Here is a 55899-nt window from a genome sequence, read left to right as displayed (position 1 = left end):
TCTGCATCTTTGCGGTAGCGGAATAGAATGTCTTTTACGGATATAAGCTGTTTTTGATCCACGGGCGCCTGACCTCCTCTCAGCTATAGCTCTGCTTTTCTGTTTCATGATAAAAAGTTCTGATATCTAAAAAAAGGGCATAGATCCAGTTAGAAACTGTCCCGCCCTTCTTTAGATACACAAAAATATGTGATTAAACCAATTCGATGATTGCCATTGGTGCACCGTCACCACGGCGAGGACCAAGCTTCATAATACGTGTGTATCCGCCTTGGCGCTCCTCGTAACGAGTTGCAATGTCAGAGAACAATTTTTGAAGTGCATCTTGGTTATTTTCCTCATTAGCAACCTCGTTGCGAATGTATGCAGCAGCTTGACGACGAGCATGCAAGTCACCGCGCTTACCAAGAGTGATCATCTTTTCAACAACAGAGCGAAGTTCTTTCGCACGTGTTTCAGTTGTTTCAATTCTTTCGTTGATGATCAAATCTGTTGTAAGATCACGAAGCATAGCTTTACGCTGTGAACTCGTACGTCCTAGTTTTCTGTATGACATGTGATGTCCCCTCCTTTAATGGAATGCTGTTTCTAAATAAAAAACACACGAAAATCCTAGTTCACATGGAAACTAGATCAATCGTCTTTGCGAAGGCCGAGTCCAAGTTCTTCTAGTTTCGCTTTCACTTCTTCAAGTGATTTGCGTCCCAGGTTGCGAACTTTCATCATATCTTCTTCCGTCTTGTTCGCAAGTTCTTGAACCGTGTTAATGCCCGCACGCTTCAAGCAGTTGTAAGAACGGACAGAAAGGTCAAGTTCCTCAATCGTCATTTCAAGAACTTTTTCTTTTTGATCCTCTTCTTTTTCAACCATGATTTCAGCATGCTGAGCTTCGTCAGTTAAACCAACGAATATATTAAGGTGTTCAGTTAAAATCTTTGAACCGAGAGCAATTGCTTCCTTCGGTCCAGTGCTTCCGTCAGTCCAAACATCAAGTGTAAGTTTGTCATAGTTTGCAACCTGGCCTACACGAGTGTTTTCTACCTGATAAGATAAACGAGAAACTGGCGTAAAGATTGAATCGATCGGAATCACGCCGATTGGCTGATCGTCTCTTTTGTTCGAATCAGCAGGTGTATACCCACGTCCTCTTTGTGCAGTAAGGCGAACTCGGAAACTCGCATTCTCACCAAGAGTCGCGATATGAAGATCCGGATTAAGGATTTCAACATCGCTGTCGTGTGTAATATCAGCTGCTGTGACAGTTCCTTCGCCCTGTACATCAATTTCAAGCGTCTTCTCTTCATCAGAGTAGATTTTCAATGCAAGCTTTTTAATGTGCAAGATTATCGTTGTAACATCTTCCACAACGCCTTCGATTGTCGAGAATTCGTGCAGTACACCATCTATCTGGATCGATGTTACAGCGGCACCAGGGAGTGAGGATAAGAGGATACGACGTAAGGAGTTACCCAGAGTTGTACCATATCCACGCTCAAGCGGCTCTACGACAAACTTACCAAATTTGGCATCGTCGCTGATTTCAACCGTTTCGATTTTTGGTTTTTCAATCTCGATCATTACTTAAAACCCTCCTTCAAAACGTCGAAACCTCGAATAGAATCATATGAGATTCCATCCGAAATTCCCCATTGTTTAGTCCCGTATGTGCTCAGGCAACGAGTCGGTGCATTCGTTTCATAAATAACTGTATCATAACCCATTATTGACAGGGACACAAAATCTATACAAACAAATTACACGCGGCGACGTTTTGGTGGACGGCATCCATTATGAGGAACAGGAGTTACGTCTCTGATAGCTGTAACTTCAAGTCCGGCAGCTTGTAAAGCACGGATTGCAGCTTCACGGCCAGAACCTGGTCCTTTAACAGTTACTTCAAGAGTTTTAAGTCCGTGTTCGATTGAACCTTTAGCAGCTGTTTCAGCAGCCATTTGCGCAGCAAAAGGAGTAGATTTACGAGAACCTCTGAATCCTAGAGCTCCGGCACTTGACCAAGAAAGAGCATTACCATGAGTATCAGTGATCGTAACGATCGTGTTGTTGAAAGTTGAACGAATATGAGCGATTCCTGACTCAATATTCTTTTTCACGCGACGTTTACGCGTGTTTTGTTTACGAGCAGCAGCCATTGTTTAGGTACCTCCCTTACTTATTTTTTCTTGTTAGCTACAGTACGACGCGGACCTTTACGAGTACGCGCATTGTTTTTAGAGTTTTGTCCGCGAACAGGCAAACCTCTGCGATGGCGGATTCCGCGGTAGCTTCCGATTTCGATCAGACGCTTGATGTTAAGAGAAACTTCACGGCGAAGGTCACCTTCTACTTTCAGTTTGTCAATAACATCACGGATTTTACCAAGTTCTTCTTCAGTAAGATCACGCACACGAGTATCTTCAGAAACACCAGCCTCTTTCAAGACTTGCTGAGCCGTTGTGCGGCCAATTCCGAAGACATATGTTAAAGAAATAACAACACGTTTGTCACGTGGGATATCTACACCAGCAATACGAGCCATTCTCTGGGCACCTCCTTATTAATTATCCTTGTTTTTGTTTATGCTTTGGATTTTCACAGATCACCATTACTTTTCCTTTTCTGCGAATAACTTTACATTTCTCGCAGATTGGTTTAACTGATGGTCTCACTTTCATGTGTTTCCAACCTCCTTCAGTTTCCGGAGTGCTTTATTTGTAACGGTACGTAATCCTGCCACGAGTTAAGTCATATGGAGATAATTCTACCGTAACTTTGTCTCCAGGTAAAATGCGAATGAAGTGCATGCGGATTTTACCAGATACGTGAGCCAAAACCGTATGGCCATTTTCGAGTTCAACTTTGAACATCGCGTTTGGCAGTGTTTCGACAATCGTACCTTCCACTTCAATTACATCGTCTTTCGCCATTCAAGTGTTCTCCCTTCTTCAAATCAGTAACTTGCTCTCTGACAAATTTCAAAAGAGAAAATCTCAGTTATCCGTTTGTCACACGCCCTGTTTCGTTTATACTGTTCTGAACTTCCGGAGATACGCAATCATAAAGGGTGAATGATTGATATTCTTTTTCTAAGGAGAATGAAATGTACGCTTTTCTCCGTCTGCTTTAGTACACGATGATGAATCTTCATTCCGATGACAGCAGCTAGCCGGTTTTTCTTCCGACCAATTGTAAACCTACAATCTGCCCAGGTGCGGAATGAAAAACATATGTCATGGAATTCATTTCATCATCTAGACTTTTGTCAGTATATCAAAACCCGTTTCCGTAATCGCAATCGTATGTTCAAAATGAGCACACTTTTTCCCATCTACCGTTACAACCGTCCAGTTATCAGCCAATGTTTTCACATATCGGCTGCCAGCGTTAACCATCGGTTCTATAGCGAGAACCATACCAGGCTTCAGCCTAGGTCCTTTGTTTGGCGGACCGTAATGAGGAATTTGCGGATCCTCATGCAAGTCTTGACCAACACCATGTCCGACATACTCCCTAACAACTGAAAACTGCTCATTTTCGACATACGTTTGTATTGCGTGGGAAATATTCGACAAACGTTCACCTGGTTTTGCTTCCTTCAAGCCTTTATATAAAGACTCCTCTGTTACTTCCAGCAGTCGTTTATCATCATCACTGATGTTTCCTACCGGATATGTCCAAGCAGAGTCACCATGATAACCATTTAATTTAGCACCGATATCAATGCTGATAATGTCACCGTCACGCAAAACCCTTTTACCGGGAATTCCGTGAACGAGTTCTTCATTAACTGATACACAGATGCTCCCGCGAAACCCATTATACCCCTTAAAAGATGGGATTGCACCCTGCTTCTCAATAAAACGTTCGGCAATTTGATCCAATTCTTTTGTCGAGATTCCTGGTTTAATGTGCTTTTTCATCTCTTCATGAGTCAAAGCCACGATTCGCCCTGCTTCCCGCATGATGCCAAGCTCACGAGGGGTCTTACAGATAATCATTTGCTCAATCCTCCAAGAAGCTCTTTCACATCTTTGTACACGTCGTTAATGTCCTGCTGGCCATTGACGTTGACAAGATACCCTTTCTCAGAATAAAAATCGAGTAAAGGCTGAGTCTGCTTCATGTTGACCTCAAGCCGTTTTGAGACGGTTTCCTCATTATCATCTGCCCGTTGATAAAGGTCTCCTCCGTCTTTATCACAAACACCCGGCGTTTTCGGCGGATTGAAAACCAAATGATAGGTTGTGCCGCAAACACTGCAAATTCTGCGTCCAGTCAAACGTTCCATTAAAGAGTCTTTGTCTACTTTAATGTTAATGACATAATCAATCGGCTTGCCGTATTCCTCAAGAATGTTTTCAAGAGCTTCAGCCTGAGCGACTGTTCGCGGAAATCCGTCCAGAAGAAAACCTCTTTCACAATCATCTTTGCCGAGTCTTTCTTTGACAATGCCGATTGTGACTTCGTCCGGTACGAGCTCGCCTTTATCAATATAAGACTTTGCTTCGAGTCCGAGTGGTGTTTCTTCTTTCATAGCAGCACGGAACATATCTCCCGTTGAGATATGAGGTATCCCATAATCCTCAACAATTCGTTCTCCCTGTGTGCCTTTACCGGCTCCAGGAAGTCCCATTAAGACTAAGTTCATTCGGATTTCCCCCGTCCTCTCTTATTTAGAGGAATGGTTAAAACCAGTCCTCTAATTTTTCATAAATCCTCGGTAATTACGTTTCACTAACTGGCTCTCCAGCTGCTTCATTGTCTCCAAGGCTACCCCGACGACAATTAACAATGATGTTCCGCCAATCTGTGCACTTTGAGGCAATCCAGCGAATTGAATGAAAAAGATAGGAAGAATGGAAATCACGGCTAAGAATATAGAACCCACAAACGTAAGTCGATACAAAATGCTCGTAATTCTATCTTGAGTCATTTTCCCTGGACGAACCCCCGGGATATAGCCACCCTGTTTTTTTAGGTTATCAGCCATTTGTTCAGGGTTTACCTGCACAAAAGCATAGAAGTACGTAAAGGCGATAATTAATGCGACATAAACCGCCATGCCCACCGGATGTGTATTGTCAAAGTTGGCTTGAATCCACTTTGTCACATTGTTTTCTCCGAAAAATGACGCGATAGTACGCGGCGTAATAAGAAACGCAACCGCAAAGATTACCGGAATAACCCCTGCAGGATTCACTTTAAGCGGAAGGTGAGTTGACTGGCCTCCGCCAACAGGTGAACGACCTTGCCCTTTTGCATATTGAATCGCGATTTTGCGTACGGCCTGCTGAATGAAAATAACACCAACAATAACGGCCAAAATCGCAATCACCAGTAAAGCGATTTTTACAATATGAATAAACAGCTGATCGCTGCTGCCGACAAATTGAGTCTCATAAATCTGCCCAACAGTTTTCGGAATACTAGCCACAATCCCCGCGAAGATGATGATCGAAATTCCGTTACCTACTCCATTGGAAGTAATTTGTTCTCCCAGCCACATTAAAAAAGCAGTTCCTCCAGTGAGTACTAAAGCAATAATCAGATATGTCGATATGCCGGATTTTTCAATCAGCATACCGTTTGCCAGGTTGTTAAACCCGTAAGACATACCTAATGCCTGGATAAAACCAAGCACAATCGTAAAATATCTCGTGAACTGAGCTAATTTACGGCGGCCGACTTCACCTTGTTTAGACCACTCGGTAAACTTCGGCACAACATCCATCTGAAGCAGCTGAATGATGATTGAAGCAGTGATGTAAGGCGTAATTCCCATCGCAAAAATGGAGAACTGATAAAGCGCACCGCCGCCAAATGTATTAAGGAGATCAAAAACCCCCATCGAACTTTGTGTCTGCAACGCCTGAGCATTTACATATGGCACAGGGATAAACGCACCTATGCGAAAGACGATAAGCATGAGTAATGTAAAAATGATTTTATTCCGAATATCACTCACACGCATAAAGTTGGAGATTGTCTTAAACAAGTTAGATCACCTCAGCTGTACCGCCAGCAGCTTCAACAGCTTCTTTCGCAGAAGCAGAGAATTTATTGGCTTTTACAGTTAATTTTTTCTCTAATTTACCGTTGCCAAGAATCTTTACTCCTGCATTAAGTTTGCTAATAACACCAGTCTCAAGAAGAAGTTCAGGAGTGACTTCCGTTCCTTCCGCAAAACCGTTCAATTTGTCTACGTTCACAATAGCGTATTCCTTACGGTTGATGTTTGTAAAACCGCGTTTAGGAAGACGTTGGAATAAAGGCATTTGTCCCCCCTCGAATCCAGGGCGTACACCGCCGCCAGAACGAGCGTTTTGACCTTTGTGACCTTTACCAGCTGTTTTACCGTTACCAGAACCAATACCACGACCTACGCGATTGCGTACTTTACGTGAACCTTCTGAAGGCTTTAATTCATGAAGTTTCATTAGGACACCTCCTTAGCCTATAATTTATTTTTATTGTTCTTTAACAGAAACTAGATGAGATACTTTATTAATCATACCGCGGATCGCAGCGTTATCTTCATGAACGACAGTTTGGTTTGTTTTCTTTAAACCAAGTGTTCTTACAGTAACGCGCTGATCTTCCGGGCGACCGATTACACTGCGTTTGAGGGTAATTTCTAATTTAGCCATTAATGTTCCCTCCTTATCCTAACAGTTCTTCTACAGATTTTCCACGAAGCTTCGCAACCTCTTCGGCACGTTTAAGCTCACTTAAACCTTGAAGTGTTGCACGGATCATGTTGATCGGTGTGTTAGAACCTAGAGACTTAGAAAGGATATCAGCAACGCCAGCAAGCTCAAGTACCGCACGTACAGGGCCTCCAGCGATAACTCCAGTACCTTCAGAAGCAGGTTTCAACAAGATATTGCCTGCACCGAAACGTCCGATGATTTCGTGTGGAATCGTAGTTCCAACCATTGGTACTTCAATCAAATTCTTTTTCGCATCTTCAACAGCTTTGCGGATTGCTTCAGGTACTTCTTGTGCTTTACCAGTACCGAAACCTACGTGACCGTTTTTGTCACCGACAACGACTAGAGCTGCGAAACGGAAACGACGACCACCTTTAACAACTTTCGCTACGCGGTTAACCGTAACTAAGCGTTCTTCTAACTCTAATTTGCTTGGGTCAATACGACGCATAATCATGTGTCCCTCCTTTTTTTATTAAAATTTCAGTCCGGCTTCACGAGCTGCATCGGCCAGAGCTTTTACACGTCCATGGTATAAGTATCCGCCGCGGTCAAATACTACGTCAGAAACACCTTTCTCAGAAGCGCGTTTCGCAACGAGTTCACCGACTTTAGCAGCAGCAGCGCTGTCACCAGTGCTTTCCACGTTCAAATCTTTATCGAGTGTAGAGGCACTAGCAAGTGTAACGCCATTTACATCATCGATGATTTGAGCATAAATGTGTTTGTTTGAACGGAACACATTCAGACGAGGTCTTTCAGCTGTGCCTGAAAGTTTAGCACGAACACGGGCATGTCTTTTTTGACGAGCAGCATTTTTGCTAGTTTTCGTAATCATCCTTAGGTCACTCCTTTCTTCACTTTAAGCGGTCTTACTTAGCAGATTTACCTTCTTTACGGCGAACAACTTCACCTTCGTAGCGGATTCCTTTACCTTTGTAAGGCTCTGGAGAACGTACAGCGCGGATGTTAGCAGCGATAGCTCCTACACGCTCTTTGTCTGTACCTTTTACAACTACTTTAGTTTGAGAAGGAACTTCGATTTCGATGCCCTCTTCAGGAACGATCTCAACAGGGTGAGAGTATCCAACGTTTAAAACAAGTTTGTTTCCGGATTTAGCCGCACGATAACCGACACCGACTAATTCCAAACCTCTTTCAAATCCTTTAGATACGCCTTCAACCATGTTTCCAAGCAGACTGCGAGTCGTACCATGCAGCGCACGGTGCTCTTTGTGATCAGAAGGACGAGTAACTGTAAGCACGTTGTCCTCAATTTTGATTTCCATATCAGGATGGAAAGTACGAGTTAATTCTCCTTTTGGTCCTTTTACAGCTACAGTGTTGCCTTCGTTCAGCGTTACTGTAACTCCAGAAGGGATCTCAAGCAGTTTTTTTCCTACACGAGACATACTAAAACACCTCCATTCTTGTTAAACTTCTTACCAAACGTATGCTAGAACTTCTCCACCAGCTTGTTTTGCACGGGCTTCTTTGTCCGTTAAAACACCTTGTGATGTAGAAATAATCGCGATTCCAAGACCGTTAAGTACGCGAGGTACTTCATTTGATTTAGCGTATACACGCAAACCTGGTTTGCTGATTCTTTTAAGACCAGTGATAACGCGCTCGTTGTTTTGTCCGTATTTCAAGAAAACGCGGATGATACCTTGTTTGCTGTCTTCTACGAACTCAACGTCACGAATGAAACCTTCACGCTTTAAAATGTCAGCAATTTCTCTTTTCAATTTAGAAGCAGGAATTTCAAGCTTCTCATGACGTACCATGTTTGCATTGCGAATACGAGTCAGCATATCTGCAATTGGATCTGTCATAACCATTATATAATTACCTCCTTCCCATTCTTGGGGATTACCAGCTGGCTTTTTTCACGCCAGGAATTTGTCCTTTATATGCAAGCTCACGGAAACAAATACGGCAAAGTTTAAATTTACGAATGACTGAGTGCGGACGTCCGCAGCGTTCACAGCGAGTGTACTCTTGCACTTTAAACTTTGGTGTACGTTGTTGTTTCGCAATCATTGACTTTTTAGCCACGATTTCGCCTCCCTTTCATTGATTATTTCTGGAACGGCATACCTACTTGAGTTAATAGCTCACGAGCCTCTTCGTCAGAGTTAGCAGTCGTTACGATAACGATGTCCATTCCGCGAACCTTTGTTACTTTATCGTAGTCAATTTCAGGGAAGATTAACTGTTCTTTGATACCAAGAGTGTAGTTTCCGCGACCGTCGAAAGATTTCTTAGAAATCCCGCGGAAGTCACGCACACGCGGTAAAGATACAGAAATAAGTTTATCAAGGAAATCATACATGCGCTCTCCGCGAAGAGTTACTTTCGCACCGATAGGCATTCCCTCACGAAGACGGAATCCAGCAATTGATTTCTTCGCACGAGTAACGACAGGTTTTTGACCTGCGATAAACGTTAATTCTTCAACAGCACTGTCGATTGCTTTCGCGTTTTGAACAGCATCACCAACACCCATGTTGATTACGATTTTTTCGATTTTTGGCACCTGCATAACAGAGTCGTAGTTGAACTTCGTCATTAAAGCAGGTGAAATTTCTTTATTGTACTTTTCTTTAAGGCGGTTCATGAGATAGACCTCCCTTCCTTTAAATACTATTTATCTAAGACTTGCCCAGATTTTTTTGCAACACGAACTTTTTTGCCATCTTCCACTTTGTATCCTACGCGAGTCACTTCACCTGTTTTAGGATCGAGCGGCATAACGTTTGATACATGAATTGGCGCCTCTTGATTAGAAATACCGCCTTGAGGGTTTGCTTGAGTTGGTTTAGAGTGCTTCTTCACCATGTTTACGCCCTCAACTAGAACGCGGTCCTTTTTAGGGAAAGCAGCAAGGATCGTACCTTGTTTGCCTTTATCTTTACCAGAGATAACCATTACTTTATCGCCTTTTTTCACATGCATCCTGATCGCACCTCCTTGAGTAAGGCATTTATTTCATTAGATAACTTCTGGAGCCAGAGAAACAATTTTCATGAAGTTGTTTTCACGTAATTCACGGGCAACCGGTCCGAAGATACGAGTTCCACGCGGGCTCTTGTCGTCACGGATGATAACACATGCATTCTCATCGAAGCTGATGTATGATCCGTCAGTTCTGCGTGCTCCGCTTTTTGTGCGAACGATAACAGCTCTTACGACTTCACCTTTTTTGACAACGCCTCCTGGTGTTGCTTGTTTAACCGTGCAAACAATTACATCACCAATGTTAGCCGTTTTACGTCCAGAACCGCCAAGAACTTTAATAGTAAGTACCTCACGCGCACCGGAGTTGTCAGCAACTTTTAAACGAGTCTCTTGTTGAATCATTATTTGTTACCTCCCTTCGGAAAAAGAATTCCGAACTTTATTAGATAATAACAGCTTCTTCGACAACTTCTACTAGACGAAAACGCTTAGTTGCAGATAATGGACGAGTTTCCATGATCTTTACGATGTCTCCGATTTTAGCTTGGTTATTTTCATCATGTGCTTTGAATTTCTTCGAGTATTTTACGCGTTTACCGTAAATAGGATCCTTTTTGTATGTTTCAACAACAACAGTGATGGTTTTATCCATTTTGTCAGAAACAACACGGCCTTGGTAAACTTTGCGTTGGTTACGTTCGCTCATGCTCACGACCTCCCCTCAGTGATTATTTGTTGGCAGCAATTTCTCTTTCACGAATCACAGTTTTCATGCGCGCGATAGCTTTGCGCACTTCACGAATGCGAGCAGTATTTTCAAGTTGTCCTGTCGCTAATTGAAAGCGAAGATTGAAAAGTTCTTCTTTAAGAGACTTTACTTTTTGTTCAATTTCAGCAGTGGTAAGGTCACGAATTTCATTAGCTTTCATTTGATTCACCACCAATTTCTTCACGTTTTACGAACTTCGTTTTAATTGGCAATTTGTGAGATGCAAGACGAAGAGCTTCACGAGCTACCTCTTCAGACACACCAGAAATTTCAAATAAAACTTTGCCCGGTTTTACAACAGCTACCCAGCCTTCAGGAGCCCCTTTACCGGAACCCATCCGTACCTCAAGCGGTTTAGCAGTGTAAGGTTTTGAAGGGAAAATTTTAATCCAAACTTTACCGCCACGTTTCATGTAACGAGTCATCGCAATACGTGCAGCTTCGATTTGGCGGTTCGTGATCCAAGAAGCTTCAAGAGCCTGGATACCGTACTCACCAAAATGTACTTCAGTACCGCCTTTAGCGCGACCGCGCATTTTTCCGCGATGCTCTCTGCGATATTTAACGCGTTTTGGTAATAACATATTATTTTCCTCCTTCCTCAGTTTTCTTCTTAGTAGGAAGAACCTCTCCACGATAGATCCAGACTTTTACACCAAGCTTACCGTAAGTTGTGTCAGCTTCAGATGTTGCATAGTCGATGTCAGCACGTAAAGTGTGCAATGGAACAGTTCCTTCACTGTAGTATTCAGAACGAGCAATGTCAGCTCCGCCAAGACGGCCGGAAACCATTGTTTTCACACCTTGTGCTCCAGCACGCATAGTGCGTTGGATTTGTTGTTTCTGCGCACGGCGGAAAGAAATACGGTTTTCTAGTTGACGAGCGATGTTGTCAGCTACAAGCTGTGCATCAAGATCTGCTCTTTTGATTTCAAGAATGTTAATGTGTACACGCTTGCCAGTAAGGCTGTTAAGGGCTTTACGAAGTGCTTCAACTTCAGATCCGCCTTTACCGATTACCATACCAGGCTTAGCAGTGTGGATCGTAATGTTAACGCGGTTTGCTGCGCGCTCGATTTCTACTTTAGAAACAGAAGCGTCAGAAAGGCGTTTGCTAATGAATTCACGAATTTTTAAATCTTCGTGCAGGAAGTCAGCGTAATCTTTACCAGCGTACCACTTAGATTCCCAATCACGAATGACTCCGATACGAAGACCGACTGGATTTACCTTTTGACCCACTACTTATCCCTCCTTCTTTTCTGATACAACGATTGTAATGTGGCTCGTACGTTTGTTGATTTGGCTCGCACGTCCCATAGCACGCGGGCGGAATCTTTTTAACGTTGGGCCTTCGTCAACAAATGCCTGAGAAATAACCAGATTGTTAGCGTCCATCTCGTAGTTGTGCTCAGCATTTGCGATAGCAGATTTTAAAACTTTTTCGATGATCGGAGAAGCAGCTCTCGGAGTTAAGTTAAGGATAGATACTGCTTCGCCTACTTGCTTACCTCGAATCAGGTCCATTACTAGACGTGCTTTACGAGGAGCAATACGGACTGTTCTTGCAACAGCTTTAGCTTGCATTTAAAAGCCTCCTCTCTTAGCGTCTTGTTTTTTTATCGTCACTGGCGTGGCCTTTGTAAGTACGAGTCGGTGCGAATTCGCCCAACTTGTGGCCTACCATGTCTTCAGAAATGAATACAGGCACGTGTTTACGTCCGTCATATACTGCGATAGTGTGACCGATAAATTGTGGGAAAATAGTTGAACGGCGAGACCAAGTTTTTACAACTTGTTTCTTGTCCGTTTCATTTAATTTCTCGATTTTTGTCATCAAGTGTCCATCGACAAATGGTCCTTTTTTCAAGCTGCGAGCCATTTTGGAACCTCCCTTCGTGATTGCACTACGGTCCGAAATGAACCGTAGACAACCCCGTTATTTATTTTTACGACGACGTACGATAAATTTATCAGATTTGTTCTTTTTCTTACGTGTCTTGAATCCAAGAGTCGGTTTGCCCCAAGGAGACATTGGTGATTTACGTCCGATTGGCGCGCGACCTTCACCACCACCGTGCGGGTGATCGTTAGGGTTCATTACAGAACCGCGGACTGTAGGGCGGATGCCTTTCCAGCGAGAGCGTCCTGCTTTACCAACGTTGATAAGTTCGTGCTGCTCGTTACCTACTTGACCGATAGAAGCGCGGCAAGCAGAAAGGATCATGCGAACTTCACCAGAGTTAAGACGTACAAGAACGTATTTGCCTTCTTTACCAAGAACCTGAGCAGATGTACCAGCTGAACGTACAAGCTGTCCGCCTTTACCAGGTTTTAATTCAATGTTATGCACAACTGTACCAACAGGGATGTTGATAAGCGGAAGTGCGTTACCTACTTTGATGTCAGCTTCAGGGCCGGACATGATTTCAGTACCTACTTGAATTCCTTTTGGTGCAAGAATGTAACGTTTTTCTCCGTCTACATAGTTGATTAGTGCAATGTTAGCTGAACGGTTTGGATCGTACTCAACTGTAGCAACGCGTCCAGGTATACCATCTTTATCGCGTTTGAAGTCGATAACACGGTATTGGCGTTTGTGTCCGCCACCTTGGTGACGTACAGTCAATTTACCTTGGTTGTTACGTCCGCCTTTTTTGTGAAGGGGCGCAAGCAAGGATTTTTCCGGCTGGTCAGTCGTGATTTCAGCAAAATCTGAAGTTGTCATGCCACGACGTCCGTTAGAGGTCGGTTTATACTTTTTAATCGCCATTTTGAATTTCCCTCCTTCTTTTTACAGATAATTAAGCTTCAAAAATTTCGATTTCTTTGCTGTCTGCAGTAAGTTTTACGATCGCTTTTCTGCGACGGCTAGTCATACCAGTGTAGCGGCCGACACGTTTTGATTTCCCTTTGTAGTTCATGATGTTGACTTTGTCAACTTTCACTCCAAAGATACTTTCAACTGCATCTTTCACTTCTGTTTTGTTAGCTCTTACATCAACTTCAAAAGTATATTTTTTTTCAGTCATTAAATCAGCAGAACGTTCAGTAATGACGGGGCGCTTAAGAACATCACGAGGATCTTTCATTATGCAAGCACCTCCTCTACTTTTTCAACCGCAGCTTTTGTAATCAGAAGCTTCTCGTGGTTGACAACGTCTAACACGTTGATTCCGTTAGCTTGAACAACTGTAACTCCAGGGATGTTGCGTGCAGAAAGAGATACTGCTTCGTTTGCATCCGCAGTTACGATTAAAGCTTTTTTCTCAACAGATAATCCTTTAAGGATAGCTGCCATTTCTTTTGTTTTAACCGTATCAAGAGTAAGATCTTCAAGAACAATAATGTTGTTGTCGTTCACTTTAGAAGACAATACTGATTTGATTGCCAAGCGGCGAACTTTTTTAGGTAATTTGTAAGAATAGCTGCGTGGTGTTGGGCCGAATACGACACCACCTCCGCGCCATTGCGGTGAACGGATTGAACCTTGACGGGCACGACCTGTACCTTTTTGACGCCATGGTTTGCGACCTCCGCCGCGTACTTCAGAACGATTTTTTACTTTGTGAGATCCTTGACGTAAGGAAGCTCTTTGCATAAGAATAGCGTCGAATACTACGCTCTCATTTGGCTCAATTCCAAATACAGACGCGTTTAATTCGATATCACCAGCAGTAGAACCGTTTTGGTTGTATAATGCTACTTTTGGCATGATCAATTTCCTCCTTTCCTAAGAGACTTATTTAGATTTAACAGCACTTTTAACAGTGATTAAAGTTTTTCTCGCACCAGGTACGTTACCTTTAATCAAAAGAAGATTGCGCTCAGCATCTACTTTTACGATTTCAAGGTTTTGGACAGTGATTTGATCTCCGCCCATGCGTCCAGGTAATAGTTTACCTTTGAATACACGGTTAGGATCTACAGGTCCCATTGAACCAGGACGACGGTGGTAGCGTGACCCGTGAGACATAGGTCCGCGAGATTGTCCGTGACGCTTGATTGCACCTTGGAAACCTTTACCTTTAGATACTCCTGTTACATCTACGATTTCTCCTGCAGAGAAAATTTCAACCTTGACTTCCTGACCAATTTCATACGCATCCATATCCACGCCGCGTAATTCTTTAACGAAGCGCTTAGGAGCAGTTTCCGCTTTTGCAACGTGTCCTTTTTCCGGTTTGTTTGAAAGCTTTTCACGCTTATCGTCAAAACCAAGCTGGATCGCTTCATAGCCATCGTTTTCAGCTGTTTTCTTTTGAAGAACAACGTTTGGAGCTGCTTCAATAACAGTTACCGGGATAAGATCACCGTTCTCTGCGAATACTTGCGTCATACCAATTTTTCTTCCTAAGATTCCTTTGGTCATTCGTCACACCTCCTATTAAGATCATTCTATATTTTAGAATTAAAGTTTGATTTCGATATCGACACCAGATGGTAAGTCTAATCGCATGAGAGCATCAACAGTTTGTGGTGTTGGGTTCACAATGTCGATTAAACGTTTATGTGTACGCATTTCAAATTGCTCACGAGAATCTTTGTATTTGTGCACCGCACGAAGGATTGTGTAAACTGATTTTTCAGTTGGCAACGGAATCGGACCAGATACGCTGGCACCAGAACGTTTTGCCGTTTCAACAATCTTCTCTGCAGATTGATCAAGGATTCTATGATCATATGCTTTTAAACGAATACGAATTTTTTGTTTTGCCATTATTTTCCCTCCTTTTCGCCTACATCACGTTAGACAGTTCTCCGTGAGAAAAACCTGATCACCTTGCCATGGCAAAGCGGCCGGGTGTGTCAGCAACCTCTCACTTCATCGCAGTCAAAGACCAACATACACTATTATACAGAAAATAGACGCATGTTGCAAGGTTTATTTAAAGAACCTTGTGGTTTTCACACTTTGATTATTATACAGGTGATACCATGATTAATCAAGGATATGCCTGTTTTCTTTCAGAGATGGAACGATGCGAACCGGCTGACAACTTCGGCAAAGCGATCCGGCTCTTCCAAGTGAGGCGAATGGGCTGAGTTCTCAAACCAATGCCATTCTTTATACGGCGCATCAACCTTCTGATAATATTCATAAGACGTCGTCCCCGGGACCGTCAAATCGTATCTCCCTGACATAAAACAGCACGGTATTATAATAGAAGAAACTGATTCCCCGGCATCAAAGAAAATGAGATCCTCCCACAGGTGTTTCAGGCTGAACATTTGTCCCCGCGCGGCTAAGAAGCTCCCTCTCACACCGTACGGTTCACCAAACAGCATTCGCCCCCCTGCTTTAAGAGCACCGATCGGATGATGGGTAAAGCCCCCTCCCCTCATCTCGATACAAAGCAGAAATAACGATCGCTGCAACTGTTTCTCCCATGGAGGCGCTCCGATAAAGCGCAGCGTCTTTTCCAGCAGGAAATGTTTGCGTTGCCTGCTCCATTCCATCATCAGCCGGTAAGCTTCCATTTCTTCCTTTTGAATATTAACCACCTGACTGATACCGATATACGCATAATACAAATCAGGTCTCTCTTGAAGAACATCAAGCGCCAGAACTGACCCCCACGAATAGCCGGCGATATATATTTTTTGCCTGCTGAATTGCTTGCATAAGCGTTCGGTCAAATGAATGGTATCGGCTGTCAGCTGATCCAAAGTCATAGATGAACCCGGAATTTCCTTTGAATAAGAGAGACCCGCCCCTCTCTGATCCCAGTTCACAACGGTGAAATGCTTTTCCAGCTTATTCTGGTATTTTCTCGCATAGCCGATTTGAGGCGTGCCGGGACCGCCGTGCAAAAACAAAAGCAGCGGATTACTCCTGTCATCACCATTAATCATAACGGTTTGTTCACTGCCATTAATCAGCAATTGCTGAAGCATTGAAATACGATTGGTTTTCTTGAAGTTATCGTCCATCGGTCTGCTCCTAAAATTTGTATACGTTCTATTATACATGGAATCAGCGGGGAAACAAAAAAACGAGGCCCCATAAGGGACCCCGCATTAATGAACGAGTCGATTACTCAGTGATTGTAGAAACAACGCCTGAACCAACTGTACGTCCGCCTTCACGAATAGAGAAACGAGTTCCTTCTTCGATAGCGATTGTAGAGATAAGTTCAACGATCATTTCAGTGTTATCTCCAGGCATAACCATTTCTACGCCTTCTGGAAGATTGATGATACCAGTTACGTCAGTTGTACGGAAGTAGAACTGAGGACGGTAGTTAGAGAAGAATGGAGTATGACGTCCACCCTCTTCTTTAGAAAGAACGTAAACTTCAGCTTTGAATTTGCTGTGTGGAGTGATTGTACCTGGTTTAGCAAGTACTTGTCCACGTTGGATATCTTCACGAGCTACACCGCGAAGAAGTGCACCGATGTTGTCTCCAGCTTCAGCGTAGTCAAGAAGCTTACGGAACATTTCAACACCTGTAACAGTTGTTTTGCTGTTTTCTTCTTGAAGACCGATGATTTCAACTTCGTCACCGACTTTAACTTGTCCGCGTTCTACACGGCCAGTAGCAACTGTACCACGACCAGTGATTGAGAATACGTCCTCAACTGGCATCATGAATGGTTTGTCAGTGTCGCGTTCTGGAGTTGGGATGTACTCATCAACTGCAGCCATAAGTTCAAGAATTTTTTCTTCGTACTCAGCGTCACCTTCAAGAGCTTTAAGAGCAGAACCTTTAACAACTGGTACATCATCACCAGGGAAGTCGTATTCGCTAAGAAGATCGCGAACTTCCATTTCAACAAGCTCAAGAAGCTCTTCGTCGTCTACCATGTCGCATTTGTTAAGGAATACTACGATGTATGGTACACCAACGTTTTTAGAAAGAAGGATGTGCTCACGAGTTTGTGGCATTGGGCCATCAGCAGCAGATACTACAAGGATAGCTCCGTCCATTTGCGCAGCACCAGTGATCATGTTTTTAACATAGTCAGCGTGTCCTGGGCAGTCAACGTGTGCATAGTGACGAGTGTCAGTTTCGTACTCAACGTGTGCAGTAGAGATTGTGATACCGCGCTCACGTTCTTCTGGAGCACCATCAATTTGATCGTACGCCATAGCTGTACCTTTACCAGATTTCTTATGAAGTACTGTTGAGATAGCAGCAGTTAATGTTGTTTTACCATGGTCAACGTGTCCAATTGTACCGATATTGGCATGTGATTTGGAACGGTCGAATTTTTCTTTAGCCATTCTAAAATCCTCCTTAAGAGCTTTTAATTAGTAATGTATAGAGTGATAGAAAGTGAAAGCAAGCTCTCACTTCCTCATCTTACAATAGTAGTTATACTTGAGTTAAGTGGCAAAATCAATTATTCGCCTTTATTTTTTTTGATAATTTCTTCAGCGATGCTCTTCGGCACTTCTTCGTAGTGATCCATGAACATTGTGAACGTACCGCGTCCTTGCGTGTTAGAACGAAGGGCAGTAGCGTAACCGAACATTTCAGCAAGAGGTACCATCGCACGCACAACTTGAGCGTTACCGCGAGCTTCCATACCTTCTACGCGTCCGCGACGAGAAGTAACATCACCCATGATGTCTCCCATGTATTCTTCAGGAATAACAACTTCAACTTTCATGATTGGTTCAAGAAGAACTGGGTTACATTTGCTGACTGCATTTTTCAATGCCATAGAAGCAGCGACTTTAAACGCCATTTCGTTTGAGTCAACATCATGGTAAGATCCATCAAAAAGTTTCGCCTTGATGTCGATTAGCGGGAATCCGGCTAGGACACCATTTTCAAGAGAGTCTTCAAGACCTGCTTGTACGGCTGGGATGTATTCACGAGGAACAACACCACCGACGATTGCGTTTTCGAATTCAAAGCCAGCGCCTTCTTCGTTCGGTTCAAATTCGATCCAAACGTGACCGAACTGACCGCGTCCGCCTGATTGACGTACGAATTTACCTTCAACTTTTGCACCGGTACGGAATGTCTCACGGTACGCAACTTGAGGAGCACCAACGTTAGCTTCAACTTTGAACTCACGCTTCATACGATCAACAATGATATCAAGGTGAAGCTCACCCATACCAGAGATGATTGTTTGACCCGTTTCAGGGTTTGTTTGTGTACGGAATGTAGGATCTTCTTCAGCAAGTTTCGCTAAAGCGATACCCATTTTATCTTGGTCAGCTTTTGATTTAGGCTCAATCGCTACGTCGATAACAGGCTCTGGGAATTCCATTGATTCAAGGATTACAAGATCCTTCTCATCACATAGAGTATCTCCAGTAGAAGTATCTTTTAGACCTACAGCAGCTGCGATGTCTCCAGCGTAAACAGTAGAGATCTCTTCACGGCTGTTAGCGTGCATTTGAAGGATACGTCCTACGCGCTCACGCTTGCCTTTTGTAGAGTTCTTTACATATGAACCGGAATCAAGTGTACCGGAATATACGCGGAAGAATGTCAGCTTACCGACATAAGGGTCAGTCATAACTTTAAATGCAAGTGCAGAGAATGGCTCTTCATCAGAAGAATGACGAACGATCTCTTCATCTGTATCAGGACGTACACCTTTGATTGCAGCAACATCAGTTGGCGCAGGAAGGTAGTCAAGAACAGCATCAAGTACAAGCTGAACACCTTTGTTTTTGAAAGCAGAACCAACAAGTACAGGGTAGAATTCAACATTCAGTGTACCTTTACGGATAGCAGCTTTCAGTTCAGGGATAGTGATTTCTTCACCTTCAAGGTACTTTTCCATAAGCTCTTCATCAAGCTCAGCTACAGCTTCAATCAGGCTGCTGCGAAGCTCTTCAGCTTGTTCTTTGTACTCTTCAGGGATTTCTTTCGCATCTGAACGAGTTCCAAGGTCATCTTCGTAGAAATACGCAACGTTTTCTACTAAGTCGATGATACCTTCGAAGTTGTCTTCAGCGCCGATCGGCAATTGAATTGCGTGAGCGTTAGCTTGAAGACGGTCTCTTAAAGTGCCTACAGAGTAAAGGAAGTCTGCGCCGATTTTGTCCATTTTGTTGACAAATACAACACGCGGTACTCCGTAAGTTGTTGCTTGGCGCCATACTGTTTCTGTCTGAGGCTCAACACCTGATTGAGCATCAAGTACGGCAACCGCACCATCAAGTACACGGAGTGAACGTTCAACTTCAACTGTGAAGTCTACGTGTCCCGGTGTATCGATGATGTTTACACGGTAACCTTTCCACTGTGCAGTCGTTGCTGCAGAAGTGATTGTGATACCGCGTTCTTGTTCCTGCTCCATCCAGTCCATTTGCGAAGCACCTTCGTGAGTTTCGCCAATTTTGTGGATACGGCCTGTGTAGAACAAGATCCGTTCTGTAGTAGTCGTTTTACCGGCATCGATGTGAGCCATGATCCCGATATTACGAGTTTTTTCTAAGGAGAACTCTCTTGCCATTGGGTAATTTCTCCTTCCTTATTAGGGAATTATTATTTTGATTATATGAATCCTACCAGCGGTAGTGTGCAAATGCTTTGTTCGCTTCTGCCATCTTGTGAGTGTCTTCACGTTTCTTAACGGCAGCACCAGTGTTGTTAGCTGCATCAAGAATTTCGTTAGCCAGGCGCTCTTCCATTGTTTTTTCTCCGCGAAGACGCGCATAGTTAACCAACCAGCGAAGACCAAGAGTTGTACGGCGTTCAGGACGAACTTCTACAGGCACTTGGTAGTTAGCTCCACCTACACGGCGTGCTTTTACTTCAAGTACAGGCATGATGTTTTTCAATGCTTGTTCGAAAACCTCCATTGCATCATTGCCAGTGCGTTCTTTAATGATATCGAATGACTTGTATAGGATTGTTTGAGATTTACCTTTTTTACCGTCGATCATCATTTTGTTGATCAGGCGGGATACCAGCTTAGAGTTGTAAAGCGGATCAGGTAAAACATCTCTTTTTGCTACAGGACCTTTACGTGGCATCTGAATATCCTCCCTTCATAGTTTTAATGATTTATTTGATTACTTTGCTTTAGGACGTTTCGTACCGTATTTAGAACGGCCTTGCGCACGGTTTTCAACTCCGGCAGTATCAAGCGCGCCACGAACGATGTGGTAGCGTACCCCCGGTAAGTCTTTTACACGTCCGCCGCGGATCAGTACAACGCTGTGCTCTTGCAGGTTGTGACCGATACCAGGAATGTAGGCAGTAACCTCGATTCCGTTAGTCAAACGAACACGAGCATATTTACGAAGTGCTGAGTTCGGTTTTTTCGGTGTCATTGTACCCACACGAGTACATACCCCGCGTTTTTGTGGAGAAGATACGTTAGTGTGCTCTTTTTTAAAGCTGTTGTATCCTTTGTTTAGTGCAGGTGACTTAGAGTTTTCAACTTTACTCACGCGTCCCTTGCGAATTAGCTGATTAATTGTAGGCATGTTGTGTTCCTCCCTTCATTACGTTTTATAACCCACATACCCAGGTGGTTCATCATTAGGCAAAAAACAATGTCTTTACACAAGAATGATATCTTATATAAAAACAAAAAGTACGCTATAACATAATGGCAACAGCTGCTGCTCCCACTTCAATTCCGCAGGCTTTGCCGAGCTTTTTCATGGAATCCACCATACAGACAGCGGTATTTTGGTTCTTTGCAAGCTGGATAACGCCAGCCGTAAGAACTGAATCCGCGTCTTTTGCCACGACGACTTCCTTCACTGAACCTCGTTTTAGAGCTTTCACTGTTTGCTTCGTACCAATAATAATTGATTTGGCCTGTGATACTTTATCATAAGACATAAACATATCCTCCAAAGTAACAGGTTTTATTTCGAGCACCTTGGTTATATTATCACTCTGCGGGACGGATGTCAACAACGTATGACATTTTTTAGTGCAGTCCCCCGCCAGAATAATTGTAATACTGAGGAAAAGCTGTCGAAACAGCCTTTCCTGCAGCAGTTTCTATTATTCAGCCGGAACCATATCTTCCGAAGGCTGAACGTTTGAAACAGGTTTTACTTTTCTGTAATTCATCATACCGGTACCGGCCGGAACCAGTTTACCGATGATAACATTCTCTTTCAAGCCGAGAAGTTCATCGCGCTTGCCTTTAATCGCAGCATCTGTAAGAACACGTGTTGTTTCTTGGAATGATGCGGCAGACAAGAATGAATCCGTCTCGAGTGAAGCTTTTGTGATACCGAGAAGGACAGGGCGGCCTGTAGCAGGTCGATTGCCTTCAAGCAGCACTTTTTTGTTCGCTTCTGTGAATTGGTGAATATCAAGCAATGTGCCAGGGAGAACATCAGTATCTCCGGCATCGATCACACGGACTTTGCGAAGCATCTGGCGAACCATTACTTCTACGTGTTTATCGCCGATTTCAACCCCCTGCATACGGTAAACCTTCTGAACCTCATGCAGAAGATATTCCTGAACCGTTGTCAGGTCAGTGACTTTAAGAAGTTCTTTCGGATCGATAGAACCTTCTGTCAGCACTTGACCGCGGGTAATCTGATCACCCTCAGCCACTTTCAGGCGTGAGTTGTAAGGTGCCGTGTATGAACGTGTCTCAACAGCGCCCTGAACAACAATCTCCTGCTGTTTGTCGCGGACTTCATTGATTTCGGCAATTGTACCGTCAATCTCAGAAATCGTCGCTTGGCCTTTCGGATTACGCGCTTCGAAAAGCTCTTGGATACGCGGAAGACCTTGTGTGATATCGTCTCCGGCAACCCCGCCTGTGTGGAACGTACGCATTGTTAACTGTGTTCCAGGCTCACCGATAGATTGAGCGGCGATAATACCTACTGCTTCGCCGACTTCAACATCAGTTCCGGTTGCAAGGTTACGTCCGTAGCATCGTTTACATACACCATGAGGAGTGTTACATGTGAACGCGGAACGGATCCACACTTCTTCGATTCCGGCTTCAACGATTTCCAGCGCTTTATCTTCATCGATCAATTCATTTTCGTTAATGAGCACAGCACCCGTTTCAGGATGTTTGATCTGTTTTCTGGCGAAACGTCCGATCAGACGCTCTTCCAGACGCTCGATGATTTCCGTGCCTTCTTTGAGCGGTTTTGCAAGAATACCGCGGTCTGTTCCGCAATCTGTTTCACGAATGATAACATCCTGCGCAACATCAACAAGACGGCGTGTAAGGTAACCTGAGTCAGCTGTTTTCAGGGCGGTATCGGCAAGACCTTTACGCGCACCGTGAGTGGAGATAAAGTACTCCAATACTGTCAGACCTTCACGGAAACTTGATTTAATCGGCAATTCAATGATTCGTCCAGCCGGGTTGGCCATCAGACCGCGCATACCCGCAAGCTGTGTAAAGTTAGATGCGTTACCACGGGCTCCTGAGTCACTCATCATGTAGATCGGGTTGACTTCGTCTAATGATTTCATCAGTTTGCCTTGGATAACATCTTTCGCTGAACTCCAAATTGAAATGACTCTTTCATAACGTTCTTCTTCGGTGATTAAACCGCGTCTGAACTGTTTCAGGACATTATCAACTTTGCTTTGTGCTTCTTCAAGGATTTCCTGTTTATCATCGAGAACGACGATATCAGATACCCCTACTGTGATGCCGGCTTTCGTTGAATATCTGAAACCGAGGTTTTTCATGCGGTCAAGCATTTTAGACGTTTCCGTGATATGGAATCGTTTAAAGATTTCCGCGATGATTTTACCGAGAATGCCTTTTTTAAACGGTGCGTTGATCGGCTGCTCAGCAATCACAGCTTTTACGTCAGCACCTTTATCTAAGAAGAAACGGTCAGGTGTCTTCTCTTCAATGTTGCTCTTCGTTGGTTCATTCATGTAAGGGAATGATTCCGGAAGAATTTCATTGAAGACGAGCTTACCGACAGTTGTAATTAACAATTTTGAACGCTGTTCTTCAGTAAATGTCACATTCTTAAGGGAGTTCGCTGCAACAGCTACTCTCGTATGAAGGTGAACATAACCGTTTTGATAAGCAAGAAGCGCTTCGTCCGTATTTTTGAAAACCATACCCTCGCCGACTGCTCCTGCGCGCTCAAGCGTCAGGTAGTAGTTTCCTAATACCATATCCTGAGACGGCGTAACAACCGGTTTACCATCTTTAGGGTTCAAGATGTTTTGGGCCGCAAGCATCAGAATGCGCGCCTCAGCTTGAGCCTCAGCTGATAAAGGTACGTGAACCGCCATTTGGTCACCGTCAAAGTCAGCGTTATAAGCTGTACATACTAACGGGTGAAGACGGATGGCGCGTCCTTCAACAAGCGTCGGTTCGAAAGCCTGGATACCTAATCTGTGAAGAGTAGGGGCACGGTTCAGTAAGACCGGATGCTCCTTAATGACAGATTCAAGTACATCCCATACTTCAGGCTGCACGCGTTCGATTTTGCGTTTTGCGCTCTTGATATTGTGAGCAAGGCCTTTTTCAACAAGCTCTTTCATGACGAAAGGCTTGAAGAGCTCAAGCGCCATTTCCTTCGGCAAACCGCACTGATACATTTTCAGATGCGGACCTACGACGATAACGGAACGTCCTGAGTAGTCTACACGTTTACCGAGAAGGTTCTGACGGAAACGCCCTTGTTTCCCTTTCAGCATGTGAGAAAGAGATTTAAGCGGACGGTTACCCGGTCCGGTAACCGGACGGCCGCGGCGTCCGTTGTCAATCAGAGCATCGACTGCTTCCTGAAGCATACGTTTTTCGTTCTGAACGATGATGCTTGGCGCGCCGAGGTCTAACAGACGTTTTAAACGGTTATTACGGTTGATGACACGACGGTAAAGGTCGTTCAGGTCAGACGTTGCGAAACGTCCGCCGTCAAGCTGAACCATCGGTCTTAATTCAGGCGGAATAACCGGAAGCACGTCGAGGATCATCCAAGACGGCTTGTTTCCTGAATTACGGAAGGCTTCAAGCACTTCAAGGCGTTTGATCGCACGTGTACGGCGCTGTCCCTGAGAAGTCTTCAGCTCTTCTTTTAACATATCAACTTCTTTGACAAGGTCGATGTCCTGCAGAAGTTTATTAATGGCTTCCGCACCCATAGAGGCTTGGAATTTGTTTCCGTACTTATCCAGATACGCACGGTATTCCTTTTCAGATAAAAGCTGTTTCTTTTCGAGCGGTGTATTGGCCGGGTCAGTTACGACGTAAGAAGCAAAGTAAATAACTTCTTCCAGCGCACGCGGTGACATATCCAATACAAGACCCATACGGCTCGGAATACCTTTGAAATACCAAATGTGAGAAACCGGGGCAGCCAGTTCAATATGCCCCATTCTCTCACGACGGACTTTAGCCCGCGTTACTTCAACTCCGCAACGGTCACAAACTACGCCTTTATAACGAACCCGCTTGTACTTGCCGCAATGACATTCCCAGTCCTTAGTCGGTCCGAAAATGCGTTCGCAGAACAGGCCGTCCTTTTCAGGTTTCAATGTACGATAGTTTATCGTTTCAGGCTTTTTCACTTCACCAAAAGACCATGAACGGATTTTATCCGGTGAAGCAAGACCGATGTTCATATACTCAAAATTGTTCACATCTAGCAAGGGGCCTACCTCCCTTTTTATCTTCGGATTAACCGATGTCACTTGCCTTTATCAATCAGAGACTATTCTTTCGTTACTGCGTCACGTTCAACGTCTGGAGATGCTGTTTCTTCCGGCGCTTCATCACCTGATAATGCAAGGCCGTCAGCTTGTTTCGCATCTTCCTCGTCTTCTAGATCTCTCATTTCTATTTCTTCTTCATCGCCTGAAAGGATTTTCACGTCCATACCTAAGCTTTGAAGCTCTTTGATCAATACTTTGAATGATTCCGGAACACCAGGCTCTGGAACATTGTCGCCTTTGACGATGGCTTCATATGTTTTCACACGTCCGACCACGTCATCGGACTTCACAGTCAGGATTTCTTGAAGCGTGTAAGCTGCGCCGTAAGCTTCAAGCGCCCAAACCTCCATCTCACCGAAACGCTGTCCGCCGAATTGGGCTTTACCGCCGAGAGGCTGCTGCGTAACAAGTGAGTAAGGACCTGTAGAACGGGCATGAAGTTTATCATCAACCATGTGCGCCAGTTTGATCATGTACATGATTCCGACAGATACACGGTTGTCAAACGGTTCTCCCGTACGGCCGTCATAAAGAACTGTTTTAGCGTCTCTTGACATGCCTGCTTCTTCAAGTGTTTCCCACACATCTTCTTCACGCGCGCCGTCAAATACAGGTGACGCGATGTGAATGCCGAGATAGCGGGCAGCCATACCCATGTGAAGTTCTAATACCTGACCGATATTCATACGTGATGGTACACCCAGCGGGTTAAGCATGATATCGATCGGCGTGCCGTCAGGAAGGTAAGGCATATCTTCTTCAGGAAGAATCTTCGAGATAACCCCTTTGTTTCCGTGACGTCCGGCCATTTTATCACCTTCAGAAATCTTACGTTTCTGAACGATATATACGCGTACAAGCTGGTTCACTCCCGGAGGAAGTTCGTCGCCGTCTTCACGGTTGAAGACTTTTACGTCGTGGATAATTCCGCCGCCGCCGTGAGGCACACGGAGAGAAGTATCACGGACTTCACGCGCTTTTTCTCCAAAGATCGCATGCAGAAGGCGTTCTTCAGCCGTAAGCTCAGTTACACCTTTAGGCGTTACTTTACCTACGAGAAGGTCTCCGTCGTTGACTTCCGCACCGATACGGATAATTCCACGGTCATCAAGATTGCGAAGCGCGTCTTCCCCTACGTTTGGAATATCGCGGGTGATCTCTTCAGGCCCAAGCTTTGTATCACGTGCTTCTGATTCATATTCTTCAATGTGAATAGATGTGTATACATCATCTTTCACAAGGCGTTCACTCATGATGATGGCATCCTCATAGTTGTAACCATCCCATGTCATGAAGCCGACCATTACGTTGCGGCCGAGAGCAAGTTCACCAAGCTCCATTGAAGGTCCGTCAGCAAGGATTTCTCCTTTGACTACTTCATCGCCGACACTGACGATCGGACGCTGGTTGTAGCACGTACCTTGGTTGGAGCGGACAAATTTCAGCAAGCTGTACTTATCCAGGTTGCCTTTTACTTTTTGGCCGTCAATTTCTTCATAGCGGCGCACCCATACGTTTTTCGCTTCCACCCGTTCAACGATACCAGGGTGTTTACAAATAACGGCTGCACCGGAGTCTTTACCGGATACGTATTCCATACCCGTTCCGACGATCGGAGCTTCCGGCTGCATCAAAGGCACAGCCTGACGCTGCATGTTCGCTCCCATGAGGGCGCGGTTCGAGTCATCGTTTTCCAAGAACGGAATACATGCTGTCGCAGCAGATACAACCTGTTTAGGAGATACGTCCATGTAATCCACGCGGTTGCGGGCTACAACGGTGTTTTCCCCTCTGAAACGCGCTACGATGCTGTCATCCAAGAAAGAACCGTCATCGCTCAGCTTGGCATTCGCTTGGGCTACGACATAGTTATCTTCTTCATCAGCAGTCAGGTAGTCGATTCTAGGCGTTACTTTTCCTGTTTCAGGATCAACGCGGCGGTATGGCGTCTCAATGAAACCAAAGCGGTTTACTTTCGCAAATGATGACAATGAGTTGATCAAACCAATGTTCGGGCCCTCAGGCGTTTCAATCGGACACATACGGCCATAGTGAGAGTAGTGAACGTCACGTACTTCCATACCTGCGCGCTCACGTGTCAAACCGCCCGGTCCGAGAGCTGACAGACGGCGTTTGTGCGTCAATTCAGCAAGCGGGTTCGTCTGATCCATGAATTGAGAAAGCTGTGAGCTTCCGAAGAACTCTTTAATAGACGCAATAACAGGTCTGATGTTAATCAGTTGCTGCGGCGTAATTGTATTCGTGTCTTGAATAGACATTCTTTCACGTACGACACGTTCCATCCGGCTTAAACCGATACGGAATTGGTTTTGCAGGAGCTCACCTACAGAACGCAGACGGCGGTTTCCGAGATGGTCGATATCATCAGTGTCGCCCACTCCGTGCAGGAGGTTGAAGAAGTAGCTGATAGAAGAAATAATATCAGCAGGCGTAATGTTTTTAATCGCTTCTTCGATGTAAGCATTGCCGATCACATTGATCGTCTGCTCTCCTTCTGCATCGGTAGGAGCATAGATTTTAATGGATTGAAGCATCACTTCATCCTCGACAACGCCGCCATTAGGATAAAGTTTTCTGAAGCCGATTCCATTTTCTAAGTATGGCAGTACTTTATCAAGTGTTCTTCTGTCAAGAATCTGCCCTTTTTCAGCGAGAATTTCACCGGTTTCCGGATCCACCAGTGTTTCTGCAAGGCGCTGGTTAAACAGGCGGTTCTTGATATGAAGCTTTTTATTAATTTTATAGCGTCCTACATTCGCAAGGTCGTATCGCTTCGGATCGAAGAAACGGGAATCCAGCAAGCTTTTTGCGTTTTCTACTGTAGGCGGCTCTCCGGGACGAAGGCGCTCATAGATTTCAAGAAGCGCTTTGTCACTGTTTTCAGTGTTGTCCTTATCCAGTGTATTGCGGAGATATTCGTTCTCACCAATGAGATCGAGAATCTCTTGGTCGGAACCGAAGCCGAGAGCACGCAAAAGAACCGTAACCGGCAACTTACGTGTGCGATCAATGCGGACATACACAACATCTTTCGCATCAGTTTCGTATTCTAACCATGCGCCACGGTTTGGAATGACAGTCGCGGTAAAACCTTTTTTACCGTTTTTGTCTACTTTACCACTGAAATATACACTTGGAGACCGAACAAGCTGAGATACGATAACACGTTCTGCACCGTTGATGATAAAAGTACCGGTATCTGTCATAATAGGGAAATCACCCATGAAGACATCCTGGTCTTTTACCTCTCCAGTTTCTTTGTTAATTAAACGAACCTTCACTCTCAGCGGAGCTGAGTAAGTCACATCACGTTCTTTTGACTCTTCAACGGGATACTTAGGATCTCCTAAACTGTAGTCAATGAACTCTAGAGAGAGGTTACCAGTGAAATCCTCAATTGGTGATATGTCTTGAAACATCTCTCTAAGACCCTCATCAAGAAACCACTGATAAGAAGAGGTTTGAATTTCAATGAGATTTGGTAATTCTAACACTTCGCTAATGCGAGCATAGCTTCTGCGCTGGCGGTGTCGTCCATACTGAACTAGTTGACCTGTCAACTGATTCACCCCTCAAATCATGCGTATTATATGTGTAATAAGCATCTCTTACGATAAAGAAATACTTTTACAAGACAAAAGAAAAAAGGGTTTCTAATTAAGAAAACCACATCCAAAAACAAATACCGATTTTATTAGCATTTCCATGTTTGTATAATTTATACATGCACTATGATTATTTCAGCATATCATGCAAAATATATACATTGGCATTTTACAATATTAACATAGCTGAAAATTCAAGTCAAACTTTTTTTGCTTTTATGATATAATAGCCTTTCTTTTTTTGAACCACAGAAACTTCGTCAAAAAGCTCCTTCAGTTTTTCAATGGCAGAAGGCCCGCCCTGTTTTTTCTGTATAACGATCCACAATTCACCTGAAGCCCTTAAATGCTCAGCGCTTTTTTCAAAAATGGCATGGACAACTTTTTTTCCGGCGCGGATTGGGGGGTTTGTAAAAATAGAAGCAAATGTTTGAGCAGAATCAATATTTGAAAATAAATCACTCTGATAAATCCGAACGTTTTTTATTCCGTTTTTTTCTGCATTTTCATTTGACAGCTCTACGGCTCTTTCATTCACGTCAATCATGTGCACGGTCCGGTCTGTAAATGCACCGGCGAGCGACAGACCGATCGGGCCGTAACCGCAGCCTGCATCCAGGAAGTCACCGTCGATCTCCGGCTCTTCAAACGCTTCAATTAAGACACGCGAACCGAAATCAACTTCCTTTTTCGAGAAAACGCCGCTGTCACTTGTGAATGTATAAGATCTGTTCCGCAGTGTAAATGACCATGTCTGTTTATCGCTTTTAACTGAAGGTTTTTCTGAATAATAGTGTTCACTCATTATTAGAACCTCCTTTTTTAATGGCACTTAAAGAAAAGCAAAGAAAAAGCCCGCCTCATAAAAGCGAGCTTCCCCTACAGGCAAGTGAAGATTACTTAACTTCTACAGAAGCGCCAACTTCTTCAAGTTTAGCTTTAAGCTCTTCAGCTTCTTCTTTCGCAATACCTTCTTTAAGTGGTTTTGGAGTGTTGTCAACAAGTTCTTTAGCTTCTTTCAAGCCAAGACCAGTGATTTCACGAACAACTTTGATAACTTTGATTTTCTGAGAACCTGCACCAGCAAGGATAAGGTCGAATTCGCTTTGCTCTTCAGCAGCGCCGCCAGCAGCAGCTCCGCCAGCTACAGCTACAGGAGCAGCAGCAGTTACGCCAAATTCTTCTTCGATTGCTTTTACTAGGTCGTTCAATTCAAGTACAGTTGCTTCTTTAACGGAAGCAATGATTTCTTCGATATTTAAAGCCATTTGAAATTCCTCCATTTGTTTTATTTTAGGGTAAAATCAGATTAAGCGCCTTGTTCTTCCTTTTGGTCTGCAACTGCTTTAGCTGCAAGTGCAAGGTTGCGAACTGGAGCTTGAAGTACGCTAAGCAACATAGAAAGTAAGCCATCGCGTGAAGGAAGTTCAGCAAGAGCTTTCACTTCTTCAACAGAAGATACTTTTCCTTCGATAACGCCCGCTTTGATTTCCAGAGCTTCGTGATTTTTCGCGAACTCGTTAAGAACTTTTGCCGGAGCGATAACATCTTCAGTACTGAATGCGATCGCATTCGGTCCAGTTAAGACATCATTCAAACCATCAAGTTCAGCTTGTTCAACCGCACGGCGAGTCATTGTGTTTTTGTACACTTTGAACTCTACGTTAGCTTCGCGAAGCTGTTTACGGAGTTCAGTTACTTCAGAAACGTTAAGTCCGCGGTAGTCAACGATGATCGTTGATTTGCTTTCTTTCAGTTTAGAAGCAATCTCTTCAACAACAACTTTTTTTGTATCAATTGCGCTGCTCATGGTTACACCTCCTGTAGATTTTGTGTAACACTTATACCGCTAGGTGATCACGACTGTGACGACGATTTCATATAAAAAGCCTCCATGTGGACATGGAGGCTGTATATACAAGCATACGTAACGTAATAGCTGTGATATATATACACCTCGGCAGGATATTAAGCCTTAACGGCCCCTGCTGTCTACGGTATAAATGACATATTATATTTTACAACATTTTGAATCATATCAGAATGCTGATCTAAAGTCAAATATTATTTTACGTTGAAAGTAGAAGCGTCTACTTTGACACCAGGGCCCATAGTAGAAGTAACGGCAACGTTTTTCACGTAAACACCTTTAGCCGCAGCCGGTTTTGCTTTCAGGATTGTATCATACATTGTTGTGAAGTTCTCAACAAGTTTTTCATCCTCGAAAGAAACTTTTCCGATCGGAACATGGATGTTACCAGCTTTGTCAACGCGGTATTCTACTTTACCAGCTTTGATTTCGCCGATTGCTTTTTCTACTTCGAATGTAACAGTTCCTGTTTTAGGGTTTGGCATAAGACCTTTTGGTCCAAGCACACGGCCGATTTTACCGACTTCACCCATCATGTCAGGAGTCGCAACGATTACATCGAATTCGAACCAGCCTTGCTGGATTTTCGCGATGTAATCAGAATCGCCGACGTAGTCTGCACCGGCAGCTTCAGCTTCTTTTGCTTTTTCGCCCTTAGCGAATACAAGCACGCGCTGAGTTTTACCAGTTCCGTTAGGAAGTACAACTGCACCGCGGATTTGCTGATCGTTTTTACGAGGGTCAACCCCTAAACGAAAAGCAACTTCAACTGTAGCGTCGAATTTAGCTGTGTTTGTTTTTTTAGTAAGCGCCACTGCTTCAGCGACGTCGTAAGCTTTCGCACGGTCTACAAGCTTCGCAGCTTCAACGTACTTTTTACCTTTTTTAGCCATTTTAAAATTTCCTCCTTATGTGGTTATAGCGGAATAACCTCCCACGAATAAGGGTTGCGAACTTGTGAAAACTCGCAACCCGACAAGAAACAAATTAATCCTCGATAACGATACCCATACTGCGGGCAGTACCTTCAACCATGCGCATTGCCGCTTCAACGTCTGCTGCGTTTAAGTCAGGCATTTTCGTTTCAGCGATTTCGCGAACCTTATCGCGCTTAACGGTTGCCACTTTATTACGGTTTGGTTCACCAGAACCAGACTCAATTCCAGCTGCTTTTTTAAGCAATACTGCAGCAGGCGGAGTTTTTGTAATAAATGTAAATGAACGGTCTTCGTAAACCGAAATTTCAACAGGAATGATTAAACCAGCTTGGTCAGCTGTACGAGCGTTAAACTCCTTACAGAATCCCATGATATTTACACCGGCTTGACCTAGTGCAGGTCCAACTGGCGGCGCTGGGTTAGCTTTTCCAGCAGGAATTTGCAATTTTACAACTTTTACTACTTTTTTAGCCACGAGACACACCTCCTTAAGTCCGTGATGTGGTAATAGGGTAAACCCTCCCACTCAAGGTTTCATTCTTTATATGAATGACGAAATATCAAGCTAGCTGCCTTGGATTAGTCCAAGACGTACCTTTGCTATATTATCATTAATATATAGCAATTTCAAGTTTTTTCACATTACAATTTGTCGATCTGGGTAAATTCCAGTTCAACCGGCGTTTCACGGCCGAACATGTTAACGAATACTTTCACTTTGCTCTTATCATAATCAATCTCTTCAATTGATCCTGTAAAGTTGGCGAAAGGTCCGTCTATGACTTTGACTGTCTCATTCAATTCAAAATCAATGTCGGTTTTCCGCTCATCCATGCCCATGCGTTTTAAGATGGTTTCCGCTTCGCCAGGAAGAAGCGGAGTCGGCTTTGAGCCTGAACCGGCTGATCCGACGAATCCGGTAACGCCCGGCGTGTTGCGGACCACATACCAGGAATCATCAGTCATGACGATTTCAACAAGCACATAACCCGGGAACACTTTCTTTTTGACTACTTTTTTCTTGCCGTTCTTAATATCAGTCTCTTCTTCTTCAGGGACGACAACGCGGAAAATTTTATCCTGCATTCCCATTGATTCCACACGTTTTTCAAGGTTTGCTTTTACTTTGTTTTCATAACCGGAATACGTATGAACAACATACCAATTCTTTTCCATTCTATCAGGACTCTGCAGTCCTTCCCTCCCCGCATTTAAAAATGAAGTGTAAAACAAAAAATAGGCTCAGGGCCTATGAATCCTTTTTCAACAACACAATAAAAAACCCGCTGAACGGGTTTTGGCAAACGATATTATGATCTATTATAGCACGTATTGCTGATCATTATTCAACTATTAAACGAATTAATTGAGAAATTCCTGTATCAAGGAGGGCAAAAAAGATAACAAAAAAGATAACCGTTGAAATCACCGTGATCGTATAGCGCGTTAACTCTTTGCCTTTAGGCCAGCTAACCTTTTTCATTTCTTTCCCAACATCTTTAAAGAAACTCATCATGCGCATGTAAAAGACCTCCACAATTTAAAAAGCGAACACTATTTTGTTTCTAAATGAGCTGTATGTGAATTGCAAGTGCTGCAGTACTTCTTAACTTCTAACCGCTCAGCCGCTGATGCAGAGCTTTTCATTGTCGTATAATTACGATTTCCGCATGTTTTGCATGCCAGCGTAATCTTTTTTCTCATGTCGTTACACCTTTTCCTAAACATTCATTTATCTTAATAAAATAGCACAGTCAGAAAAATTCTGTCAATATGACACAGAAACCTGCTACAGGCTGATCTCTCTTATTTCTAAATACTTTTCAAGCTTGCGCTTCACGCGCTGCAGGGCATTATCGATTGATTTTACGTGTCGGTTTAAGTCATCTGAAATCTCTTGGTAACTTCTTCCGTCCAAGTACAAAACAAGCACCTTTCTCTCCAGATCGCTCAGCAGTTCTCCCATTTTCATTTCGATATCATCAAATTCTTCCTGATTAATAATCATCTCTTCAGGATTTAACGTTTTAGCGCCTGAAATGACATCAAGCAGTGTTCTGTCAGATTCTTCATCAAAAATAGGTTTGTCTAAAGAAACATAGGAATTTAAAGGAATGTGTTTCTGACGGGTAGCTGTCTTTATTGCGGTAATAATCTGGCGGGTAATGCATAATTCTGCAAAAGCTTTAAATGAAGTAAGCTTGTCCTCTCTAAAGTCTCGGATAGACTTATATAAGCCTATCATCCCTTCCTGTACAATATCTTCTCTGTCGGCCCCTATTAAAAAATAAGACCTTGCTTTCGCCCGTACAAAATTACGGTACTTCGTAATCAAGTAATCTAACGCATCACTATCCCCAACATGAACCTTTTCAATGACCTGCTCGTCCTCCAACTGGCAAAATTGCACTTTGTTGAACTTTCCCTTGCTGTTCTGTAGATTCACTGCGATCCCCCCGGCGCACGTAGATAGAAATATTATACATTAATGGGCGAAAAAGCGTCAACCTAATCCAGACCGCCTCGGCGCCACTTTTCAAACGTTTTCAAAACCTCTTCGGACAGCTCGATTTTACCCGGTGGTTTTTCAGAAGTGATCTTTGAAACCCGCCTTTGAATCCGGCGCTCTATCGTATCCACTTCCCTCAGCAGCTCCCGGGCGGATTTACGGAGAGCCCCTTGTCCGAAAATCGCCCACTGCTCCGTATAGTCGGAGGTTGCGACATGAATCTGTGTCGCAATATTATTCAGCGCCTGGGCAAGCTTCTCGATCCGCTCATCCGCCGTCTCATTCTCCCGTGTGAAAATCACTTCGACTCTGTGATTCGTTTGTTTTTTCTCTATGCCTTTTACCAGGTGTGCGTCAAACACCACAATGACTCTGATTCCCGTGTAGGACTGATATTCCGCCATCTTCTGGATCAGTACATCTCTCGCTTCTTCAAAACTGTTCGCTTTTAAATCCTTTAGCTGCGGCCAAGCTCCAATCATGTTGTATCCGTCTACTAACAGGATGTCCATCTGTCTTCATTCCCCTAAAGGATTGCGCTTCCGGTAGACTTCATACATGAGAAGGCCGGCCGCTACCGACGCATTCAAAGACGTGACTTTTCCGGCCATCGGAAGCTTAATGAGAAAATCACATTTCTCTTTCACAAGCCGGCCCATTCCTCTGCCTTCGCTTCCGATAACGAGCGCCAAAGGCATCTTGCCGTCCATAGAGCGGTAGTCTTCCCGGGCGGATGCATCCGTTCCGACGACCCAAATCCCCCGCTCCTTCATTTCATCAAGTGTCCGGGCAAGGTTGGTCACCTTCACGACGGGAATGTGTTCAATCGCACCGGTCGAAGCTTTTGCGACTGTCGAAGTCAGTCCGACCGCTCTGCGTTTCGGAATCACGATGCCGTGTGCACCGACAGCGTCAGCCGTTCTCATGATGGAACCGAGATTATGAGGGTCTTCCAGCTCGTCCAGTATGAGAAAGAAAGGCTGTTCGTTTCTCTCTTCCGCTCTTTTATATAATTCGTCTAATTGTGCATATTCATATGCCGCCACCTGGGCGACAACACCCTGATGCTGCCCCTCCACCATCTGATCGAGTTTTTTCCTCGGTACAAATTGAATGGTGACGCCGCGCTTTTTAGCAAGCTCCATAACTTGCTGCGCCTGTCCTTTTACTGTGTTTTCCGCCATCCATAACTTATACAGCTTGCGATCTGACTTTAACGTCTCAATCACCGCGTTTTTTCCTATGACGTAATCATGTTGCTGACTCATTTGTTTTCCTCCCTGACGTCCCGACTTGTATAGCCTCAGCAATCAGCTGATTCAGTCTTTCTTCTCTTTTCTCAAGAAAAAGGTATCCGAGTAAAGCCTCAAAAGCTGTACTATGGCGGTACGTCTGTACATCTGTGTTTTTAGGCGTCGTCCCTGATTTCGCGTTTCTGCCTCTTCTCAGCACGGCTTCCTCTTCCTCCGTGAAAAAGGATTCGTCCTGAAGGCGGAACAATATGTCTGCCTGTGATTTTGCCGATACAATCCGGCTCGCCTTCTTATGAAGGTCATTCGGTTTCGTAAAGCCCTGCTTAAGCAGGTGATGCCGGACGTATATTTCAAAAATGGCATCACCCATATAAGCAAGCGCAAGACCGTTTAACTGCTTTGAATCTTTGATTTGTTCAAATTGAAGCATCCGCTTACTCTCCCCGCTTCCAGCGAGTTCCCTGGGCCGTATCTTCAAGAATGATATTCATGCTTTTCAGCTGATCGCGAATCTGGTCTGACAAAGCAAAATCGCGATTGCGGCGGGCTTCATTTCTCTTCTCAATCAACTCTTCAATCTCTTCGTCGACAAGCTCTTCTTCGCCGAGCGTAAGTCCGAGAACAGACCCGATTCTGTCAAACATGCTGATAAAGGCTTTAATGACGTGATCCGCCGTATTGTCTTCCTGCATGTAGTAATTAGCGAGCTTCGCCAGATCAAACCAAACGGAAATCGCATTCGCCGTATTAAAATCATCATCCATTGCTTCTTCAAACGCAGTGCGGTGCTCTTCGATTTTAGCAAGCCATTCCTCATCATTGTCAGTCAGATTCGTGCTGCTAATCAAACGATGGTTTAAATTACTGTAGGCCGTCTTCAGGCGGTTAAACGCGTTTTTTGTTTTCTCAAGAAGCTCTTCCGAATAGTTGATCGGGTGGCGGTAATGAACGGACAGCATGAAAAATCTCAAAAGCTGCGGGTCATATTGCTTAATGATATCGTGCACCAAAACAAAGTTGCCGAGCGATTTTGACATTTTCTCATTATCGATATTGATATATCCGTTGTGAAGCCAGTATTTTGCGAATGTCTTGCCTGTTAATGCTTCAGATTGGGCGATTTCGTTTTCATGGTGCGGGAATGTCAGGTCCTGACCGCCGGCATGAATATCGATTTCGTCACCCAAATACTTTTTCACCATTGCGGAGCATTCAATATGCCAGCCCGGGCGGCCTTTTCCCCAAGGGCTATCCCATGAAATTTCTCCGTACTTAGCAGCTTTCCAAAGAGCAAAGTCCAGCGCATCCTCTTTCTTCTCGCCGACACGGATACGCGCGCCTGATCTGAGTTCATCAATTGATTGCTGAGATAGCTTGCCGTACCCTTCGAAGGCCCTTGTTTTGAAATAGACGTCGCCTTCTGATTCATAAGCGTAGCCTTTTTTAATCAGTTCGCTGACAAATTCAATAATGGCACCCATGTTTTCCATGACCCGGGGGTGAAGATCCGCTTTCCGGCATCCGAGGGCGCCCACATCTTCAAAATACGCTTTAATGAACCGTTCAGAAACGGTCGGGACGTCCTCACCGAGCTCGTTGGCCGCCTTAATCAGTTTGTCGTCAACATCGGTGAAATTCGATACGTATTGAACATCGTATCCTTTATACTCTAAATAGTTGCGTACTGTATCATACACAATCGCCGGACGGGCGTTGCCGATATGAATATAGTTGTATACAGTCGGTCCGCACACGTACATTTTTACTTTGCCTTCCTCAAGAGGAACGAATGTTTCTTTTTTCCGTGTCAATGTATTATAAAGTGTAATGGTCATTTTTGGTTGATCCTTTCTTTTTTATCTTCCAGTTCAGCCTGCAGTTCAAAAATCTGCTGCTCCAATGCTCTTAACCTGTCAGCAACCGGATCGGGCAAGTCTTGGTGATTGAGATCGCGTTTGATTTTTCTTCCGTTCTGAATGACGACTTTCCCCGGTATGCCGACAACGGTTGAAAAGTCGGGAACATCACGAAGCACAACGGAGCCGGCCCCTACTTTAGAACCCTGCCCGACCGTAATAGAGCCGAGCACCTTCGCTCCGGTTGCAATTAAAGCATCATCTTTTATGGTCGGATGCCGCTTCCCCTTTTCTTTTCCCGTTCCCCCGAGAGTGACACCTTGGAATACCGTCACGTTATTGCCGATTTCACATGTTTCCCCTATGACGACCCCCATACCGTGGTCAATGAAAAACCTTCTCCCGATGGTCGCGCCGGGATGGATTTCAATTCCGGTAAAGAAACGGGCAATCTGTGATATCAGGCGCGCCAGGAAGAAAAATCTCCGTTTATATAAAGCATGTGCAATCCGATGCGCCCATATAGCATGTAAACCAGAATAAGTTAAAACAACTTCGAAATAGCTTCTTGCTGCCGGATCTTGATCGAACACTGTATCTATGTCTTCTTTTAGCATTTTAAAAAACACATGCTTCCCCCCATTCTCTCCCCGCTCCAGTCTGTTTTTCCGCCTATAAAAAAAGCGTCTCTGCATGTAAACATGACAGAGACGCTTTTACCGCGCGGTTCCACTCTGTTTGAAAAACAAGTCACTGTTTTCCCAACTTAAAAGCCGGTAACGGCGGCGGCCGCCTTTAAATACTGATTTCCGCAGAAATGTTCTTCAAAGGTCTTAAGGGCGCACTTCTAAAACATGACGCATGAATCTCTCTCAGCCGATGAAGATTCTTTCTGTAATGGTCATTGTTTTATACTCTTCCCTGTCAACAATCGTATATTTAAATGCTTTTCAGGCGTCTGACGGCTGTTTCTCTGCCGATCAGCTCAATGGCCTGCGGAAGCTCAGGACCGTGTGTCTGACCGGTAACCGCTACGCGAATCGGCATGAACAGCTTTTTGCCTTTATGACCTGTTTCTTTCTGAACAGCTTTGATTGAGGCTTTGATCAGCTCAGGCGTAAATTCTTCAAGCTTTTCAAGCTTCGCAGCAAATACGCTGAGCACTTCAGGCACCTGTTCCTCTTCCAGAACGGCTTTTGCCTCTTGATTATACTCGATCTCATCTTTAAAGAACAAATCAGTCAGCTCGACAATTTCAGCGCCGTAGCTCAATTGCTCATGGTAAAGAGAAATTAATTTACGAACCCATTCCTGCTCCTCGGCAGAAAGCTCAGTGCCGACTTTTCCTGCTTTTTGCAGGTGCGGCAGGGTCAGCTCAACCACTTGATCAAGATCCAGCGCTTTGACGTATTGGTTGTTGACCCATTTCAGTTTATGCATATCAAACAGAGCCGGTGACTTAGACAAACGATTTACATCAAAAATTTCAATGAATTGTTCTCTTGTGAAAAGCTCTTCTTCACCGACGGGAGACCAGCCGAGAAGTCCGATAAAGTTAAACAGCGCTTCAGGCAGGTAACCCAGCTCATCATACTGCTCAATAAACTGGATAATTGATTCATCACGTTTACTTAATTTTTTGCGGCTTTCGTTTACGATAAGCGTCATATGTCCGAAGACAGGAACATCCCAGCCGAATGCCTGGAAAATCATGATCTGTTTCGGTGTATTTGAAATGTGATCCTCACCGCGGAGCACGTGCGTCATTTTCATTAAGTAATCGTCAATCGCGACGGCAAAGTTATACGTCGGTGTTCCGTCTTTTTTGACGATGACAAAGTCGCCGATGCCGTCTGATTCAAAAGAAATCTCGCCTTTTACGATATCGTTAAATGCGATGATTTTCCCTTCCGGCACGCGGAAACGGATGCTCGGCTGTCTGCCTTCGGCTAAAAACTGCTCCTGCTCTTCCTGAGTCAGGTTTCTGTGTTTGCCGGAATAGCGCGGCATTTCACCGCGGGCGATTTGCTCTTCACGTTCTTTCTCAAGTTCTTCTTCCGTACAGAAACATTTATAAGCAAGCCCTTTTTCAAGAAGCTCTTCATAGTACTTTTTGTAAATGTCGTTACGCTCAGACTGGCGGTACGGGCCATATTCTCCGCCGATATCCACACTTTCATCCCAGTCCATGCCGAGCCATTTCAAATAGTTGAGCTGGCTTTGCTCTCCGCCTTCAATATTTCGCTTTTTGTCCGTATCCTCAATCCGGATAATAAACTTTCCGCCTTGGCTGCGGGCAAATAAATAGTTAAAAAGCGCCGTTCTGGCGTTACCGATATGCAAATGTCCGGTCGGACTCGGTGCATAACGAACGCGTACTTCATTTCCCATGTTCAAATACTTCCTTTCATCTCGTCTGTAGCCTCTAGCCGAATATATGTATCTATTCTACCACCAAATAGACCGGGCATCAAAACAATGATCAGGCTTTTTGGATCAGAACGGTCGCCTGAGCGGCAATTCCTTCGGCTCTTCCGGTAAACCCGAGCTTTTCTGTCGTCGTCGCTTTTACGTTTACTTGAGAGACGTCCGCCTCAAGGCCTTCCGCTATCCGTTTTCTCATAGCATCAATATGCGGCGCCATTTTCGGCTTTTGCGCAATAATCGTGCAGTCTATATTTCCGAGTACGTACCCTTTTTCTTTTACAATGTTCCAGACATGCTGAAGCAGCTTAAAAGAGTCCGCATCCTTGAATTCCGGATCAGTATCCGGGAAATGCTTGCCGATATCTCCTTCACCTGCCGCTCCGAGACACGCGTCTGCGACTGTATGCAGCAATACATCAGCATCTGAATGTCCGAGCAGCCCCTTTTCATAAGGAATTTCAATTCCGCCGATGATGAGAGGACGGCCTTCCGTTAATTGATGCACATCAAATCCTTGTCCGATTCTAAACATTATGATTCCCACTTTCCGCTTTCATGATTGCTTCCGCAAATATCAGGTCATCCGGCGTTGTCAGCTTAATATTGGTATAGCTGCCTTCAACGATACTCACCTGATATCCATCAAGACGCTCGACGAGGCTGGCGTCATCCGTCCCTAAGAAGCCTTTGTTTTCCGCTTCCATATGCGCCGTCTTCAATAAAGAAAGACGAAAAGCCTGCGGCGTTTGAACGGCCCACAAGCTTGAACGATCAAAGGTCTCCGCAACCCGGGAGCCTTCCGCCCGTTTTATCGTGTCTTTCACAGAAACAGCCAGGACAGCCGCTCCCGCCTCCTCTGCTGTTTCAACGAGCTTATCGATATGCTGATGTGTGACAAACGGGCGCGCTCCGTCATGAACAAGGACGACCGATTCCTTATCAATCATTTTCAGTCCTTCGTATACACTGTGCTGACGCTCCGCACCTCCGGTAACAAGCTCAATTTCCGTCTGAATCGGAAATTGGGCCAGCAGCTGGCGAAAATCTTCCCGTTCACTCTCGTTTATCACCAAGATTATTTTCTGACAGGGTGCGTGGCTTTCAAAAACCCGCAGTGTGTGTATAATAACAGGCGCACCTTTTAAGCTGATGAACAGCTTATTTTTCCCGGCCTTCATCCGTTTTCCTTGTCCGGCAGCCGGAATAACGACAACATACTCCATATGAACTCCCTCTTAAAGAGCTTTCTCAAGCAGCTTGGGCTTGGCAAAAATCATTCGTCCCGCCGCTGTCTGCAGTACGCTGGTTACGAGCACATCAATATGTTTCCCTATATAATTGCGGCCTTCTTCCACAACAATCATCGTCCCGTCATCCAAGTAAGCCACACCTTGATTATGCTCTTTCCCGTCCTTAATCACCTGCACATTCATCTCTTCGCCCGGAAGCACAACCGGCTTCACCGCGTTTGCAAGGTCATTAATATTCAGTACCGCAACCTTCTGAAGCTCACATACTTTATTTAAATTAAAATCATTCGTCACAACGACGCCGGATGTCAGCTTCGCAAGTTTGACAAGCTTGCTGTCAACCTCCTGAATGTCTTCGAAGTCGCCTTCATAAATTTCAACCGTAATATCCAGTTCCTTTTGAATGCGATTCAAGATATCCAGTCCGCGGCGTCCTCTGTTACGTTTTAAAACATCTGAAGAATCAGCGATATGCTGTAATTCCTCCAGCACAAATTGAGGAATGACAATGACGCCTTCTAAAAAGCCCGTCTGACAAATATCTGCAATTCTCCCATCAATAATAACACTTGTATCCAAGATTTTCAGCCTTTTATCCTGTTCCTCCTGCTCCTCATCAGCACTTCCCTTTTTCTTCTGCATTCTTGCAGAAATGGAGAAAAGACTGATCAGTTCATCCTTTTTCTTAAATCCGACTTGGAAGCCCAGGTAACCGAGAAAGAAAGCCAGAAAGACCGGAATGATCGTGCTGAATATACGGTACGGAATATTGTCCAGCGGAATCACGTTTACAATGAGATATGCGATGATAAGTCCAAAAACCAATCCGAGACTCCCGAATAACAGATCCGGCACCGGAGCTCTCAGCAAAGAATCTTCAATCCATTTTACCCAATTAATCACATATTCTGTCGTCCATATACTGATGAGAAAAAAGATAATAGCACCAATTGCAGCAGACGTATATGCGTTTGTTATTAAAGGTATGTCCTGTATATTTGACAGTACAAACAATTCAGGTATTAAAAAGATACCGACAACGCCGCCCACAATAATGAAGAACGCCTGAACTATTCGTTTTAACATACCTCCACCTCCTTTTAAGTAGCATTTTTTCAGCAGACTGGGTCAGAGCCTACAAATTCAGAATAAACAAAAACTAACAATAATATACCCGGATTCCGACAGGTTTAAGCGATTCTTAAAGCTGTCTATCTATATAGTGTTTTTCCTGAAGGCGTTTTAAGCCTTTTTTGATTTTTTTGGCGCGCACTTCGCCGATACCCTCAACATCATCAAGCTCTTCTACAGTGGCTTCCGTTATGCTTGGCAAAAATCCGAACGCCTCAACCACATTTTCAACAATCGGCATCGGCAGACGCGGAATTTTGTTCAGCAGCCTGTATCCTCTCGGGAGCACATAATCATCAATATTGGTAGAAGCCGGATATCCAAGCAGCTTAAACAGAATGGAATCATCAAGCAGGTCATAGCTGGACATATCCTGAAGCTCTTTTAACAGCACGAACGGATCTTTGATTTTTTCTTTGACATAGTCTTTAATGAAAAGTGCCGCCTCTTCTTCCATGTCCGTAATCAGTTCAATCACCTGCAGACGGATTAAGTGGCCTTCCGTTCCGAGTTCTTTAATATACATATTGATTTCATTTTTTATTCGGAGCACCATTTCATATCGATGCATGACGGACAGCACGTCACTGAATGTCACAAGCTCCTCAAACTCTAATGCGTTTAAAGCCGTAATCGTTTTGTCTAAGATGGTTTTATACTTCTCGAGCGTTTGAATGGCCTGATTTGCCTTTGTTAAAATAAAACCTATGTCCTTTAGTGTGTACTTCATGCTGTCCTGATATAACGTAATGACATTTCTGCGCTCTGAAATGGCGATGACGAGACAGCCGGTCTGCTTCGCCACCCGTTCCGCCGTACGGTGCCTCATTCCCGTTTCTGAAGAAGAAATGGTCGCTTCCGGCATAAGCTGCGTATTCGCATAAAGAATTTTCTGGCCGGAATCACTTAAAATAATGGCACCGTCCATTTTGGCCAGCTCGTATAAGTGAGCGGGCGCAAATGATGTATTAATATGAAAACCGCCATCCACGACTTGCTTTACCTTATCATTGTATCCGACAACAATCAGGCCGCCTGTATTTGCCCGAAGTACATTCTCTATCCCGGCTCTGAGCGGGGTGCCCGGTGCAACGAACTGCAGAATTGCAGACAGGTCAAGCTCTTGTTTCGCCCCTTTTTTCTCTTTTTCCATCTATTATGATCCTCCTAATGAAGTACGAAGCGCTTCTGCAACATTTGCTACTCCGACAACCTCAATCCCTTTTGGTATTGTCCACCCGTCTGCATTCGCCTCAGGTATGATCATGCGCTTGAAGCCGAGTTTTGCCGCTTCCTTTACGCGCTGTTCGATTCTTGACACCCTGCGGACTTCTCCTGTCAGACCCACTTCACCGATAAAGCAATCTGCGGGATTCGGCGGTGTATCTCTGAAGCTTGAGGCAATGCTGACGGCTACTGCCAAATCAATCGCCGGTTCATCCAGTTTGACCCCGCCGGCGACCTTTAAATAGGCATCTTGATTTTGAAGCAAAAGACCCACCCGCTTCTCAAGCACAGCCATAATTAACGACACCCTGTTGTGGTCAATGCCTGTAGCCATGCGGCGCGGGTTTCCAAAACTGGTCGGTGATATGAGCGCCTGGATTTCAACCAGGATCGGTCTCGTTCCTTCCATTGACGCAACGATACTCGAACCCGATGCCCCGGCAGAACGTTCTTCCAAGAATATTTCAGAAGGGTTCAGCACTTCCGTAAGCCCCTCTTCCCGCATTTCAAAGATGCCCATTTCATTTGTGGAGCCGAAACGGTTTTTTACGGCCCGCAAAATACGGAATGTATGGTGCCGCTCTCCTTCAAAGTATAGAACGGTATCGACCATGTGCTCAAGCAATCTCGGCCCTGCGATCGATCCTTCTTTTGTGACGTGCCCGACGATAAAAATAGGTATGCCGTTTGTTTTCGCGATTTTCATCAATTCGGCCGTACACTCTCTTACTTGTGATACACTGCCGGGAGCTGAGGTGATATCACTTTGGTACACGGTCTGAATGGAGTCTACGACAACAAATGCGGGTTTCATCTCTTGTATAGCAGACGAAATATACTCCATATCGGTTTCAGATAAAACATGTAACATTTGGCTGTTGATTCCAAGTCTGTCGGCACGCAGCTTCGTTTGCTTCACGGATTCTTCCCCTGAAATGTAAAGCACGCTGCCGGCCGTATCTGCTAATTGTGCGGATACTTGGAGAAGGAGCGTTGATTTTCCGATGCCGGGATCGCCGCCGATCAATACTAACGAGCCTTTCACAACGCCGCCGCCAAGCACTCTGTTGAATTCTTCAAGCTTTGTGTGAACGCGGGGTTCTTCCGATGTTTCAATTGATGTAATGGGTGATGGTTTCTGGACGGTTTGAACGGAGTGGGAGAAAGCCGCCCGCCGATTCGCCGGTGCTTTTTTTATGGTTTCTTCCACCATTGTATTCCAAGCCCCGCAGCCCGGGCACTTTCCCATCCACTTAGCGGATTCATAACCGCATGAGTGGCAGATGAATTTTGTTTTTGATTTAGCCATATATGTTGTAAGACCTCTTCCTTATCGAATATTTCTCTATATAACAAAGTGAGGCATACACTCGCTTACGTATGCCTCATGTTTGTCACTATATTAGTTCGTTTTAGCAGTTGTTTTTACGACAAATTCGCCGTCCTCAACATCAAGAACAATGTGCTGGCCCTTATCAATATTGCCTCTGAGGAGTTCTTCTGACAACCGGTCCTCCACATGCTTTTGAATCGCTCTTCTTAACGGACGTGCGCCGTATTCCAAATCGACGCCCTCTTCTGCTACTTTTGCTTTTGCAGCATCCGTCAGCTCGATAGAGAGATCTTGTTCTTTCAGACGTTTTGTTAACTGATCAGACATAAGCGACACGATGTCTGTAAGATGTTTTTTCTCAAGGGAGTGGAAGACGATAATTTCGTCAATCCGGTTGATAAACTCAGGTCTGAAGGCACGCTTCAGCTCTCCCATGACTTTGTCTTTCATGTCTTTATGGTTTTGTGATTCATCCTGCACATTGAAGCCCACATATTTGTTGCGTTTCAGCTCGCTCGCTCCGACGTTTGACGTCATAATCAGGATCGTGTTGCGGAAATCCACAGTGCGTCCTTTTGAATCAGTCAAGCGTCCGTCTTCAAGCACTTGCAGGAGTATGTTAAACACATCAGGATGCGCTTTTTCAATTTCATCAAGCAGTACGACAGAGTAAGGTTTTCTTCTCACTTTTTCTGTCAGCTGGCCGCCTTCATCATAGCCGACATATCCCGGAGGAGAACCGACAAGACGTGAAGTCGAGTGTTTCTCCATGTATTCGGACATATCCACTCTGATCATCGCTTCCTCATCACCGAAAATGGATTCCGCCAGCGCTCGTGCCAGCTCTGTCTTCCCAACGCCTGTAGGGCCTAAGAAGATGAATGAACCAATCGGGCGTTTCGGGTCCTTCAGACCGGCTCTTGCACGTCTGACAGCCTTTGCAACGGCTACAACAGCTTCATCCTGGCCGATGACGCGGGAGTGCAGAATGTTTTCCATATTGAGAAGCTTATCTGTTTCCGTTTGGGCAATTTTAGATACAGGCACCCCGGTCCAGCTGGATACAACCATCGCAATATCCTCTACAGAAACTTCGGAGTTCTCCTGGCCTTGTTTTTCTTTCCACGTTTTTTTCGTGTCTTCCACCTGTTCTCTCAGGCGCTGCTCCGTATCACGAAGGGAAGCCGCTTTTTCAAACTCCTGGCTCTGAACGGCAGCGTCTTTTTCCTTGCGAACTTCATCGAGTTTCTGCTCAAGCTCTTTTAAGTTCGGAGGTGTTGTGAAAGAACGGAGACGCACTTTTGAACCGGCTTCATCAATTAAATCGATCGCTTTATCCGGAAGGAAGCGGTCAGAAATATAACGGTCGGACAATTTGACCGCCGCTTCAATCGCTTCATCGGTAATGGATACGCGGTGATGCGCTTCATAGCGGTCACGGAGCCCTTTTAAAATTTGAATGCTTTCATCGGCTGACGGCTGATCCACCTGAATCGGCTGGAAACGGCGCTCCAGAGCAGCGTCTTTTTCGATATATTTACGGTATTCATCAAGCGTTGTCGCACCGATGCATTGAAGCTCTCCGCGGGCCAGTGAAGGTTTTAAGATATTCGATGCGTCAATCGCACCTTCTGCTCCCCCCGCTCCGATCAGTGTATGCAGTTCGTCAATGAATAAAATAATATTGCCGGCCTGACGTATTTCATCCATTACTTTTTTCAAGCGGTCTTCAAATTCTCCGCGGTATTTCGTACCGGCTACAACCGTACCCATGTCTAATGTCATTACGCGTTTATCACGTAAAATTTCCGGCACTTCATTATTGATGATCTGCTGTGCGAGGCCTTCAGCAATCGCAGTTTTACCTACACCCGGTTCTCCGATAAGAACGGGGTTATTCTTCGTTCTGCGGCTTAATACCTCAATAACACGCTGAATTTCTTTGCTTCGGCCGATAACCGGATCAAGACTGTCTTCCTTCGCAATCGCAGTTAAATCACGAGCCAAGCTGTCAAGCGTCGGCGTGTTTGCATTGCTGTTCGTACCGGATGCAGAAGATCCCGTCTCATTGCTTCCCAGAAGCTGCAGCACTTGCTGTCTCGCCTTATTCAAGCTGACACCGAGATTATTCAGAACTCTCGCGGCCACGCCTTCTCCTTCACGAATCAGTCCGAGAAGTATGTGTTCTGTTCCCACATAAGAATGTCCTAGCTTTCTGGCTTCATCCATGCTGAGCTCAATGACTTTTTTTGCTCTTGGCGTATAATGAATCGTTTGAGACATTTCCTGTCCCCGTCCGATTAAGCTCTCCACTTCTTTCTGAATTTTATCCGAACCGAGTCCGAGTGCTTGGAGTGCTTTAGCTGCAATCCCTTCTCCTTCACGAACCAGACCTAATAAGATATGTTCAGTTCCAATATTGTTATGGCCTAAGCGCAGTGCTTCTTCCTGTGCCAGTGCCAATACCTTTTGAGCTCGCTCTGTAAACCTTCCAAACATCATATCGAATCATCCTCCTGTCTATTTGCACTCATTTCTAAATGCAGCCTTTCCCTGATAAGAGCCGCTCTTCTCGCGTCTCTTTCGTTCGGCCGTAATGCACCGCCCGAATATTGCTGGAGAAAACCCGGCTGTGTCAAAATCATCAGTTCATTAAGTATATTGCTTGATAGCCCTTTGATGATTCCAAGGTCTATCCCCAGCCGAACGTCAGAAAGGCATTTCGCCGTTTCCTTTGATTCAATCATACGGCAGTTGGATAAAACACCGTAAGATCTGAATACCCGGTCCTCCAATTCAATTTTCGAGGTTTGGTAAAGCGCTTCTCGGGCTGAACGTTCCTGCTCAATCAGCTGGGCAGCCACACTGTTTAAATCATCTACAATGTCCTGTTCTGATTTTCCGAGTGTGATTTGATTTGAAATTTGAAAGATATTTCCTAATGCTTCGCTGCCTTCACCGTAAATTCCTCTAACAACTAAGCCTAATTGGTTAATTGCCGGTATAATTCGATTCATTTGCCTAGTTAATACAAGGCCCGGCAAATGCATCATGACTGAAGCCCTTAGTCCCGTCCCTACATTTGTAGGACAGCTTGTTAAGTATCCTCTCTTCTCTCCAAAGGCGTAATCCACTTTCTCCTCAATCCAGTCATCAACCTGGTTTGCCGCTTTTATGGCGTTGAGAAGCTGGAAGCCGGGGAAGAGGCATTGAATTCTGATATGATCTTCTTCATTTAACATAATGCTGACTTCTTCATTTTCAGAAAGCAAACAGCCGCCAAAAGGGGATTCTGTTAAATTCGGGCTGATCAGATGTTTCTCCATCAGCACCCGTTTTTCCAAAGGCTGAGCTTCACTCATTCTGATTAAATGAAATTGACCGATATCAGGAAGTTCTTTTCCTGAAAAATGATCTTCGAATTGCTGAATGATGGATGAGGCTTCTTCATTCGTATACCTGGCAGGAAACTTTATATTTTCAAAGTTACGGGCCAACCGTATACGGCTGCTGAGTACAATGTCACTTTCAGGTCCCTTTTGCTTCATCCAATTGCTTAGTGCGTCCTGAATAAAATGCTTGAGCGACATTACCCTTGTTCCCCCTCACTGTCTTTACTTTTTAATTTCTGCTCTAACGATCGGATCTGATCCCTGACCTCCGCTGCTCTTTCAAACTCTTCGTGGTGTATTAAAGATTCAAGTTCTTTTTTTAACATTTCCATTTGCCGTCTTACATGCAGGTTTCCGCCTATTCGTTTTGGAATTTTTCCGGCATGCACCGTATTCCCGCTGTGAACTTTTCGCAAGATCGGCGTAATTTGGCTGTAGAACGTATCGTAACATTCCGCACAGCCGAAACGCCCTGTTTTTCTCAGCTGCTGAAACGTCATACCGCATTTCTTACAAGCTGTGCCTTGCTCTGAGTAGCCGAACATTTGAGAACCGGTGTTTTGAAATGAAGACTCCATATTCAGCAACCCTGATAATAAATTATGGATCGAGAACCCTTGGTTTCCACTTATACTGTATGAATCGCTATTTTCTTTTGCACATTGTTCACAAATATGAACTTCTTGTTTTTCTCCATTAACAACTTTCGTAAAGTGAAAAGTGGCCGGTCTCTCATTGCATTCTTGACAAATCAATCTTTTCACCCGCTTACTTTAGTTTTAAAGATGTGAGCATTGCTTTCATCATTCTGGCTCTTAGTTCATCCCGTTCGGGCAAATCAATATATAGAACTGAACGATCCATTACACTCACCATCATTTTAGCTTCTCTTTCCGAAATAACTCCGTCCTCTAACAGTCTGAGAATAATGTCATCAGAGGCTGCCTGGGACAAGTGGGTATGAATCTGCGAAATAATATTATTGATGAGGACGACTTCGTTATTCATTTTAATTTTGATAATACGAATATAACCGCCGCCTCCCCGTTTACTTTCAACAATATATCCTCTTTCACTTGTAAATCTGGTGTTGATGACATAATTTATTTGGGAAGGAACACATTGAAATTTATCAGCGATTTCACTGCGTTTGATCTCTAAAATTTCTTTGCCATTTTGATCTAATACTTGTTTCAAGTACTGTTCAATGATGTCAGAAATATTATGTCCCACTCAACCCCCTCCTTTATTGACTTTGACTATATTTGACTTTAACCTTACTATAAGGTGTTTCGCAAAATTTTTCAACTGTATCGCTCTATCTCTATTATTTCCACTTTGCACAAGCATAAAACCTGCTTTTACAAAAAGGCATATCGTTACGTTTCTCATATTATATAACGTATGCAAAAAAACACAAAAAAGGCAGCTCATAATGAGCTGCCTTTACCATAATATAGCTTGGCGGCGTCCTACTCTCACAGGGGGAAACCCCCGACTACCATCGGCGCTGAAGAGCTTAACTTCCGTGTTCGGCATGGGAACGGGTGTGACCTCTTCGCTATCGCCACCAAACCATTGAGAGTGTTCTCTCAAAACTAGATAACAGTAAGCATACATTCAAATTGGTTAAGTCCTCGATCGATTAGTATCTGTCAGCTCCATGTGTCGCCACACTTCCACCTCAGACCTATCAACCTGATCATCTTTCAGGGATCTTACTTCCTTGCGGAATGGGAAATCTCATCTTGAGGGGGGCTTCATGCTTAGATGCTTTCAGCACTTATCCCGTCCGCACATAGCTACCCAGCGATGCCCTTGGCAGAACAACTGGTACACCAGCGGTGCGTCCATCCCGGTCCTCTCGTACTAAGGACAGCTCCTCTCAAATTTCCTGCGCCCGCGACGGATAGGGACCGAACTGTCTCACGACGTTCTGAACCCAGCTCGCGTACCGCTTTAATGGGCGAACAGCCCAACCCTTGGGACCGACTACAGCCCCAGGATGCGATGAGCCGACATCGAGGTGCCAAACCTCCCCGTCGATGTGGACTCTTGGGGGAGATAAGCCTGTTATCCCCGGGGTAGCTTTTATCCGTTGAGCGATGGCCCTTCCATGCGGAACCACCGGATCACTAAGCCCGACTTTCGTCCCTGCTCGACTTGTAGGTCTCGCAGTCAAGCTCCCTTGTGCCTTTACACTCTGCGAATGATTTCCAACCATTCTGAGGGAACCTTTGGGCGCCTCCGTTACCTTTTAGGAGGCGACCGCCCCAGTCAAACTGCCCACCTGACACTGTCTCCCCGCCCGATAAGGGCGGCGGGTTAGAAGGTCAATACAGCCAGGGTAGTATCCCACCGATGCCTCCACCGAAGCTGGCGCTCCGGTTTCCAAGGCTCCTACCTATCCTGTACAAGCTGTACCAACATTCAATATCAGGCTGCAGTAAAGCTCCACGGGGTCTTTCCGTCCTGTCGCGGGTAACCTGCATCTTCACAGGTACTATAATTTCACCGAGTCTCTCGTTGAGACAGTGCCCAGATCGTTGCGCCTTTCGTGCGGGTCGGAACTTACCCGACAAGGAATTTCGCTACCTTAGGACCGTTATAGTTACGGCCGCCGTTTACTGGGGCTTCAATTCGCACCTTCGCTTACGCTAAGCGCTCCTCTTAACCTTCCAGCACCGGGCAGGCGTCAGCCCCTATACTTCGCCTTACGGCTTCGCAGAGACCTGTGTTTTTGCTAAACAGTCGCCTGGGCCTATTCACTGCGGCTCTCTCGGGCTTGCACCCTAACAGAGCACCCCTTCTCCCGAAGTTACGGGGTCATTTTGCCGAGTTCCTTAACGAGAGTTCTCTCGATCACCTTAGGATTCTCTCCTCGCCTACCTGTGTCGGTTTGCGGTACGGGCACCTCTCACCTCGCTAGAGGCTTTTCTTGGCAGTGTGGAATCAGGAACTTCGCTACTATAATTCGCTCGCCATCACAGCTCAGCCTTCACGGGAAACGGATTTGCCTATTTCCCAGCCTAACTGCTTGGACGCGGATATCCAATACCGCGCTTACCCTATCCTCCTGCGTCCCCCCATTGCTCAAATGGTGAGGAGGTGGTACAGGAATATCAACCTGTTATCCATCGCCTACGCCTTTCGGCCTCGGCTTAGGTCCCGACTAACCCTGAGCGGACGAGCCTTCCTCAGGAAACCTTAGGCATTCGGTGGAGGGGATTCTCACCCCTCTTTCGCTACTCATACCGGCATTCTCACTTCTAAGCGCTCCACAAGTCCTTCCGGTCTTGCTTCACAGCCCTTAGAACGCTCTCCTACCACTGTTCGAAGAACAGTCCGCAGCTTCGGTGATACGTTTAGCCCCGGTACATTTTCGGCGCAGAGTCACTCGACCAGTGAGCTATTACGCACTCTTTAAATGGTGGCTGCTTCTAAGCCAACATCCTGGTTGTCTAAGCAACTCCACATCCTTTTCCACTTAACGTATACTTTGGGACCTTAGCTGGCGGTCTGGGCTGTTTCCCTTTCGACTACGGATCTTATCACTCGCAGTCTGACTCCCAAGGATAAGTCATCGGCATTCGGAGTTTGACTGAATTCGGTAACCCGGTAGGGGCCCCTAGTCCAATCAGTGCTCTACCTCCGAGACTCTTACCTTGAGGCTAGCCCTAAAGCTATTTCGGAGAGAACCAGCTATCTCCAGGTTCGATTGGCATTTCACCCCTACCCACACCTCATCCCCGCACTTTTCAACGTGCGTGGGTTCGGGCCTCCATTCAGTGTTACCTGAACTTCACCCTGGACATGGGTAGATCACCTGGTTTCGGGTCTACGACCACGTACTCAATTCGCCCTATTCAGACTCGCTTTCGCTGCGGCTCCGCATCTTCTGCTTAACCTTGCACGGGATCGTAACTCGCCGGTTCATTCTACAAAAGGCACGCCATCACCCGTTAACGGGCTCTGACTACTTGTAGGCACACGGTTTCAGGATCTCTTTCACTCCCCTTCCGGGGTGCTTTTCACCTTTCCCTCACGGTACTGGTTCACTATCGGTCACTAGGGAGTATTTAGCCTTGGGAGATGGTCCTCCCGGATTCCGACGGAATTTCACGTGTTCCGCCGTACTCAGGATCCACTCAGGAGAGAACGAAGTTTTGACTACAGGGCTGTTACCTTCTATGGCGGGCCTTTCCAGACCTCTTCATCTACCTCGTTCCTTTGTAACTCCGTACAGAGTGTCCTACAACCCCAAGAGGCAAGCCTCTTGGTTTGGGCTGGTCCCGTTTCGCTCGCCGCTACTCAGGGAATCGCATTTGCTTTCTCTTCCTCCGGGTACTTAGATGTTTCAGTTCCCCGGGTCTGCCTTCTCATATCCTATGTATTCAGATATGGATACCACTCCATTACGAGTGGTGGGTTTCCCCATTCGGAAATCTCCGGATCAAAGCTTGCTTACAGCTCCCCGAAGCATATCGGTGTTCGTCCCGTCCTTCATCGGCTCCTAGTGCCAAGGCATCCACCGTGCGCCCTTTCTAACTTAACCGTTAAAAAGAATCACTACGTGATATCTTGCATTACTAATTGAATGTGAATTACTTCTGTTATCTAGTTTTCAAAGAACAACATCTCGAAGAATCGAATGATCCTTCAAAACTAAACAAGACAGGGAACGTTCTGTTTATAAGACCCGAGGTCTTATATTCCGTTAAAATCCTTAGAAAGGAGGTGATCCAGCCGCACCTTCCGATACGGCTACCTTGTTACGACTTCACCCCAATCATCTGTCCCACCTTCGGCGGCTGGCTCCTAAAAGGTTACCTCACCGACTTCGGGTGTTACAAACTCTCGTGGTGTGACGGGCGGTGTGTACAAGGCCCGGGAACGTATTCACCGCGGCATGCTGATCCGCGATTACTAGCGATTCCAGCTTCACGCAGTCGAGTTGCAGACTGCGATCCGAACTGAGAACAGATTTGTGGGATTGGCTTAACCTCGCGGTTTCGCTGCCCTTTGTTCTGTCCATTGTAGCACGTGTGTAGCCCAGGTCATAAGGGGCATGATGATTTGACGTCATCCCCACCTTCCTCCGGTTTGTCACCGGCAGTCACCTTAGAGTGCCCAACTGAATGCTGGCAACTAAGATCAAGGGTTGCGCTCGTTGCGGGACTTAACCCAACATCTCACGACACGAGCTGACGACAACCATGCACCACCTGTCACTCTGCCCCCGAAGGGGACGTCCTATCTCTAGGATTGTCAGAGGATGTCAAGACCTGGTAAGGTTCTTCGCGTTGCTTCGAATTAAACCACATGCTCCACCGCTTGTGCGGGCCCCCGTCAATTCCTTTGAGTTTCAGTCTTGCGACCGTACTCCCCAGGCGGAGTGCTTAATGCGTTAGCTGCAGCACTAAGGGGCGGAAACCCCCTAACACTTAGCACTCATCGTTTACGGCGTGGACTACCAGGGTATCTAATCCTGTTCGCTCCCCACGCTTTCGCTCCTCAGCGTCAGTTACAGACCAGAGAGTCGCCTTCGCCACTGGTGTTCCTCCACATCTCTACGCATTTCACCGCTACACGTGGAATTCCACTCTCCTCTTCTGCACTCAAGTTCCCCAGTTTCCAATGACCCTCCCCGGTTGAGCCGGGGGCTTTCACATCAGACTTAAGAAACCGCCTGCGAGCCCTTTACGCCCAATAATTCCGGACAACGCTTGCCACCTACGTATTACCGCGGCTGCTGGCACGTAGTTAGCCGTGGCTTTCTGGTTAGGTACCGTCAAGGTGCCGCCCTATTTGAACGGCACTTGTTCTTCCCTAACAACAGAGCTTTACGATCCGAAAACCTTCATCACTCACGCGGCGTTGCTCCGTCAGACTTTCGTCCATTGCGGAAGATTCCCTACTGCTGCCTCCCGTAGGAGTCTGGGCCGTGTCTCAGTCCCAGTGTGGCCGATCACCCTCTCAGGTCGGCTACGCATCGTCGCCTTGGTGAGCCATTACCTCACCAACTAGCTAATGCGCCGCGGGTCCATCTGTAAGTGGTAGCCGAAGCCACCTTTTATGTCTGAACCATGCGGTTCAAACAACCATCCGGTATTAGCCCCGGTTTCCCGGAGTTATCCCAGTCTTACAGGCAGGTTACCCACGTGTTACTCACCCGTCCGCCGCTAACATCAGGGAGCAAGCTCCCATCTGTCCGCTCGACTTGCATGTATTAGGCACGCCGCCAGCGTTCGTCCTGAGCCAGGATCAAACTCTCCGATAAAGTAGTTTGACTGACTACGCACATCGCTGTGCGATTTATTTAAAACTTTGAATTAACAGGTACGTTTTGTCTTGTTTAGTTTTCAAAGATCATTTTGTTCACTTTCTCAAGCAACTTTTTAAGTGTATAATAAGTTTCTTTTAAAGTCAACATATTTTTTATAAATGGTGGAGCCTAGCGGGATCGAACCGCTGACCTCCTGCGTGCAAAGCAGGCGCTCTCCCAGCTGAGCTAAGGCCCCGAAGTGGTCGGGAAGACAGGATTCGAACCTGCGACCCCATGGTCCCAAACCATGTGCTCTACCAAGCTGAGCTACTTCCCGATTTTTAAAAATATTATGGCGCGCCCGAGAGGAGTCGAACCCCTAACCTTTTGATCCGTAGTCAAACGCTCTATCCAATTGAGCTACGGGCGCATAACAATAATGCCGAGGGCCGGACTTGAACCGGCACGGTAGTCACCTACCGCAGGATTTTAAGTCCTGTGTGTCTGCCAATTCCACCACCCCGGCGTGGATGGTATAGTTGGAGCGGAAGACGGGATTCGAACCCGCGACCCCCACCTTGGCAAGGTGGTGTTCTACCACTGAACTACTTCCGCATACAGGATAACTATCCTGTATAATGCGGGTGAAGGGACTTGAACCCCCACGTCATAAGACACTAGATCCTAAGTCTAGCGCGTCTGCCAATTCCGCCACACCCGCGTAACATGGTGAGCCATGAAGGACTCGAACCTTCGACCCTCTGATTAAAAGTCAGATGCTCTACCAACTGAGCTAATGGCTCTTTTTAAAAGACTTATGTTATTATCTTGTCCAAAAATGGTGCCGGCCAGAGGACTTGAACCCCCAACCTACTGATTACAAGTCAGTTGCTCTACCAATTGAGCTAGGCCGGCAAATATGGTGGAGGATGACGGGCTCGAACCGCCGACCCTCTGCTTGTAAGGCAGATGCTCTCCCAGCTGAGCTAATCCTCCATATATTACACTTACGTGTAATAGCTTGGCGGCGTCCTACTCTCACAGGGGGAAACCCCCGACTACCATCGGCGCTGAAGAGCTTAACTTCCGTGTTCGGCATGGGAACGGGTGTGACCTCTTCGCTATCGCCACCAAACCATTGAGAGTGTTCTCTCAAAACTAGATAACAGTAAGCATACATTCAAATTGGTTAAGTCCTCGATCGATTAGTATCTGTCAGCTCCATGTGTCGCCACACTTCCACCTCAGACCTATCAACCTGATCATCTTTCAGGGATCTTACTTCCTTGCGGAATGGGAAATCTCATCTTGAGGGGGGCTTCATGCTTAGATGCTTTCAGCACTTATCCCGTCCGCACATAGCTACCCAGCGATGCCCTTGGCAGAACAACTGGTACACCAGCGGTGCGTCCATCCCGGTCCTCTCGTACTAAGGACAGCTCCTCTCAAATTTCCTGCGCCCGCGACGGATAGGGACCGAACTGTCTCACGACGTTCTGAACCCAGCTCGCGTACCGCTTTAATGGGCGAACAGCCCAACCCTTGGGACCGACTACAGCCCCAGGATGCGATGAGCCGACATCGAGGTGCCAAACCTCCCCGTCGATGTGGACTCTTGGGGGAGATAAGCCTGTTATCCCCGGGGTAGCTTTTATCCGTTGAGCGATGGCCCTTCCATGCGGAACCACCGGATCACTAAGCCCGACTTTCGTCCCTGCTCGACTTGTAGGTCTCGCAGTCAAGCTCCCTTGTGCCTTTACACTCTGCGAATGATTTCCAACCATT

Annotated in this window: 63 protein-coding genes, 9 tRNA genes, 5 rRNA genes, 1 pseudogene and 2 other annotated features (2 of these 80 running past the window's edge); all 78 genes and pseudogenes read right to left on the bottom strand. The window is 45.4% G+C overall.

The genetic code is table 11. The annotated features are described in order from the left end of the window. Positions 1–62 carry the start of an energy-coupling factor ABC transporter ATP-binding protein gene (locus tag JNUCC22_RS00875; RefSeq protein ID WP_216062044.1) on the bottom strand. It extends 784 nt beyond the left edge of the window, so only the first 62 of its 846 coding nucleotides appear in the window; its start codon is at positions 60–62; its stop codon lies beyond the left edge, outside the window. Between the two features lie 131 nt (positions 63–193). Then, the gene (gene rplQ, locus JNUCC22_RS00870; RefSeq protein ID WP_003156550.1) at positions 194–556 is read right to left on the bottom strand and encodes a 50S ribosomal protein L17; all 363 of its coding nucleotides are present in this window, start codon (positions 554–556) and stop codon (positions 194–196) included. Between the two features lie 77 nt (positions 557–633). Beyond that, complete coding sequence (locus tag JNUCC22_RS00865; protein ID WP_003156549.1) at positions 634–1578, bottom strand: DNA-directed RNA polymerase subunit alpha; 945 nt, start codon at positions 1576–1578, stop codon at positions 634–636. A gap of 176 nt (positions 1579–1754) precedes the next feature. Further along, positions 1755–2150, bottom strand: a complete 396-nt coding sequence (gene rpsK, locus JNUCC22_RS00860) for a 30S ribosomal protein S11 (RefSeq protein WP_007410409.1) — start codon at positions 2148–2150, stop codon at positions 1755–1757. A 20-nt stretch (positions 2151–2170) separates the two neighbouring features. Then, positions 2171–2536, bottom strand: coding sequence for a 30S ribosomal protein S13 (gene rpsM / locus JNUCC22_RS00855; protein WP_003156545.1), 366 nt, complete (start codon positions 2534–2536; stop codon positions 2171–2173). A 22-nt stretch (positions 2537–2558) separates the two neighbouring features. After that, positions 2559–2672: a 50S ribosomal protein L36 gene (gene rpmJ / locus JNUCC22_RS00850; protein WP_003156543.1), complete on the bottom strand. Its 114-nt coding sequence runs from the start codon at positions 2670–2672 to the stop codon at positions 2559–2561. Positions 2673–2705: 33 nt separating this feature from the next. Then, a complete protein-coding gene (infA, locus tag JNUCC22_RS00845; protein WP_003156508.1) occupies positions 2706–2924 on the bottom strand; it encodes a translation initiation factor IF-1 in 219 nt (72 codons plus the stop codon). Further along, positions 2902–3226 (bottom strand): annotated as a pseudogene (locus tag JNUCC22_RS19420) (KOW domain-containing RNA-binding protein). The gene infA and the pseudogene JNUCC22_RS19420 overlap by 23 nt, the downstream one beginning before the upstream one ends. Before the next feature lie 22 nt (positions 3227–3248). Further along, entirely contained in the window at positions 3249–3995 is a 747-nt protein-coding gene (gene map, locus JNUCC22_RS00840) for a type I methionyl aminopeptidase (RefSeq protein ID WP_007410408.1), read from the bottom strand. Continuing rightward, on the bottom strand, positions 3992–4645 hold the full coding sequence (locus JNUCC22_RS00835) for an adenylate kinase (RefSeq protein WP_007410407.1): 654 nt from the start codon (positions 4643–4645) through the stop codon (positions 3992–3994). Before JNUCC22_RS00835 ends, map begins: the two co-directional genes overlap by 4 nt. A gap of 51 nt (positions 4646–4696) precedes the next feature. After that, positions 4697–5992, bottom strand: coding sequence for a preprotein translocase subunit SecY (secY, locus tag JNUCC22_RS00830; protein WP_007615246.1), 1296 nt, complete (start codon positions 5990–5992; stop codon positions 4697–4699). A gap of 1 nt (position 5993) precedes the next feature. Beyond that, positions 5994–6434, bottom strand: a complete 441-nt coding sequence (gene rplO / locus JNUCC22_RS00825; RefSeq protein ID WP_003156499.1) for a 50S ribosomal protein L15 — start codon at positions 6432–6434, stop codon at positions 5994–5996. Positions 6435–6464: 30 nt separating this feature from the next. Further along, positions 6465–6644 carry a 50S ribosomal protein L30 gene (gene rpmD / locus JNUCC22_RS00820; RefSeq protein WP_003156497.1) on the bottom strand — a complete coding sequence of 60 codons (180 nt, stop codon included), beginning with the start codon at positions 6642–6644 and terminating at the stop codon, positions 6465–6467. A gap of 13 nt (positions 6645–6657) precedes the next feature. After that, the gene (gene rpsE, locus JNUCC22_RS00815) at positions 6658–7158 is read right to left on the bottom strand and encodes a 30S ribosomal protein S5 (RefSeq protein WP_003156493.1); all 501 of its coding nucleotides are present in this window, start codon (positions 7156–7158) and stop codon (positions 6658–6660) included. A 24-nt stretch (positions 7159–7182) separates the two neighbouring features. After that, positions 7183–7545: a 50S ribosomal protein L18 gene (gene rplR / locus JNUCC22_RS00810; protein ID WP_003156492.1), complete on the bottom strand. Its 363-nt coding sequence runs from the start codon at positions 7543–7545 to the stop codon at positions 7183–7185. Positions 7546–7579: 34 nt separating this feature from the next. Beyond that, positions 7580–8119, bottom strand: coding sequence for a 50S ribosomal protein L6 (rplF, locus tag JNUCC22_RS00805; protein WP_003156490.1), 540 nt, complete (start codon positions 8117–8119; stop codon positions 7580–7582). Positions 8120–8149: 30 nt separating this feature from the next. Continuing rightward, on the bottom strand, positions 8150–8548 hold the full coding sequence (gene rpsH, locus JNUCC22_RS00800) for a 30S ribosomal protein S8 (RefSeq protein ID WP_003156489.1): 399 nt from the start codon (positions 8546–8548) through the stop codon (positions 8150–8152). A gap of 31 nt (positions 8549–8579) precedes the next feature. Beyond that, positions 8580–8765, bottom strand: coding sequence for a 30S ribosomal protein S14 (gene rpsN, locus JNUCC22_RS00795; RefSeq protein WP_003156488.1), 186 nt, complete (start codon positions 8763–8765; stop codon positions 8580–8582). Between the two features lie 22 nt (positions 8766–8787). Then, positions 8788–9327: a 50S ribosomal protein L5 gene (gene rplE / locus JNUCC22_RS00790; protein ID WP_003156487.1), complete on the bottom strand. Its 540-nt coding sequence runs from the start codon at positions 9325–9327 to the stop codon at positions 8788–8790. A 26-nt stretch (positions 9328–9353) separates the two neighbouring features. Continuing rightward, positions 9354–9665, bottom strand: a complete 312-nt coding sequence (gene rplX, locus JNUCC22_RS00785) for a 50S ribosomal protein L24 (protein WP_003156486.1) — start codon at positions 9663–9665, stop codon at positions 9354–9356. 36 nt (positions 9666–9701) lie between these two features. Continuing rightward, the gene (rplN, locus tag JNUCC22_RS00780) at positions 9702–10070 is read right to left on the bottom strand and encodes a 50S ribosomal protein L14 (RefSeq protein WP_007410404.1); all 369 of its coding nucleotides are present in this window, start codon (positions 10068–10070) and stop codon (positions 9702–9704) included. A gap of 40 nt (positions 10071–10110) precedes the next feature. Next, positions 10111–10374 carry a 30S ribosomal protein S17 gene (gene rpsQ / locus JNUCC22_RS00775; protein WP_003156484.1) on the bottom strand — a complete coding sequence of 88 codons (264 nt, stop codon included), beginning with the start codon at positions 10372–10374 and terminating at the stop codon, positions 10111–10113. A gap of 22 nt (positions 10375–10396) precedes the next feature. Then, positions 10397–10597, bottom strand: a complete 201-nt coding sequence (gene rpmC, locus JNUCC22_RS00770) for a 50S ribosomal protein L29 (RefSeq protein WP_003156482.1) — start codon at positions 10595–10597, stop codon at positions 10397–10399. Beyond that, a complete protein-coding gene (rplP, locus tag JNUCC22_RS00765) occupies positions 10587–11021 on the bottom strand; it encodes a 50S ribosomal protein L16 (RefSeq protein ID WP_003156478.1) in 435 nt (144 codons plus the stop codon). Before rplP ends, rpmC begins: the two co-directional genes overlap by 11 nt. 1 nt (position 11022) lies before the next feature. Further along, entirely contained in the window at positions 11023–11679 is a 657-nt protein-coding gene (rpsC, locus tag JNUCC22_RS00760; protein ID WP_003156476.1) for a 30S ribosomal protein S3, read from the bottom strand. Between the two features lie 3 nt (positions 11680–11682). After that, positions 11683–12024 carry a 50S ribosomal protein L22 gene (rplV, locus tag JNUCC22_RS00755; protein ID WP_003156475.1) on the bottom strand — a complete coding sequence of 114 codons (342 nt, stop codon included), beginning with the start codon at positions 12022–12024 and terminating at the stop codon, positions 11683–11685. A 16-nt stretch (positions 12025–12040) separates the two neighbouring features. Further along, on the bottom strand, positions 12041–12319 hold the full coding sequence (gene rpsS, locus JNUCC22_RS00750) for a 30S ribosomal protein S19 (protein WP_003156472.1): 279 nt from the start codon (positions 12317–12319) through the stop codon (positions 12041–12043). 57 nt (positions 12320–12376) lie between these two features. Then, a complete protein-coding gene (gene rplB / locus JNUCC22_RS00745) occupies positions 12377–13210 on the bottom strand; it encodes a 50S ribosomal protein L2 (protein WP_003156470.1) in 834 nt (277 codons plus the stop codon). 31 nt (positions 13211–13241) lie between these two features. Next, a complete protein-coding gene (rplW, locus tag JNUCC22_RS00740) occupies positions 13242–13529 on the bottom strand; it encodes a 50S ribosomal protein L23 (protein ID WP_003156467.1) in 288 nt (95 codons plus the stop codon). Continuing rightward, entirely contained in the window at positions 13529–14152 is a 624-nt protein-coding gene (gene rplD / locus JNUCC22_RS00735) for a 50S ribosomal protein L4 (RefSeq protein ID WP_007615239.1), read from the bottom strand. The genes rplW and rplD overlap by 1 nt, the downstream gene beginning before the upstream one ends. Before the next feature lie 27 nt (positions 14153–14179). Beyond that, positions 14180–14809, bottom strand: a complete 630-nt coding sequence (gene rplC / locus JNUCC22_RS00730; protein WP_007410402.1) for a 50S ribosomal protein L3 — start codon at positions 14807–14809, stop codon at positions 14180–14182. 39 nt (positions 14810–14848) lie between these two features. Beyond that, a complete protein-coding gene (gene rpsJ, locus JNUCC22_RS00725; protein ID WP_003156464.1) occupies positions 14849–15157 on the bottom strand; it encodes a 30S ribosomal protein S10 in 309 nt (102 codons plus the stop codon). 248 nt (positions 15158–15405) lie between these two features. Continuing rightward, positions 15406–16371 (bottom strand): alpha/beta fold hydrolase, encoded by a 966-nt coding sequence (locus tag JNUCC22_RS00720; RefSeq protein ID WP_007615238.1) that lies wholly within the window; start codon positions 16369–16371, stop codon positions 15406–15408. A 103-nt stretch (positions 16372–16474) separates the two neighbouring features. Continuing rightward, positions 16475–17665, bottom strand: coding sequence for an elongation factor Tu (gene tuf / locus JNUCC22_RS00715; RefSeq protein ID WP_007410400.1), 1191 nt, complete (start codon positions 17663–17665; stop codon positions 16475–16477). 119 nt (positions 17666–17784) lie between these two features. Further along, the gene (gene fusA, locus JNUCC22_RS00710; protein WP_007410399.1) at positions 17785–19863 is read right to left on the bottom strand and encodes an elongation factor G; all 2079 of its coding nucleotides are present in this window, start codon (positions 19861–19863) and stop codon (positions 17785–17787) included. A gap of 52 nt (positions 19864–19915) precedes the next feature. After that, positions 19916–20386, bottom strand: coding sequence for a 30S ribosomal protein S7 (gene rpsG, locus JNUCC22_RS00705; RefSeq protein WP_003156447.1), 471 nt, complete (start codon positions 20384–20386; stop codon positions 19916–19918). 39 nt (positions 20387–20425) lie between these two features. Further along, complete coding sequence (rpsL, locus tag JNUCC22_RS00700) at positions 20426–20842, bottom strand: 30S ribosomal protein S12 (protein WP_003156445.1); 417 nt, start codon at positions 20840–20842, stop codon at positions 20426–20428. 115 nt (positions 20843–20957) lie between these two features. Continuing rightward, positions 20958–21206 (bottom strand): 50S ribosomal protein L7ae-like protein, encoded by a 249-nt coding sequence (locus JNUCC22_RS00695; protein WP_003156443.1) that lies wholly within the window; start codon positions 21204–21206, stop codon positions 20958–20960. A 168-nt stretch (positions 21207–21374) separates the two neighbouring features. Further along, positions 21375–24974 carry a DNA-directed RNA polymerase subunit beta' gene (gene rpoC, locus JNUCC22_RS00690; protein ID WP_007410398.1) on the bottom strand — a complete coding sequence of 1200 codons (3600 nt, stop codon included), beginning with the start codon at positions 24972–24974 and terminating at the stop codon, positions 21375–21377. Positions 24975–25036: 62 nt separating this feature from the next. After that, the gene (gene rpoB / locus JNUCC22_RS00685) at positions 25037–28618 is read right to left on the bottom strand and encodes a DNA-directed RNA polymerase subunit beta (RefSeq protein WP_003156440.1); all 3582 of its coding nucleotides are present in this window, start codon (positions 28616–28618) and stop codon (positions 25037–25039) included. 244 nt (positions 28619–28862) lie between these two features. Next, positions 28863–29468, bottom strand: coding sequence for a class I SAM-dependent methyltransferase (locus JNUCC22_RS00680; protein ID WP_029325705.1), 606 nt, complete (start codon positions 29466–29468; stop codon positions 28863–28865). A 91-nt stretch (positions 29469–29559) separates the two neighbouring features. Continuing rightward, on the bottom strand, positions 29560–29931 hold the full coding sequence (rplL, locus tag JNUCC22_RS00675) for a 50S ribosomal protein L7/L12 (RefSeq protein WP_003156436.1): 372 nt from the start codon (positions 29929–29931) through the stop codon (positions 29560–29562). Positions 29932–29972: 41 nt separating this feature from the next. Further along, entirely contained in the window at positions 29973–30473 is a 501-nt protein-coding gene (gene rplJ / locus JNUCC22_RS00670) for a 50S ribosomal protein L10 (protein ID WP_007410396.1), read from the bottom strand. A 63-nt stretch (positions 30474–30536) separates the two neighbouring features. Continuing rightward, positions 30537–30679 (bottom strand) — a sequence feature (ribosomal protein L10 leader region). Positions 30680–30727: 48 nt separating this feature from the next. Further along, entirely contained in the window at positions 30728–31426 is a 699-nt protein-coding gene (rplA, locus tag JNUCC22_RS00665; protein WP_003156431.1) for a 50S ribosomal protein L1, read from the bottom strand. Positions 31427–31520: 94 nt separating this feature from the next. Further along, complete coding sequence (rplK, locus tag JNUCC22_RS00660) at positions 31521–31946, bottom strand: 50S ribosomal protein L11 (RefSeq protein ID WP_003156430.1); 426 nt, start codon at positions 31944–31946, stop codon at positions 31521–31523. 167 nt (positions 31947–32113) lie between these two features. Next, the gene (gene nusG / locus JNUCC22_RS00655) at positions 32114–32647 is read right to left on the bottom strand and encodes a transcription termination/antitermination protein NusG (RefSeq protein WP_003156423.1); all 534 of its coding nucleotides are present in this window, start codon (positions 32645–32647) and stop codon (positions 32114–32116) included. A 166-nt stretch (positions 32648–32813) separates the two neighbouring features. After that, positions 32814–32993, bottom strand: a complete 180-nt coding sequence (secE, locus tag JNUCC22_RS00650; RefSeq protein WP_003156422.1) for a preprotein translocase subunit SecE — start codon at positions 32991–32993, stop codon at positions 32814–32816. A 32-nt stretch (positions 32994–33025) separates the two neighbouring features. Continuing rightward, positions 33026–33175: a 50S ribosomal protein L33 gene (rpmG, locus tag JNUCC22_RS00645; protein ID WP_003156421.1), complete on the bottom strand. Its 150-nt coding sequence runs from the start codon at positions 33173–33175 to the stop codon at positions 33026–33028. An 85-nt stretch (positions 33176–33260) separates the two neighbouring features. Continuing rightward, positions 33261–33917 (bottom strand): RNA polymerase sporulation sigma factor SigH, encoded by a 657-nt coding sequence (sigH, locus tag JNUCC22_RS00640; RefSeq protein ID WP_003156415.1) that lies wholly within the window; start codon positions 33915–33917, stop codon positions 33261–33263. 62 nt (positions 33918–33979) lie between these two features. Next, the gene (gene rae1 / locus JNUCC22_RS00635; protein WP_003156414.1) at positions 33980–34492 is read right to left on the bottom strand and encodes a ribosome-dependent mRNA decay endonuclease Rae1/YacP; all 513 of its coding nucleotides are present in this window, start codon (positions 34490–34492) and stop codon (positions 33980–33982) included. Between the two features lie 6 nt (positions 34493–34498). Next, positions 34499–35248 (bottom strand): 23S rRNA (guanosine(2251)-2'-O)-methyltransferase RlmB, encoded by a 750-nt coding sequence (rlmB, locus tag JNUCC22_RS00630; RefSeq protein ID WP_003156413.1) that lies wholly within the window; start codon positions 35246–35248, stop codon positions 34499–34501. Continuing rightward, complete coding sequence (locus JNUCC22_RS00625; RefSeq protein ID WP_003156412.1) at positions 35232–35663, bottom strand: Mini-ribonuclease 3; 432 nt, start codon at positions 35661–35663, stop codon at positions 35232–35234. The genes rlmB and JNUCC22_RS00625 overlap by 17 nt, the downstream gene beginning before the upstream one ends. A 4-nt stretch (positions 35664–35667) precedes the next feature. Next, positions 35668–37068 carry a cysteine--tRNA ligase gene (cysS, locus tag JNUCC22_RS00620; protein ID WP_039062471.1) on the bottom strand — a complete coding sequence of 467 codons (1401 nt, stop codon included), beginning with the start codon at positions 37066–37068 and terminating at the stop codon, positions 35668–35670. Further along, entirely contained in the window at positions 37065–37718 is a 654-nt protein-coding gene (gene cysE / locus JNUCC22_RS00615) for a serine O-acetyltransferase (RefSeq protein ID WP_007410393.1), read from the bottom strand. Before cysE ends, cysS begins: the two co-directional genes overlap by 4 nt. Positions 37719–37792: 74 nt before the next feature. Then, positions 37793–38026: a binding site (T-box leader), on the bottom strand. A 2-nt stretch (positions 38027–38028) separates the two neighbouring features. Then, the gene (gene gltX, locus JNUCC22_RS00610) at positions 38029–39480 is read right to left on the bottom strand and encodes a glutamate--tRNA ligase (protein WP_197200204.1); all 1452 of its coding nucleotides are present in this window, start codon (positions 39478–39480) and stop codon (positions 38029–38031) included. 91 nt (positions 39481–39571) lie between these two features. Next, complete coding sequence (ispF, locus tag JNUCC22_RS00605; protein WP_003156407.1) at positions 39572–40048, bottom strand: 2-C-methyl-D-erythritol 2,4-cyclodiphosphate synthase; 477 nt, start codon at positions 40046–40048, stop codon at positions 39572–39574. After that, entirely contained in the window at positions 40041–40739 is a 699-nt protein-coding gene (gene ispD / locus JNUCC22_RS00600; protein ID WP_039062470.1) for a 2-C-methyl-D-erythritol 4-phosphate cytidylyltransferase, read from the bottom strand. Before ispD ends, ispF begins: the two co-directional genes overlap by 8 nt. Before the next feature lie 12 nt (positions 40740–40751). Beyond that, positions 40752–41852, bottom strand: a complete 1101-nt coding sequence (locus tag JNUCC22_RS00595; protein WP_003156403.1) for a PIN/TRAM domain-containing protein — start codon at positions 41850–41852, stop codon at positions 40752–40754. 115 nt (positions 41853–41967) lie between these two features. Then, positions 41968–43050 carry a DNA integrity scanning diadenylate cyclase DisA gene (disA, locus tag JNUCC22_RS00590; protein ID WP_007615225.1) on the bottom strand — a complete coding sequence of 361 codons (1083 nt, stop codon included), beginning with the start codon at positions 43048–43050 and terminating at the stop codon, positions 41968–41970. A 3-nt stretch (positions 43051–43053) separates the two neighbouring features. Beyond that, the gene (gene radA, locus JNUCC22_RS00585) at positions 43054–44433 is read right to left on the bottom strand and encodes a DNA repair protein RadA (protein ID WP_014416742.1); all 1380 of its coding nucleotides are present in this window, start codon (positions 44431–44433) and stop codon (positions 43054–43056) included. Between the two features lie 93 nt (positions 44434–44526). Then, positions 44527–46959 (bottom strand): ATP-dependent protease ATP-binding subunit ClpC, encoded by a 2433-nt coding sequence (gene clpC, locus JNUCC22_RS00580; protein ID WP_015239036.1) that lies wholly within the window; start codon positions 46957–46959, stop codon positions 44527–44529. Continuing rightward, entirely contained in the window at positions 46956–48047 is a 1092-nt protein-coding gene (locus JNUCC22_RS00575; protein ID WP_003156398.1) for a protein-arginine kinase McsB, read from the bottom strand. The genes clpC and JNUCC22_RS00575 overlap by 4 nt, the downstream gene beginning before the upstream one ends. Continuing rightward, complete coding sequence (locus JNUCC22_RS00570; protein ID WP_007410387.1) at positions 48047–48604, bottom strand: protein-arginine kinase activator protein McsA; 558 nt, start codon at positions 48602–48604, stop codon at positions 48047–48049. The genes JNUCC22_RS00575 and JNUCC22_RS00570 overlap by 1 nt, the downstream gene beginning before the upstream one ends. 13 nt (positions 48605–48617) lie before the next feature. Further along, complete coding sequence (gene ctsR / locus JNUCC22_RS00565; RefSeq protein ID WP_003156396.1) at positions 48618–49082, bottom strand: transcriptional regulator CtsR; 465 nt, start codon at positions 49080–49082, stop codon at positions 48618–48620. Positions 49083–49308: 226 nt separating this feature from the next. Further along, a 5S ribosomal RNA gene (gene rrf, locus JNUCC22_RS00560) occupies positions 49309–49424 on the bottom strand. Between the two features lie 50 nt (positions 49425–49474). After that, a 23S ribosomal RNA gene (locus JNUCC22_RS00555) occupies positions 49475–52404 on the bottom strand. A gap of 175 nt (positions 52405–52579) precedes the next feature. Continuing rightward, positions 52580–54129: ribosomal RNA gene (locus tag JNUCC22_RS00550) — 16S ribosomal RNA — on the bottom strand. Between the two features lie 165 nt (positions 54130–54294). Further along, positions 54295–54370, bottom strand: a tRNA-Ala gene (locus tag JNUCC22_RS00545). 4 nt (positions 54371–54374) lie between these two features. Continuing rightward, a tRNA-Pro gene (locus tag JNUCC22_RS00540) sits at positions 54375–54451 on the bottom strand. 16 nt (positions 54452–54467) lie between these two features. Further along, positions 54468–54544, bottom strand: a tRNA-Arg gene (locus tag JNUCC22_RS00535). A 10-nt stretch (positions 54545–54554) separates the two neighbouring features. Further along, positions 54555–54640, bottom strand: a tRNA-Leu gene (locus tag JNUCC22_RS00530). Between the two features lie 14 nt (positions 54641–54654). Beyond that, positions 54655–54729: transfer RNA gene (locus JNUCC22_RS00525), tRNA-Gly, on the bottom strand. Between the two features lie 24 nt (positions 54730–54753). After that, positions 54754–54835, bottom strand: a tRNA-Leu gene (locus JNUCC22_RS00520). A 6-nt stretch (positions 54836–54841) separates the two neighbouring features. Then, positions 54842–54917 (bottom strand) — tRNA-Lys (locus JNUCC22_RS00515). Positions 54918–54953: 36 nt separating this feature from the next. Continuing rightward, positions 54954–55029 (bottom strand) — tRNA-Thr (locus JNUCC22_RS00510). Between the two features lie 5 nt (positions 55030–55034). Then, positions 55035–55110: transfer RNA gene (locus JNUCC22_RS00505), tRNA-Val, on the bottom strand. Between the two features lie 23 nt (positions 55111–55133). Then, positions 55134–55249: ribosomal RNA gene (gene rrf / locus JNUCC22_RS00500) — 5S ribosomal RNA — on the bottom strand. A 50-nt stretch (positions 55250–55299) separates the two neighbouring features. Next, positions 55300–55899 (bottom strand): 23S ribosomal RNA (locus JNUCC22_RS00495) (it continues 2330 nt past the right edge of the window). The 16S, 23S and 5S rRNA genes sit together here with 9 tRNA genes alongside, the layout of an rRNA operon.

Source organism: Bacillus sp. JNUCC-22 (assembly GCF_018861275.1).
Taxonomy (GTDB): domain Bacteria; phylum Bacillota; class Bacilli; order Bacillales; family Bacillaceae; genus Bacillus; species Bacillus velezensis.
This window is presented reverse-complemented; position numbering and strand designations above follow the sequence as displayed.

What these genes read in the sequence shown, in the direction of transcription:
- rpsM (WP_003156545.1), bottom strand. Translation starts at nt 2,536, where the DNA reads ATGGCTCGTATTGCTGGTGTAGATATCCCACGTGACAAACGTGTTGTT.
- ispF (WP_003156407.1), bottom strand. Translation starts at nt 40,048, where the DNA reads ATGTTTAGAATCGGACAAGGATTTGATGTGCATCAATTAACGGAAGGC.
- rplP (WP_003156478.1), bottom strand. Translation starts at nt 11,021, where the DNA reads ATGTTATTACCAAAACGCGTTAAATATCGCAGAGAGCATCGCGGAAAA.
- JNUCC22_RS00575 (WP_003156398.1), bottom strand. Translation starts at nt 48,047, where the DNA reads ATGTCGCTCAAGCATTTTATTCAGGACGCACTAAGCAATTGGATGAAG.
- secE (WP_003156422.1), bottom strand. Translation starts at nt 32,993, where the DNA reads ATGCGCATGATGAGTTTCTTTAAAGATGTTGGGAAAGAAATGAAAAAG.
- rpsL (WP_003156445.1), bottom strand. Translation starts at nt 20,842, where the DNA reads ATGCCTACAATTAATCAGCTAATTCGCAAGGGACGCGTGAGTAAAGTT.
- rpmG (WP_003156421.1), bottom strand. Translation starts at nt 33,175, where the DNA reads ATGAGAAAAAAGATTACGCTGGCATGCAAAACATGCGGAAATCGTAAT.
- rplA (WP_003156431.1), bottom strand. Translation starts at nt 31,426, where the DNA reads ATGGCTAAAAAAGGTAAAAAGTACGTTGAAGCTGCGAAGCTTGTAGAC.
- rplN (WP_007410404.1), bottom strand. Translation starts at nt 10,070, where the DNA reads ATGATTCAACAAGAGACTCGTTTAAAAGTTGCTGACAACTCCGGTGCG.
- rpmC (WP_003156482.1), bottom strand. Translation starts at nt 10,597, where the DNA reads ATGAAAGCTAATGAAATTCGTGACCTTACCACTGCTGAAATTGAACAA.
- JNUCC22_RS00595 (WP_003156403.1), bottom strand. Translation starts at nt 41,852, where the DNA reads ATGTTAAAACGAATAGTTCAGGCGTTCTTCATTATTGTGGGCGGCGTT.
- rpsE (WP_003156493.1), bottom strand. Translation starts at nt 7,158, where the DNA reads ATGCGTCGTATTGACCCAAGCAAATTAGAGTTAGAAGAACGCTTAGTT.
- rpsS (WP_003156472.1), bottom strand. Translation starts at nt 12,319, where the DNA reads ATGGCTCGCAGCTTGAAAAAAGGACCATTTGTCGATGGACACTTGATG.
- rpsK (WP_007410409.1), bottom strand. Translation starts at nt 2,150, where the DNA reads ATGGCTGCTGCTCGTAAACAAAACACGCGTAAACGTCGCGTGAAAAAG.
- rpsG (WP_003156447.1), bottom strand. Translation starts at nt 20,386, where the DNA reads ATGCCACGTAAAGGTCCTGTAGCAAAAAGAGATGTTTTACCTGATCCG.
- nusG (WP_003156423.1), bottom strand. Translation starts at nt 32,647, where the DNA reads ATGGAAAAGAATTGGTATGTTGTTCATACGTATTCCGGTTATGAAAAC.
- ispD (WP_039062470.1), bottom strand. Translation starts at nt 40,739, where the DNA reads ATGGAGTATGTTGTCGTTATTCCGGCTGCCGGACAAGGAAAACGGATG.
- rlmB (WP_003156413.1), bottom strand. Translation starts at nt 35,248, where the DNA reads ATGAGTCAGCAACATGATTACGTCATAGGAAAAAACGCGGTGATTGAG.
- rplX (WP_003156486.1), bottom strand. Translation starts at nt 9,665, where the DNA reads ATGCATGTGAAAAAAGGCGATAAAGTAATGGTTATCTCTGGTAAAGAT.
- fusA (WP_007410399.1), bottom strand. Translation starts at nt 19,863, where the DNA reads ATGGCAAGAGAGTTCTCCTTAGAAAAAACTCGTAATATCGGGATCATG.
- rplD (WP_007615239.1), bottom strand. Translation starts at nt 14,152, where the DNA reads ATGCCAAAAGTAGCATTATACAACCAAAACGGTTCTACTGCTGGTGAT.
- rpsH (WP_003156489.1), bottom strand. Translation starts at nt 8,548, where the DNA reads ATGGTTATGACAGATCCAATTGCAGATATGCTGACTCGTATTCGCAAT.
- rplV (WP_003156475.1), bottom strand. Translation starts at nt 12,024, where the DNA reads ATGCAAGCTAAAGCTGTTGCAAGAACAGTCCGTATTGCTCCTCGTAAA.
- tuf (WP_007410400.1), bottom strand. Translation starts at nt 17,665, where the DNA reads ATGGCTAAAGAAAAATTCGACCGTTCCAAATCACATGCCAATATCGGT.
- rplW (WP_003156467.1), bottom strand. Translation starts at nt 13,529, where the DNA reads ATGAAAGATCCTCGTGATGTTCTTAAGCGCCCCGTCATTACTGAACGT.
- radA (WP_014416742.1), bottom strand. Translation starts at nt 44,433, where the DNA reads ATGGCTAAATCAAAAACAAAATTCATCTGCCACTCATGCGGTTATGAA.
- infA (WP_003156508.1), bottom strand. Translation starts at nt 2,924, where the DNA reads ATGGCGAAAGACGATGTAATTGAAGTGGAAGGTACGATTGTCGAAACA.
- rplF (WP_003156490.1), bottom strand. Translation starts at nt 8,119, where the DNA reads ATGTCTCGTGTAGGAAAAAAACTGCTTGAGATCCCTTCTGGAGTTACA.
- JNUCC22_RS00625 (WP_003156412.1), bottom strand. Translation starts at nt 35,663, where the DNA reads ATGCTTCAATTTGAACAAATCAAAGATTCAAAGCAGTTAAACGGTCTT.
- rplE (WP_003156487.1), bottom strand. Translation starts at nt 9,327, where the DNA reads ATGAACCGCCTTAAAGAAAAGTACAATAAAGAAATTTCACCTGCTTTA.
- clpC (WP_015239036.1), bottom strand. Translation starts at nt 46,959, where the DNA reads ATGATGTTTGGAAGGTTTACAGAGCGAGCTCAAAAGGTATTGGCACTG.
- JNUCC22_RS00835 (WP_007410407.1), bottom strand. Translation starts at nt 4,645, where the DNA reads ATGAACTTAGTCTTAATGGGACTTCCTGGAGCCGGTAAAGGCACACAG.
- rpmJ (WP_003156543.1), bottom strand. Translation starts at nt 2,672, where the DNA reads ATGAAAGTGAGACCATCAGTTAAACCAATCTGCGAGAAATGTAAAGTT.
- rplJ (WP_007410396.1), bottom strand. Translation starts at nt 30,473, where the DNA reads ATGAGCAGCGCAATTGATACAAAAAAAGTTGTTGTTGAAGAGATTGCT.
- rpmD (WP_003156497.1), bottom strand. Translation starts at nt 6,644, where the DNA reads ATGGCTAAATTAGAAATTACCCTCAAACGCAGTGTAATCGGTCGCCCG.
- rplL (WP_003156436.1), bottom strand. Translation starts at nt 29,931, where the DNA reads ATGGCTTTAAATATCGAAGAAATCATTGCTTCCGTTAAAGAAGCAACT.
- map (WP_007410408.1), bottom strand. Translation starts at nt 3,995, where the DNA reads ATGATTATCTGTAAGACCCCTCGTGAGCTTGGCATCATGCGGGAAGCA.
- rplC (WP_007410402.1), bottom strand. Translation starts at nt 14,809, where the DNA reads ATGACCAAAGGAATCTTAGGAAGAAAAATTGGTATGACGCAAGTATTC.
- disA (WP_007615225.1), bottom strand. Translation starts at nt 43,050, where the DNA reads ATGGAAAAAGAGAAAAAAGGGGCGAAACAAGAGCTTGACCTGTCTGCA.
- rplR (WP_003156492.1), bottom strand. Translation starts at nt 7,545, where the DNA reads ATGATTACGAAAACTAGCAAAAATGCTGCTCGTCAAAAAAGACATGCC.
- JNUCC22_RS00720 (WP_007615238.1), bottom strand. Translation starts at nt 16,371, where the DNA reads ATGGACGATAACTTCAAGAAAACCAATCGTATTTCAATGCTTCAGCAA.
- rae1 (WP_003156414.1), bottom strand. Translation starts at nt 34,492, where the DNA reads ATGGACATCCTGTTAGTAGACGGATACAACATGATTGGAGCTTGGCCG.
- rplB (WP_003156470.1), bottom strand. Translation starts at nt 13,210, where the DNA reads ATGGCGATTAAAAAGTATAAACCGACCTCTAACGGACGTCGTGGCATG.
- rpsJ (WP_003156464.1), bottom strand. Translation starts at nt 15,157, where the DNA reads ATGGCAAAACAAAAAATTCGTATTCGTTTAAAAGCATATGATCATAGA.
- JNUCC22_RS00865 (WP_003156549.1), bottom strand. Translation starts at nt 1,578, where the DNA reads ATGATCGAGATTGAAAAACCAAAAATCGAAACGGTTGAAATCAGCGAC.
- rplO (WP_003156499.1), bottom strand. Translation starts at nt 6,434, where the DNA reads ATGAAACTTCATGAATTAAAGCCTTCAGAAGGTTCACGTAAAGTACGC.
- JNUCC22_RS00680 (WP_029325705.1), bottom strand. Translation starts at nt 29,468, where the DNA reads ATGAGTGAACACTATTATTCAGAAAAACCTTCAGTTAAAAGCGATAAA.
- cysS (WP_039062471.1), bottom strand. Translation starts at nt 37,068, where the DNA reads ATGACCATTACACTTTATAATACATTGACACGGAAAAAAGAAACATTC.
- rplQ (WP_003156550.1), bottom strand. Translation starts at nt 556, where the DNA reads ATGTCATACAGAAAACTAGGACGTACGAGTTCACAGCGTAAAGCTATG.
- rpsQ (WP_003156484.1), bottom strand. Translation starts at nt 10,374, where the DNA reads ATGAGCGAACGTAACCAACGCAAAGTTTACCAAGGCCGTGTTGTTTCT.
- gltX (WP_197200204.1), bottom strand. Translation starts at nt 39,480, where the DNA reads ATGGGAAATGAAGTACGCGTTCGTTATGCACCGAGTCCGACCGGACAT.
- JNUCC22_RS00695 (WP_003156443.1), bottom strand. Translation starts at nt 21,206, where the DNA reads ATGTCTTATGATAAAGTATCACAGGCCAAATCAATTATTATTGGTACG.